The following is a 57,671-nucleotide window of genomic DNA, read 5'->3' as shown; positions in this document are numbered from 1 at the left end:
TCGCTGTGCTCGGTATATTCATATCGATGCGCTTTCCGCAGTATTTCAATACATACGCGGTTGCAGGCGGTCTGGTCATTGCGCAATTTTCCTTACTGATTATAGGGATCGTCTATTCCCGCAGAGCAGAATGAAGTTAGGTGCTGCAGCTTTCAAGTCGAGAAAGGGGTGAGAAAAATATGCATGAAGCTCCAATTATTATGCTTGGCGGATTTCGATTGGATCTATCGGTTGTGTTGATGCTTGTTGTTACAGGTGCCCTCGTTTTTATCTTTGCTGTCCTGGCTACACGGAGATTGTCCGTTGAAAACCCCGGCAAGCTGCAAAATTTTATGGAGTGGGCAGTAGAATTCGTCCGCAATCTGATTTCCAGTACGATGGATATGAAGAAAGGGAAACATTTTATCTCTCTCGCTCTTTCCATGATTATGTTCATCTTTGTCGGTAACATGTTGGGTCTTCCGTTTCAGGCGGTGACCTCAGTGGAAAGCGCAGAACATGCGCAGGTGTTCGGTCAGCCGATCGTTACAGCGGTTGATGCGTTTGAAGAAGCGCATGCCAAGGACCCTGAAGCACATCCACACGTTGAACTGGCCTGGTGGAAATCACCTACCGCTGATTTATCGGTAACGATGGGACTGGCGCTTGTAGCGTTCATGGTATCTCATGGACTTGGATTGTTCCGCAACACGAGAGGGTATCTCAAGCACTACCTTCAGCCTTTCGCCTTGTTCTTGCCCATCAACTTGATTGAGACGGCATCCAAGCTGCTGACACACGGTATGCGTCTATTCGCGAATATCTTCGCGGGTGAGGTACTGATCACAACAATCCTGAAGCTGACCACGTTCAAAGTGTTTGGTGCAATTGCTGCCATTCCGTTGCTGATGGTATGGCAAGGCTTCAGTATCTTTATCGGTGCGATCCAGGCATTTGTTTTTGTAATCTTGATGATGGTGTACATTTCACAGAGCATCGAGACGCACGACGAACATTAAGTTCCAAGCCCTACGAAGATTTCTTCACCAGGCTGAACAATAAAAAATTCGATTTATCATTTTAAGGAGGATATACAAATGGGAGCAATGGCATTAATCGCAGCAGCAATTGTTGCAGGACTGGGCGCGTTTGGCGCAGGTATCGGTAACGGTATGGTAATCAGCAAGACAGTAGAAGGAATTGCCCGTCAACCGGAAGCAAAATCCACTCTTCAAACAACAATGTTTATCGGGGTAGGTCTGATCGAGGTATTGCCGATCATCGGTGTGGTACTCGCGTTCATGTTCTACGGTATGGCTTAATTAAATTGATAAGGTTTGGCGGGGAAGGCCATAGCCATCCGCGCCTTCTTTTTAGGTAATGTCCGTACTTGCGGATGAACGTTTCAAGGATACCTCCAGGAAGGAGTGAACAGATTGAGTTTCGTATGGGAAAATACGCTTCTTGCGATTATCGCATTTGCAATTTTATATTGGCTGCTTAGCCGTTATGCTTTCGGTCCTTTGTTCTCCATCATGGAAAAACGTCGTGAACTCGTGCTGACGCAGATGAATGAGGCTGCTCAGACTCGGGAACAGGCCATTGCCTATGTGGAGGAGCAAAAACAAGCTCTGGAGCAAGCGCGCAAAGAAGCTCACGACATCATTGAACAGTCCAAACAAACGGGCGGCAAACAGGCTGAATCAATTCTGGCTGATGCAAAAGCTGAAGCTAATCGTCTGAAAGACGATGCGGTACGTGAAATTGAAAGCGAGAAGAACAAAGCGGTTGCAGCCCTTCGCAGCGAACTGGGTACAGCTTCCGTTCAGATTGCTTCCAAATTGATCAAAAAAGAAGTTGAGAACGGTCCTGCACAAGAGGAGCTTGTGAACCAATACCTCAATGAGGTAGGGGGCCGACAATGAGCCGCGATACGATTGTTGCCAAGCGTTATGCGAAAGCATTGTTCGAAGTCGCTCTCCAGCAGCAGCAGGTGCTTGAAGTTGAACAGGAACTGCGTGCGGTTGTCAGCGGTTTGACCGGGGATGCCGAGATCATCAAGTTTATCGTATCTCCGAACATCTCTGACGAAGCCAAGCGGAACGTGCTTCATGCAAGCCTTGACGGCAAAGTGTCCGAACCTGTCCTGCGCACTGTTCTGCTCCTGATCGAGCGTGGTCGCGTTGAACTGCTGGAAGCTCTGCTGAGTGATTATCTGAAGATCGAGGGCGATTCGCTCGGCATTGCTGATGCGCGCGTTTACTCGACTTATGCATTGAAAGATGAAGAAAAAGAAGCGGTAGCCCGTGAATTCGGTGGCCGTGTGAATAAAAAGATTCGTATCGAGAACATTGTCGATCCGACTCTGCTGGGCGGATTGAAAGTCGCCATTGGCGATACGATCTATGACGGCAGCTTGGCTGGCAAGCTCGAACGTCTTGAGCAGTCTTTTAACAGACGAGTACAGTAGATTGGGGTGAGGACACTTGAGTATCAAACCAGAAGAAATCAGTACATTAATTAAGAGCCAGATCGAACAATACAAGAACGATATCGATGTAGTCGAAGTCGGGACGGTTATTGAGGTCGGTGACGGTATCGCCCGTGTATACGGACTTGAGAATGTCATGTCCAACGAGTTGGTTGAATTCCCAAGCGGTGTTATGGGCCTCGCCATGAACGTGGAAGAGAGCAATGTCGGTGTCGTTATCCTGGGACCTTACTCTGACATCCGTGAAGGCGATCAAGTAAAACGTACAGGTCAAATCATGCAAGTGCCGGTTGGCGAAGCATTGATTGGACGCGTTGTGAACCCGCTCGGTATTCCAGTGGATGGCAAAGGGCCAATCGCTACAACGGAATTCCGTCCGGTTGAAGGTAAAGCACCTGGCGTAATGGATCGTAAATCGGTTCATGAGCCGATGCAAACAGGAATCAAAGCGATTGATGCGATGGTTCCAATCGGTCGCGGACAACGTGAGTTGATCATCGGTGACCGTCAAACAGGTAAAACATCGATTGCAATCGATGCGATCCTGAACCAAAAAGGCAGCGGCATGAAATGTATCTATGTTGCTATCGGTCAAAAACAATCTACAGTTGCTCAAGTTGTGGAAACCCTTCGTCGTAAAGGCGCAATGGAGTACACAATCGTTGTAACTGCAGCAGCATCCGATCCATCACCACTCTTGTACATCGCACCGTATTCCGGTTGTTCGATGGGTGAGTACTTCATGTACAAAGGTGAGCACGTGCTGGTTATCTATGATGACTTGACCAAACAAGCGGCTGCATACCGTGAGCTTTCCTTGCTGCTTCGTCGTCCTCCGGGCCGTGAAGCTTATCCGGGTGACGTCTTCTACCTGCACTCCCGTTTGCTGGAGCGTGCAGCGAAGCTGAATGATGAACTTGGTGGTGGTTCTTTAACCGCTCTGCCATTCATTGAAACACAGGCTTCTGACGTATCTGCCTACATTCCAACGAACGTAATCTCCATCACGGACGGACAAATCTTCCTGGAAGCCGACTTGTTCAATGCTGGACAACGCCCGGCGATCAACGTAGGTATTTCCGTATCCCGTGTCGGTGGTTCTGCTCAGATCAAAGCGATGAAAAAGGTTGCAGGTTCCCTGCGTCTCGACCTCGCTCAATATCGTGAGCTTCAAGCGTTCTCCCAGTTCGGTTCCGATCTGGACAAAGCCACTCAGGCCCGCCTGAATCGTGGTGCTCGCATGATGGAAATCCTGAAACAGGGTGTAAACCAGCCTCTGCCTGTTGAACAGCAGGTTGTGAGCTTGTATACAGCGGTTAAAGGTTTCCTGGATGAAATTCCAACTGGTGATGTTACTCGTTTCGAGCGTGAGTTCCTCGCGTTCATGGAGAGCAGCCATCAGGAAATTCTCGGGTCCATCCGTGATACAAAAGAATTGACTGCAGACAACGAAAATGCGCTGAAAGGCGCAATCGAGAAGTTCAGAAAGAGCTTTGCTGTCTCTGTCTAAATAGATGATTGCAGCTGCGGAGTTGTTAAACCGATTCCGCATGTCTGCATGTAAAACTTTGACCCCGTCAAAGTAAGATGATGCTTACGAAGTAGTTTTGGCTACGTCAAAACTAGTGTTGATGCTTACGAAGTAACTTTGGCTGCGCCAAAGTAAAGTTTAGGCTTACGAAGTAGTTTTGACTACGTCAAAACTTGAAGGTGGTGAAATCATGGCAAAAGGCATGCGCGAAATTAAGCGGCAAATTAAAAGCGTACAAAGCACCAAGCAGATCACCAAAGCAATGGAGATGGTTGCAGCTGCAAAACTGCGCAAAGCGCAGGAAAAAGCTGAGGCAGCCCGTCCTTATTCGGAGAAACTTAAAGAAGTTGTGGCTAGTATTGCATCAAGCACGCAAGGAATCCAGCATCCGATGCTCGAGAGTCGTCCGGTCAAAAAGACAGCTTATCTGATCATTACATCGGACCGTGGACTTGCGGGTGGATACAATGCAAATATTTTGCGTCAGGTTAATCTGACGCTGAAAGAGCGCCATAACTCTCAGAATGACTACGAGTTGTTCGTTATCGGACGTAAGGGACGCGATTATTTCAAACGGCGTGAAATTGCGATGGCTTCCACGACAACGGATCTGTCGGATTCGCCTTCATTTGCAGATATCAAATCCATCGCACACGAAGCTGTTCGTGGGTTTGAACTGGCTGAATTTGATGAATTGTACATTTGTTATAACCGCTTTGTAAATGCGTTGACCCAGATTCCTACGGTAGAACGTCTTCTTCCAATGGAAACACCTGAGGTATCTGCTGCGGAAGGACCAACTGCAAGCTACGAGTACGAACCGTCAGCTGAAGCTGTACTGGAAGTTCTGCTTCCGCGTTATGCGGAAACGCTGATCTATGGTGCACTTCTGAACGGTAAGGCGAGCGAGCTGGGTGCGAAAATGACGGCGATGGGCAATGCAACCAAAAATGCATCCAAACTCATCAACGATTTGTCATTGACTTATAACCGTGCCCGTCAAGCAGCGATCACGCAGGAGATTACGGAAATTGTGGCAGGTGCCAACGCAGCACAAGGCTAACCGTTTTTTATTTAATGAAGGCTTGCACTGCAAAGATAAGCGAACGGAACATTATTTTTGTCAAAGTAGCAGGCTTGTAGGAGGGGAACGTTAAGATGAACAAAGGACGCGTTGTGAGCATCATGGGTCCGGTTGTTGACGTCGAGTTTGATCGCGGCGGTCTGCCGGAAATCCTCAATGCCATTACGATCACTACAGTAACCGAAAGCGGCGTAAGTGTAAGTCTTACACTCGAAGCTTCGAAACATCTGGGTGACAACCGGGTACGTTGTATCGCGATGTCCTCCACGGACGGTCTCGTACGTGGTATGGAAGCCGTAGATACAGGAGCTCCAATCTCTGTACCTGTTGGGGAAGCGACACTGGGTCGTGTATTTAACGTACTCGGCGAAGCGATTGATACTGGCGGTACTGTAGCTGCTGAACATAAAAACCCGATTCACCGCTCTGCTCCTGCATTCGATGAACTGACTACCCAAGCAGAAATGCTTGAGACGGGTATCAAAGTTATCGACTTGCTGGCTCCTTACGCCAAAGGTGGTAAAATCGGTTTGTTCGGTGGTGCCGGTGTAGGTAAAACCGTTACGATTCAAGAATTGATCAACAACATTGCGCAAGAGCACGGTGGTATCTCCGTATTTGCGGGTGTTGGTGAGCGTACACGTGAAGGTAATGACTTGTATCACGAGATGAGTGATTCCGGCGTTATCAACAAAACAGCAATGGTCTTCGGACAAATGAACGAGCCTCCAGGCGCACGTCTTCGTGTAGCCCTCACAGGTCTGACGATGGCGGAATACTTCCGTGATGAAGAAGGCCGTGACGTGTTGCTCTTTATCGATAACATCTTCCGTTTCACCCAAGCGGGTTCAGAAGTATCTGCCTTGCTCGGACGTATGCCTTCTGCGGTAGGTTATCAGCCTACGCTGGCAACAGAAATGGGTCAATTGCAAGAGCGTATCACTTCCACGAAAAAAGGATCGGTTACATCCATCCAGGCGATCTACGTACCTGCGGATGACTATACGGATCCGGCTCCTGCAACAACGTTTGCTCACTTGGATGCAACAACGAACCTGGAGCGTAAAATTTCCGAGATGGGTATCTACCCTGCGGTAGATCCACTGGCATCCAGCTCCCGGATCTTGTCACCAGAAGTTGTAGGTGAAGAACACTATAGCGTTGCACAAGGCGTTAAACGCATCTTGGCGCGTTATAATGAGCTGCAGGATATCATTGCTATCCTGGGTATGGACGAGCTGAGTGAAGAAGACAGAGCGCTCGTTTACCGTGCTCGTAAAATTCAACGTTTCTTGTCCCAGCCTTTCCACGTTGCTGAAGCATTTAACGGTATCCCGGGTAAATACGTTCCGGTTAAAGAAACGGTGCGCAGCTTTAAAGAAATTCTCGAAGGCAAGCATGACGATCTGCCGGAAGCAGCATTCCTCTTCGTGGGTACAATTGAAGAGGCAGTGGAGAAAGCCAAAACACTGGTATAATCTGAATCCAGGATTGTCCTTATGAAGCGAGCTATCCTTCGGATAGTTTCAGGAGGGATGGAATTGAGCACCTTTTTGTTGGAAATCGTAACACCTGAGCGTTTGGTCTATTCGGAGCAAGCGGATAGCATCATCGCTCGTGGTATTGAAGGGGAACTGGGGATCTTGCCAGGTCATATCCCTATGGTTACACCATTGCAGATTGCACCGATCGTTATCAAAAACGGAAAAGAGAACAAGCAGGTCGCTATAGGCGGCGGCTTTATCGAAGTCCGCAAAGATAAGGTTGTTGTGCTCGCAGAAAGTGCCGAATTCCCGGAAAACATCGATGTGGATCGTGCGCGTGCAGCGAAAGAGCGGGCAGAACGCCGTCTCAGCAGCCAAAGCAACCAGGACCACTTTGATCACCGCCGGGCAGAGATCGCTCTGCAAAAAGCGGTTAACCGGATCAACGTATACGGCAAATAAACGATCTAAGAAAGCCCGGCGGCTTGATCTGCCGGGCTTTTTTTGCTTTGATTTCAAAAAGGTGAATCTTCCATTTTTTACTTTCGTGTTAAAAAAATCAATGGATATTTCATGTAATTACCTCGTTATTTTTTGTGAATGACAATCACCGTTCCTGTGAAATGGAATATATTATAGGACTATAGTAGTGGTGATAGTTACCACTAATAGACCCATTTTTGGCCAGGAGATTCCAAATTATTTCCGAGGAAATGACAAGATCGATATCGAAATAGCGCTCTTTTATGTCGTTTTAGTCACAAAATCCCGTTGATTTAAAATTAAAATATTTTCAAAGTGGAAATCAATGTAATTGACAATGTATGATGAAAGAGCCTATATTCCATAGAGTCAGCAGAGAATGCAGCTGCGTAGATGAATTCCATGATCATTCACAGCCAGATGGTGCTGCTCGATGATTGGGCAACACGAAGACTCCCTATGTAGGGCTTCAGCAGTAACTCAGTCGTGTTGTGCTGGAACAAATCATCCTAAGGACTCCGAAATGGGGATGACAAGCAAAATTACGCTGATGGCTGCAACAAATGTGGAGGTAATGAATATATGGATATTGATCTGACAAATCAGTTGAACCAGTCATTAAGCACGAATGGGCTAGTTTCGATTATCGTCTCACTGTTGTGTATAGCACTCGCATGGTGGGCTCTGCAAAACCTGAAGCTTGATCTGATCATCAGACAGCCGAAGGGTGCCCAGGGAAGATTGTTACATTTACTGCTCGCGATTATTCTGGGTCATGCGGTAGCCGGGTTCGTTATTGATTATTTATCATGGACCCAAATGCTGCGTCATTTGTTTTAATGTTGAGATGGTTGGTTAATCATCTGTTAGGTTCTTCATGCAGGCGTATTGTCGAATAACATCGATTGATTGTGTCAACAATTAGAGTATGACTTGCCTGCTAACAATTAAGAAAAATGTGTGACGTGTAATTGGTTGGATTTGAGATGTTTTATGTAAAAATGCTTGTATCGTACAATTCAACAATGTTATGATGGAAGTTAGGGAATTCACAATTGTTCACTTTAATATGAGGTTATAAACGGGATCTCCGGTTGAAACCGGCTAAAAATTATCCCAATCCGTCTGTCCTGATGTTTTGCTGACCTGTAAGGCTTAATTTACAAGTTTGCAGGCAACAGCACGGCAAGTGTTATCATCAATTTTGGATTATAAACCAATTCTTTTCTGAATAGACATCTAGGGCGTTTTTTGCCGGACTATGTCGAAATTCCACACACAGCAACAGTCCTTGCTACACAGAGGGCTCACGTATTCCGGAATGAAGAAAAGGGAATAAAAGCGCGGAGGGAACCATGATGAGCAAATTTATCGTCCGCGGTGGCAAAAGGTTGACCGGAAGTGTCAAAGTTAGCGGCGCTAAAAATTCTGTTCTTCCGATCATCGCTGCCTCTCTCTTAGGGGAAGAAGGACAAAGCGTTATTATTGACGCGCCTCCTCTAGACGATGTGATGACGATTAACAAGGTGTTGGAATCGCTGGGAGCGGGTGTTACATACCGGGACGAAGTGATTACCGTAAATGCGGAAAAACTTACTTCCTGCGAAGCCCCGTATGAATGGGTAAGTAAAATGCGGGCGTCTTTTCTGGTCATGGGGCCTTTATTGACGCGTATGGGTCATACAAGAATTTCGCTTCCTGGTGGATGTGCCATCGGTACACGGCCAATTGATCAGCATTTGAAAGGTTTCGAAGCCATGGGTGCCGAGATCAGCTTGGGTCAAGGCTATATCGAAGCTCGCAGCCAAGGACGGTTGCGCGGTGCAAAAATTTATCTGGATGTAGCTTCTGTTGGAGCTACTCAAAATATTATGATGGCTGCAACTTTGGCTGACGGTGTAACCGTGCTGGAGAATGCGGCAAAAGAACCTGAAATCGTGGATCTGGCCAACTTCCTTAACGGAATGGGTGCCAAAGTCCGTGGCGCTGGTACAGGAGTTATTCGCATCGAGGGTGTGGAGAAACTTACTGGCGTGAAGCACACGGTAATCCCGGATCGGGTGGAAGCAGGTACTTATATGGCTGCTGCTGCAATTTCGGGTGGTGACGTGTACATCGAAGGTGCGATCTCCGATCATTTGGGTTCGGTTATTGCGAAGATGGAAGAGATGGGTGTTACCATCCTGCCGGATGAGAATGGTGTTCGTGTTATTGCGGATCGCCCGCTCAAGGCTGTGGATGTGAAAACATTACCATACCCTGGTTTCCCTACTGATATGCAGTCCCAGATGATGGCGCTCTTGCTTGCATCTGAAGGAACCAGTGTTGTAACCGAGACGGTGTTTGAGAATCGCTTCATGCATGTGGATGAGTTCCAGTTGATGAATGCGGAGATCAAAGTGGAAGGCCGTTCGTCCATCATTACAGGCAATGCCAAACTGAAGGGTGCCAAAGTGACAGCTACTGATTTGCGTGCAGGTGCTGCACTCATCATTGCGGGTCTGGTTGCTGAAGGTACAACTGAAGTCGGCGGTGTTCATCACATCGACCGTGGCTATGTTCATCTGGCTGAGAAGCTGAATGGACTGGGAGCTGACATTTACCGTATTTCGGTTGAAGAACCGAAACTGGATGCAGCTAAGCCTGCCAACGAAAAAGCTGAGGAAGAAGTGCCAATGTTCAAGGTGCAACCGACTTGGGCCTAAATCATGAATTGCAAAAAGCTAAGCCATCTGGCTTGGCTTTTTTTGTGCTCTTTTTTTACATATAGTGCTATAAGCAATGTAAGCGGATATTCAGTACCTGATTCTATTAATAGCTGGTCCTAATGGAAGAGCATCGAATCCAATACTGTATATATACATAAAAAAAGAAAGAACACATTTGAGAATGCAGTGCATTGTCTTATCATGCAAAAAAGGCTGTAGAACAACACTTTATCCACTATAGCAGAGCAATGTTAATCTAAGATTAAAAAGAGTTGCCTATGCTTCGTTTCTCTCAAATCAGGTTCTATCAGATCGGCACGGCTCATACCCTAAACTATGGATTTGAACAAAAGGACCGGTATTTGACGGCCTATGTACAACGGAGGGTATGTCGAAATGAAAGAAGCTCGTGTGCAGGTTAAGGTCCCCCTTGTCCCCCGTCCAATGATGGAGGAGTCGAATGAGACTTCAAATGCTGAAACGGAAAAAGACAAGCTAACCTCAATGGATATCAGAACCCCTTATGCAGAGAACAGGAGATCCATCGGTCCAACTCAATCAGTAGACCGGGGAGCTGAACGTGAGCCAGCAGGGCGTATTCATGTGCCCGTCATTGAGCTCGATCAGTTCCGGCAAGTAAAGCGGCGCCGAATGCGTGCATTTGGCAGAAGCCGTAGATGGTCAATCGGCTCCAAGCGCTGGCAGTCCGCTGCTGCAGTATCAGGCTTGCTGGCGCTGGCACTCCTGATCCCGGCCATTCTGGTCTGGCCCCGGACGAATGATCCGGCAGAGCCGACTCCAGTCACACCAACAACAGGCAGCGTATCAACTCCAGCGCCTGCTCCGGCCGTACCCGTCACGTACCCTGAACCGAACGTAAGAGTTTATCTCTCTGCAACGGGAACTACCATGAATCTCCCGCTTGAGGAATATGTGACGGGTGTCGTTGCGGCGGAGATGCCTGCTGAGTTCAGGTTAGAGGCGTTGAAAGCCCAAGCAATTGCAGCGCGTACCTTTATCGTCAGAAGGTTGGCGGCACATGATACCAGCGGTGTACCATCAGGGGATGCAGATGTCACGGATACGGTCAACCACCAGGTGTTTCTGCCACCGGATCAGGTGAAGGATGAATGGACACGGCTTGGAAAAGCGAAAGAGTGGGAGAAGTTACAGCAGGCCGTCCGTGAAAGCCGGGATGCGGTTATGACATATCAGGGCAAGGCCATTACCGCCTCCTTTTTCTCCACGAGCAACGGCTATACCGAAAACGCCGAAGATGTATGGGGTAATGTCGTGCCGTATTTGAAAAGTGTAGCGAGTCCGTGGGATAAGACATTGGCCCCGAAGTTTGAGGAAACGGTTAAGATGAAGCGCAGTGAGATTCTTCAAAAGTTAAATCTGGATGCCAGTGCTATCCCGGTTACAGCCCAGGAGGGCGGCTCTTGGATGGAAGTGCTGTCAACAACAGAGGGCCACCGAATTAAGGAAATGCAGATCGCAGGCAAAACGTTCAGCGGACCAGAGGTGCGAAAGCTGCTTGGATTAAGATCCAGTCAATTCAGCTGGAAGGCAGAGGGCGATGAGATCCAAATCACAACCTACGGATATGGACATGGTGTGGGTATGAGCCAGTGGGGAGCAAACGGCATGGCGCAGGAGGGACACACCGCAACACAGATCCTGAAACACTACTATACAGGCATCTCGTTTGGACAGGCATCGAAGATGCTGGCCTCGAAATAAGGGACATCAATACGGATGAATAAATGCGAATCAGTCTGAATTAATCCGGATAAATCCGAGTGAATTCGAATGAATACGAATGTACACAGATGAGCAGTTTAGGTTTGCCTTTTATACACCATTGACTCTAACTAATCTGAAATACCTTATGAGGCATATCAAGACGAATGGAAAGTTTAACGAATCTCAGAGGTGTTATATCAAGACGTATCACGTAATTAAACCGATAATAGCACCCAAAAGAGTAATTAGAGTGTCAACGATTCGTTAGCATTCCCAAGCTGTGAATTTCTCGCCAATAAGGCCACTTGGGTTCGTTAGAAATATTCCATTAATCTAATCTCGAGGTTAGATGGAACAGACATTTGTGCCGCGGCCTCGCCAATCACTCATCTCACTTTAACGAGCCTAGAGCGCAATTAATTGGTTTATTCAATCATATCCCATATTAAGTCGCGTCGCTTTCAGCCGATAAACTCACTTCATAAAAGGATTGGCAATACAGCAAATCCAGGCTTCTCTACCAACCACCCATTCCGGAGCTTTTAAGACTTGGCTATATCAGTCTGAACTATAGTTACACCGGAACGGAGAGTGCAGAAAAAACCTGTAGAAGCGAATCTAAAAGCGCTCTGAAAAAAAGCTGCTTCGGAAGCATAAGTTTGCCTCTATCACCGGATTTCTCCCTTGGGAGAATATAATCAGGAAATCCGGGGATAACAGCCGGTCGAAAGGTTTTCTGGCCCCGAAGCGGCGCACGTATTAACTGCTCATTCTCACATATATAGCACTCTCTGAAACCTTTGTGAAAATAATTAGAGTCGCGCGTGTATAAAAGAGTTGCACCCGGTAACACTTGTTACTGAGGTGATCAAGATGAATGAACAAAACAAAAAAACAGTCCAAGAAGAAACTCCTAAAACAACTCAAGGAGTACCGGCCAGCCAGCCCTCTTCATGGAAAAGAGCAATGTCCAAACGTTGGGTCTTCCCGGCAGCCTACATCGCAGCAGCAGGCATTATACTAACATTAGTGTGGGTCTATCAGGGTACAGGCGAGAAAACGCTGAACTCCGATCCTGCTAGTGGAGTAGTAGAAACGGGAGCATCGGGTACAGAGGAAACAGCAGTTGGTGGAGAAGAAAGCATGGAAGTTGTCGCCAAGTCGGAGAATTTTGCATGGCCAGTAGCAAGTCCGTCGGAAATTTCTGTTGTAAAACCGTTCTATGAGAACGAAGGTTCAACGGAAGAGCATGAAGCAGCGATGGTGCAGTACAACGATACGTTTATTCCAAACACAGGTGTGGACCTGGCACGTGGGGATAACAAATCGTTTGAAGTAAAAGCAGCACTCGGAGGTAAAGTGACACGGGTGGAACAAAATCCACTGACAGGTCAAGTTGTGGAAATCACGCATAGTGATAACCTCAAGACCGTATACCAAAGCCTGTCTGACGTCAAAGTGAAACAGGACGATGAAGTAAAACAGGGAGATGCGATTGCATCCGCAGGCGTAAATGAATTGGAAAAAACGCTTGGCAACCACCTGCACTTCGAAGTATACGAAGACGGTCAGCCGGTTAACCCACAAGGATATCTTCCGGAAAAATAAATGATTTTTAACGCAGAATGAAAAGGGCAGAGGGAAATCCCCTCTGCTCTTTTTTGTGCTTTTCTGAAATTATTGGGACCTTCGAAGCTTGTCACACCTCTAAACCGCGAATATATAGGCATGCTCCTCATATAATGTACCAAACTATCCACACAGTAGGGAGGCGGGAGCGTGCACGATTACATCAAGGAACGGACCATAAAAATAGGTCGCTGCATTGTCGAGACGAGGAATACGGTCCGTACCATTGCCAAAGAATTCGGCGTTTCAAAGAGTACTGTGCATAAGGATCTGACGGAGCGTCTGCCGGAAATCAACCCTGATCTTGCTGACCAGGTGAAACATATCCTGGAGTACCACAAATCCATCCGCCATTTGCGGGGCGGTGAAGCGACCAAAATCAAATACAAAAAAACAAGCGGTAAAAAACGTGAGGTGTTGGCTTCCGCTAAATCGTAACAACCGCGGAAAGACGTAGGTCAAAAAGCTCACACATGGATTGAATCCCTCCCCTGAAGTATGATATGTTAAAAGCTGGTACAGGATCGAATTATGACATCTTATCAGCCCGATTTTTACATATATATGTTGCACTTTGTCGAACGAGCGGTGACGTGATAAGGGACTCTTTTTCACAGGATACGCTGACCAAATAATATCACTTTGGGGGCTCTTTTATGTTTAGCAAGGATATCGGTATTGATCTTGGCACGGCGAACGTGCTTATTCACGTGAAAGGAAGTGGGGTAGTCCTCGATGAACCTTCCGTCGTGACCATTGAAAGCGATACGAAGCGGGTCCTTGCTGTTGGGGAAGAAGCGCGTCGTATGGTGGGGCGTACTCCAGGTAACATTGTTGCCATTAGGCCGCTGCGTGACGGCGTTATTGCGGACTTCGAAATTACGGAAGCGATGCTCAGACATTTCATTAATCGAGTGGGGGCGAGAAGCTGGTACAGCCACCCGCGTATCTTGATCTGTGCACCAACGAATATTACTTCCGTGGAGCAGAAGGCCATCCGTGAGGCTGCGGAGCGCAGCGGTGCCAAAGAAGTGTTTCTGGAAGAAGAGCCGAAAGCGGCAGCGATCGGTGCGGGAATGGATATTTTTCAGCCGAGCGGCAATATGGTCGTGGATATCGGCGGCGGAACGACTGACGTTGCAGTCCTGTCTATGGGCGACGTAGTCACCGCCTCTTCTATTAAAGTCGCAGGGGACAAGTTCGACGAAGCGATTATCAAGTTTATCAAAGCTAAGTACAAACTCATGATCGGTGAACGCACTGCTGAGGATCTTAAGATTGCGATTGGTTCCGTAAACCCGGCTGGACGTCAAACCGAGATGGATATTCGCGGGCGGGATATGGTATCCGGTCTGCCTGTTACCGTAACGGTGTCGGGAAGTGAAGTGCAGGAAGCGCTATGGGATTCCGTGCAATCCATTATCGTTGCGGCGAAGTCGGTATTGGAGCGGACGCCACCAGAGCTGTCGGCGGATATTATTGACCGGGGTGTTGTTTTGACAGGCGGGGGTGCTCTGCTGAATGGACTGGACGAACTGTTGTCCAATGAATTGCATGTACCGGTATGGGTTGCAGAGGATCCGATGCATTGTGTCGTGAAGGGGACAGGCATTATGCTCAACAATTTGGATCAGGTGGTTAAGAAAAAGTTCTAATCTGCCGATATAAATATCTAAAGGTTCGCCTATACTCGGGAACAGAACGGACAAGCTATGGTCCTGTGACGCAGGACAAGCGCTTGAGGAGAGGGGTTAATTCATGCTAAGAGGTTTGTACACCGCTACCGCGGGAATGATTACGCAACAACGCCGCCATGACACTGCGACTCAAAATATTGTAAATATGAACACCACGGGATATAAACAGGTGAACAGCGTAAGCCGTTCCTTCCCGGAAATGCTCATTACGTTGGTCGGTGGAGATGCCAATGTTCCAACGAAGCGGCTGGGCAAGCTGAACACAGGGGTGTTCGCGGAAGAGAGCTTGTCCATGAATTTGCAGGGAGCGATTATGGAGAGTGGGCAGAAGAGTGACTTCGCCATCTCGTCCAATCTGTCCGTGAATGATCCGCAGACAGGACAACCTGTCGCTTTTGACGGTTCAGGCAAATTTGTACGAGCTGACGGTACGGTGATCTATCAGCCTCAGGCGTATTTTACGGTGCAGGATGCGGAAGGTAATACAAGATATACACGCGATGGTCACTTCCAGGTTACAGGAACGGGAGAACTGTTAAGCTCAACAGGAGCTCAGGTTCTGGATAATAATGGAGAGCCTGTTGTGTTGACAGGCTCGGTGGACCAATTTAAAGTGGATGAGCAAGGCCGTCTTGTTGATGCGGTCACAGGAGCGCCCACTGGCGTTACACTTGGAATCAGCGTCATCGATCAGCCGAACCAACTGGTTCGCGAGGGTGACGGTAATTTTAGCCTGTACGATCAGGAAGGCGCTACAGCGCGAATGATGGCGGCGGGAGATAATGTACAGATCCGTCAGGGTTATCTGGAAGGGTCGAACGTGGATGCTTCACAGGCTACGGTGGATATGAATGCGGCCTACCGTGCATATGAAGCGAATCAGAAGGTTGTACAATTCTACGATCGCAGTTTGGACAAAGCCGTCAATGACGTGGGTCGTGTATAACACGCGGCAATAGGGAGGATGAACCAATAGATGAATAATTCCATGATTAGTGCGAAGGTCTCCATGACCGCAATACAGCAGCGTCTGGATGTCATTTCCGATAATATTGCCAACGTGAATACGGCAGGCTATAAAAGCAAGCAGGCAGCGTTCGAAGATGTACTGACCCGGGTGCAGCAGCAGCCAGACAAGTATAAGCTTGATGGACGATCCACCCCAATGGGGTACAACCTGGGATTCGGTGCCCGTCTGACGGAAGTGACGAAGGATATGTCTCAGGGTACACTGAACGAGACGGGGAATCCAACGGATCTGGCGATCGAAGGCAACGCCATGTTTGCCGTTGAAGCGAATGGTCAGAAAATGTGGACACGTCAAGGCGCATTCCATTTTGTCCCTGATCCAACACCTAATCCGGACCCCAACGCACCTCAGATGATGGTGCTGGTTAACGGCGAAGGCTATTTTGCGCTTGATCGCCAAGGTAACCGGATTACTGCTCCGAATAACAGCAAAGTGGCCTTCGATGAGAAGGGCAATCTGCTGATCCGTCGCGGCAATGAAGCTAATGCAACGATTGGAGCACAACTGCAGCTTGTAGATATCGAACGTCCGGAAGGACTTGTACAGTATGCAGATAACCTGTTCGGTCTGGATGCCGGATTAACCGAGGACGATGTGTTTGGAGCTAATGCGGCAACACGTGAAGCGACGGCCATGATCCGTGCAGGGTACCTGGAACAATCCAACGTTGATCTGACACAGGAGATGGCATTATTGATGCAAGGGCAGCGGACATACCAGCTGGCAGCACGCGCACTGACATCAAGTGATTCGATGGCGGGTCTTGCCAACACTATAAGAGCATAAAAGGTGAATGCGATGACAGATACACAGAAGCAGAACAGCAAGCCGGAGAAGAAGGAAGTCAAGAAAAAGAAGAGTGGATGGCGCATCGCCAGAGGGTTTCTGATCCCGGTCTTGCTTGTTCTGGCCCTCGCTGGCGGCATGGTCGCTGGTTATGTGGTACTGGGCAAACAGGATATCGGCTCCGTATTCCAGTGGAGTACCTGGAAACATGTATATGATCTGGTGTTCGCTTCATGATCGTGAAATAGCGAAAACTCCTGCGCAGGCAGGAGTTTTCTTTTTGGCGTTGAAAACAGTATAATGATGGATGACGTTTGACGTCAAAAGAGGCCTCCCCTGCGAAAGACGATTGTCATCGCGAAGAGAGACCCCTTATCTCAACCTTCACTACTGCAGTCATGAAGGATAATAGTAGTGTTAACCGAAAATGTGCTTTTCATACCAAATACAATAAAACATTTATATGAATTGATATTTTAAACTTTACACGTCAACGGAGAGGGCAGAAAAAACCTGAAGAAGCGTAGCGTTCGCCTTTATCACCGGATTTCCCCCTTGAATAAGGGGATCAAAGAAATCCGGGGATAACAGCGATCGGAAGGTTGTTCTGCCAGCGTAGTGAATGGTGTAAATTTTAACGGTTTAATTCATATAAATAACCCTGAAAGGAGATTACACTGTGCTCGATAGCAAACAGATTCAAGCGATTATCCCGCACCGTCCCCCGTTTCTGCTGGTGGACAAGATTGTAGAGATGGAGGATGGCAAGCGTGCCGTTGGTTTGAAAAATGTAACGATCAACGAACCGTTCTTCATTGGTCATTTTCCGGAGTACCCGGTAATGCCGGGTGTATTGATTACTGAGGCACTGGCTCAGGTTGGGGCAGCAGCCATTCTTAACGTGGAGAGCAACAAAGGCAAAATCGGCTTTTTGGCGGGACTGGACAATTTCCGATTCCGTGGACAAGTTGTGCCCGGAGATACGTTGATGCTGGAAGTAGAGATCACGCGCCTGAAGGGTTCCATTGGTAAAGGCAAAGCGACAGCCCGCGTGGGAGACAAAGTGGTTGCTGAAGGCGAGATCATGTTTGCACTGTCTGACCCAAGCTGATTACATACGTGAGCACTTGCATCATTTAGGATTATTCTTGAATGATGCAAGATGCTGAAGTAGCTCAGCAAACCATTGAATTTATATAGACGGAAGGGGTTTATAGGAATGGAACAGTTAAGCGGAACAGCAGCACAGACGTTACAGCAGTGGTTGGAGGATGCTTCGATTGATGAAGCGACGAAACAGGAGCTTCGTGATTTGCAGGATCAGCCGAAAGAGCTGGAAGATCGTTTCTATCGAAATCTGGAGTTTGGTACAGGTGGATTGCGTGGGGTCATTGGCGCCGGAAGCAACCGGATGAACAAATACACCGTTGGTCGCGCGACTCAAGGGTTTGCACGTTATCTGCTGGAGCAGCATGGGGAAAAAGAAGGCAGACCTTCTGTTGTTATCGCCCATGACTCCCGTCACTACTCGCCTGAATTCACGCTGGATGCTGCTTTGGTTCTTGCCGGAAACGGCATTGTAGCCAAGCTGTTCACATCCCTGCGCCCTACGCCGCAGTTGTCCTTCAGCGTGCGCCATTTGCAAGCAACGGGCGGCATTGTGGTAACGGCAAGTCATAATCCTCCGGAATATAACGGATACAAAGTGTACAACCACGAAGGCGGTCAACTGGTGCCACATGAAGCAGAGAAAGTCATCCAATACATTCAGGAGGTTCCTTCCCTCGCGGATGTGAAAAAGCTGACCCAGGAAGAAGCTGAAGCTCAAGGTTTGCTGGTATGGCTGGGTGAAGAGGAAGATCAGGCGTTTGTTGACACGGTTGCCAGCGTGAGTCTGAGCCGTGACCTGATTCAATCCGGTGTAGGCCGTGATTTCAAAATCGTCTTTACTCCGCTCCACGGAACAGGGAACGTCCCTGTTCGTCGTGTGTTGGAGAAAATCGGTTTTGAACAGGTACACATTGTGGCAGAACAAGAACAGCCGGATGCTGAATTCTCCACAGTCAAGTCGCCTAACCCGGAGGAACGGGAAGCATTCACGCTTGCGATGAAACTCGGTGAATCCGTAGGTGCTGACATTCTGATCGGTACAGATCCGGATGCAGACCGCATGGGTGCAGTCGTGAAAGACAATGATGGCAAGTATTTCGTACTGTCCGGTAACCAATCCGGTGCGATCATGGTGCACTATGTGCTCAGCCGTCTGCAAGAGACAGGCAAGCTGCCAAGCAACAGCGCAGTAGTCAAAACGATTGTAACAAGCGAGATGGGAGCCGTCATTGCCGAGCACTACGGTGCTGAAGTGATGAACACCCTGACAGGCTTCAAATATATCGGTGAAAAAATGAACCAGTTCGAAGCAACCGGCAGTCATACCTTCCTGTTCGGATATGAAGAAAGCTATGGCTACCTGGCAGGCAGCTACGCGCGTGACAAAGATGCCATCCTGGCTTCAATGCTCATTGCAGAGGCTGCTGCATATTACAAAAACCAGGGCAAGACGCTCTACGATGTGCTGCAGGAGCTCTACAACCAATTCGGATATTTCCTGGAGAAGCTGGAGTCCCGTACGCTGAAAGGCAAGGACGGCGTAGCACAAATTCAGGCGAAAATGACTGATTGGCGTTCTAATCCACCACAAGAAGTCGCGGGTATTGCCGTACAAGATGTGTTGGATTACTCCCTTGGTCTGGATGGCTTGCCGAAGGAAAACGTCCTGAAGTTCATTTTGGCAGATGGATCATGGTTCTGCCTGCGTCCTTCTGGTACAGAGCCGAAGATCAAAGTATACTTTGCGGTACGTGGTGAGAGCCTGGAAGATGCGGAAGGTCGCATTGAGCGTCTGGCTGCCACGGTAATGTCGCGAGTAGATGCACAATAAGTACGAACGTTGTACGAAGCATGAATGGTTGAAAGCCTCTCCGCACCGTAAGGTTGGTTGGCGGAGGGGCTTTTCTTTTAGATGGAATATTTGCAGAGGTTGAAGCAGGGTAGTCGGATATTAGAAGGCTTGTTGACACAAGCTGTGTATATACCCGTTAATTATTTTAAGGAATGAATTACTTGAGCTGAACGTGGATTTGGTTCCAACACTTGAGGAGGTACATGTAGTGCGTCAAAAATGGCTTTATTGGAATACCGCTTCCCGGAAGTGGCTGTGGCTTGTTGTCATCATAGGTCTGATTGCTTCCATCCCCGTTATCAGTGATCGGGTTCAAACGGAATCGACCGCCAAGAAGGTGGAGCTTGTATTCAATTATAGAGGTCTGTTGGATATATCGGCTTATCAAGCCCATCCGCAGGATTTCATGAATGAGCAATTAACTCGTCTGAAAGATGCCGGTGTAACAACGATGGCCGTATTCGAAAGTACGCTGGATGAGCTTAGAAAGTCACGTAAACTGACAGTATACAACGGGCAGGATGTTGCCAACCTGACTCAAAATGTGGTTTCTCCTAACGAGAACTTCACGTATGTACTGTTCACATCGGAAGAAAATGCCCAAACCTATACACCCATCATTGAACAAACGTTCGCGGATCGTCAGATTCCGGTGGTGCCATGGGAATATGAAGGTCACAGCGGCTTAATTTTGCAAACTCCTCCGGAGAATGCCAACATGCAGCCTATGCAGCCGGATCCGGTTGCCGTGAAGATGCTGCGTGATAAAGGGTTTTACATTTTGCCAAGGATCGCGGATAGCGTTCCTTACAGCCAGGAATCGATGGAGCGCCTGCTTACATTCTTCGAAGAGAATGGTGTGAAGCGTATCCTGTTTGATGGCGATGCAGTGAAAGGGTACAATGATAATGCGGAGATGAAGAGTCTCGATCAGTTCGCACAATTGCTGAACAAACATGATATTGGACTGGCAGCGATTGAGAACTTGAAGAAACCTCAATCCGGTTTTGACACCCTTGCTTACAAAACGGACTACAACGTCGCTCGTTTGTACTCGTTAAGCGAGGGAGATGCCAATCTGGAAGTGGACAAGATTGCTGACCGTTTTGTTCTGGCTACCAAGGACCGCAACATTCGTATGCTCTATTTGAATGCTGGACCAAGCCGAAACACGGCCAAAGCCATGATTACAGATCCAATTGAGAATCTGATCAACAGTCTGGGTGAACCGGGACATGCCGTTGAACGTATGGAAAAACGCGGATTCGAGCTTGGACAAGCCGAGGCGTTTACGGTAAAAGAATCTTCGATTCAGCGTTATGCCAAGCTGGTTGCGCTGATTGGTGCGATTGCGATGATTACCCTGATGGTTTCGTACTTTGTACCATTGCTGACACTGCTTGTATTTGTACTAGGTTTGGTTGGAAGTGCAGGCTTGTTCCTTCTCAAACCAACTTTGCTGGAGCAAGGGATTGCCTTGCTTGTAGCGATTGCCGCGCCGACCATAGCGATGGTGCTTGCGGTTAGAACCGTGAATTACCAGCAGCAGCGTCAGCCGGACGCATCTGCGGGTCGGCGATTGACACAAACGTTGATTTTGTATGTAAGAACGTCCATTTTGTCGTTCCTTGCGGTTCCTTTTATGATCGCATTGCTCAACAGCATTACGTATAGTCTGGTCATTAACCAGTTCAGGGGCGTCAGCCTGCTGCACTTTGCACCAATGGGGCTGGTTGCCATTTATATCTTGTTTTATCGTGGATCGGGTACGATCTCCATTAAGCAAATCAAAGAGATTCTACGCATACCGGTTAATGTACTGATGGTTGTTCTGGCGGTTGTTGCAGCCGCAGCTGGATATTATTATTTGACACGTACAGGCAACTCGGGTTCTGTGACCCCATTTGAGATGTTCCTGCGTACAACGCTGGAAGATACATTTGGCGTACGACCAAGGTTCAAAGAATTTGTGCTGGGGCACCCGCTGTTTATCGTTGGCGTGTTCGCCGCTTTAAAATATCGTCAAGTCATCTTTGTACTCATTATTGCAGCGATTGGACAGTTGTCCATGGTGGATACGTTCGCGCATATCCATACACCGGCTGTATTGTCTCTCATTCGTGGAGCGATGGGACTGGGAATTGGCTTAATCTTCGGTATCATTGCTGTGGGTGTGTGGCAAGTAGCGGAAGGATGTTGGAAAAAATGGTCACCACTTCTAAAAAGTTAGTCATCTCGGGATATTATGGATTTCGCAACAGTGGAGACGAAGCGGTACTGAAGTCGATTCTGACTGCACTGGAAGAGGAGAGTCATAGATCCGGCGTCACCATTGAGCCGATCGTGCTCTCCATTGATCCGGAGTCGACGACCTCCATGTATGGTGTTCGTTCCGTCCACCGTATGAAATTGAAGGAAGTTCGCGAAGCGATCAAGGAAAGCGACGGGTTGATCAGTGGCGGCGGAAGTTTGCTGCAGGATGCAACCGGACTGAAATCCATTCCCTACTATCTGGGTGTAATCAAGCTGGCCCAGTGGCTGAAAAAACCTACGTTTATCTATGCCCAGGGGATTGGACCGGTTAACCGCAAAATCTTTAATCCGATGATCCGATCCGTTTTCAAGGGTTGTAAATATGTTTCGGTGCGGGATGAACAGTCTGCTGATTATCTGCGCGGGCTTGGACTGCAGTGGAATCAGATTCATGTTGTGCCTGACCCGGTTATGGGGCTGCCTTTGCCTGAGGGTAAAGGGGTGGATGGTACTCCGGCTGGGGTTGCTCCCGCGAATTCTGATGGTGCATCTGCGGGGCAAACCAAGCTTCCGGTGATCGGTGTATCCGTGCGTTTCTGGGAGTCCGATCGGAAGGAATTGACAGCCATTGCCTCAGGACTGAAAAAGCTATGTGCCAAAAAGGCAGTGCATCTGTGTTTTATGCCATTTCATTTGCCTATTGACGAGCAGGCATCACGTTTTATTATGGAGATGCTTGGTGACGTCACCAGCAAAGGAAGCGAAGTTAGCATAATCCAGGATCTGACCGATCCACAGCTCATGCTGGAGGAAGTTAGCAAGTGTGATGTTGTCATTGGCATGCGTCTGCACAGTTTGATCTATGCCGCATCGCAATATGTGCCACCTGTGGGCATATCATACGATCCCAAAATCGATCAGTTCATGCTCCGTTTGGATAGTGAACCTATAGGAAGCACAACTGCACTCGATGGGGACAAACTGGCGAAGAGCGTAGCTGCACTTCTTGATCAGCGTTCGCAGTGGCTCAAGGAAAATGAAGATCGCATTACTGAACTGAAGCAGGAGGCCAGAGTGCCTGCACAGCAAATAATTAACTATTTAGGCCGCAAAGGGTGAGATAAAGATGAATCAGACCGGACCAATACCTACCGTTTCGATCTATGGCATTCCTTTTTCCAAACTGACGATGAAAGAAACGGTGGAGACTCTCCGGGAAGCCGTGTTGTCGAAGAAGCCGCATCAGGTGATTACAGCGAATCCGATCATGGTAATGGCAGCACTGGAGAATCCGTCCATGATGCAAGTGATGCAATCTGCAGAGTTGATTGTACCGGATGGTACAGGCGTCGTATGGGCTGCCAATTATTGTGGGGATCCTGTGGCAGAGCGAGTACCCGGATTTGAGCTTTTACATGAATTGCTGCGTGTTGGAGAAAACTATCGCTGGGGCGTTTATTTGCTCGGTTCCACCCCTGAGGTGATTCAAGAAACGGCAGTTCGGTTACAACAGCAATATCCGGCGATTCGCATTGTAGGTTATCGCGACGGTTATTTTGGTCCGGCTGAGGACGAACAGGTGGTTGCTTCCATTCGTGAAGCTGCACCAGACTTGCTGTTTGTCGCACGCGGCGCGGATACGCAGGAGCCTTGGATTCACAAGTACAAGGACGCGCTTCAGGTTCCCGTAACCATGGGCGTTGGAGGCAGTTTTGATGTCATTTCAGGCAAAACCAAACGTGCACCTAAACTATTCCAGAAGCTGAGACTGGAGTGGTTTTACCGTCTGCTACGTGAACCGAGCCGTGCGGGCCGCATGCTTGCGCTTCCAAAATTCGCGATTAAAGTGATCCAGGACAAAGAAAACGTGACTAAAGTCCGTTAAATACAGGCTATTACGAGAAAAATGCTCGTTTTTGCTAAAAATTGAGGTTGGCGTTTCGCCTGTGATCAGCGTATAATTCATTCCGGATTACATGTGTGCCAAGAATGAACCAAACCGTTACACTTGACACTACGATTGCAAGGCAACCTTCGATCGCTGTTATCCCCATATTTCTTTTATTAACCCTTTTTAAGGGTGAAACATGGTGATAAATGCGACCGCTTCGCTTCTACAGGTTTTCCTTGCCCTCTTCGTTATCGTGTAACAAATAATCTTCATTAAATATGGCTAACAATATTTCTTTATATATAAAAAAGAGATCAGGGGATTTATAATTTCGTATGGGTATTATAATTGGGGGTCGAATGTTCAAATGGTAGCGATCTTTATCATTGGATTTATCGTGTCGATGGGACTGGCTCTTGCCCTGACACCGCTTGTCAAAAAGTTCGCGGTTAAAATAGGTGCAATGGATACGCCGAATGCACGTAAGGTGCATACTCGGATCATGCCACGTCTGGGTGGCTTAGGTATATTTCTGGCTTTTATTATTACGGTAGCTGCACTTCTTCCTTTTGTATCTGCATGGTTTACCACAAGAGATATGAGCTTTGTCAGTGCCTTTCTGATCGGCGGATCGATTATCGTCCTGATTGGTGCACTGGATGACCGTTTCGAACTGTCAGCCAAAGTAAAGCTGCTTGGACAGCTCGTTGCAGCTGCAGTAGTCGTTTTCGGATTTAATATCCGGGTGGATTTTGTGAACATTCCTTTTCAGGATTCTTATTCCTCACTGGAAGCTTGGGTATCCATTCCGCTGACGATTCTGTGGATTGTTGGTGTGACGAATGCGATTAACCTGATTGACGGTCTGGATGGTCTCGCTGCCGGTGTATCCGGTATTGCGATTGGTACTATTGCCGTGATGTCCTTCCTGATGGGGAATATGATGATTGCCTTGATGTGTCTTGTATTGCTGGGCAGTATTGTCGGCTTCCTGTTCTTCAACTTCCATCCGGCCAAGATCTTCATGGGAGATACGGGATCACTATTCCTTGGTTTCTCTCTGGCGATGCTCTCTATGCTTGGGTTCAAACAAATTGCTGTCGTGTCCTTCATCACGCCGCTGATCATTATCGGTGTACCACTTTCGGATACCTTCTTCGCGATCATTCGTCGTGCGGTACAACGGAAACCGATTTTCTCACCGGACAAAGGTCACCTCCATCACTGCTTGCGTGAGCTTGGATTCAGCCACCGTCAGACGGTGCTGATCATCTACGGTATTGCCGCATTCTTCGGTGTACTGGCGATCATTCAATCGTCGGCCGCCATGTTCGAAGCCAACTGGGTAACGTTTGTCGTGATCTGTATCATGATGTTCTTCCTTCAGGTTGGTGCGGAAGTTATCGGACTTGTAAGTAAAACCAGACGACCGGTTATTAATTTCCTGATGCGCATGCGCGTCAAAATTAATCCGGAGACTCGTTCGAAATCTTAAGTTAAGTGGTTGTTTACTGCTATTCTTGAATATTATCTGAGACCCAAACCTTATCCGTCGTGGATAAGGTTTTTTTGTTTAATTTGCTGTTTTTACTAAATAATTGGAACCTAGGCGCCGATAAAAGAGTTAACTGACTTAAAAAGAGGAGAGATGATACTTAATGCAACAAAAGAAACGACCGTTGGTATGGATCATGTTGGTCACCATGGTGCTCTCATTGTTCCCACAGGGTCTGTTCAGTAGCAACGTTGCGTCTGCAGCGGAACCTGAATCTATAGCTACCTATTTTATTCCCGATATAGCTAGCTTGAGTAAAACCTCTGGACTATCTCTAACAACGAGTGGCACAACGCTAAGCCGTGATAATGTCTACAAAACAACAAATCCAACTCTTAGTATCACAGGTACGTTTTCTTATGTATCCAAAGATACAATGAGTGTCAAAATTGAACAGCTTAACTCGGTGTCCAAAGGTGCTACAGTTTGGGAAACGGATAGTACACACTTTACAACGGGTACTGTAACTGCAAGTACGACATCTTCGAATAAATTTGAAGCGAATAACTTGAACCTATTCTCAGGCTTCAATAAAATTACCTTTTACGGTAACCAAGGCAGTGTGGAAAGATCAGAAACGTTCTACGTTCTATATGATAAAGTACCGTATGTAGAGAGTTTAGAAGTTTTTTCTGGCACCAATTCATATAATATGAATGAGGGCGCACAGACCGTTGTTACAACGCAGTCTGTTTCCGTTCAGGGTGCAGTTCAGAATGCAACTAAAGTTACGGTTTCAGTTAACGGGGAAACGCCGCTTCTGACTTCATTGCTTGATGATGGAAAGTTCTTCACTCCTCAGATGAATCTGAAGTCCGGTTTGAACTCGTTCAAATTCGTAATCAGTAATGCTTCTGATTCCATTACAATTGAACGAAATGCGTATTACTACAATGCAGAACAGCCTTTCAGTAAATTGGAAGTAGTGCATGGCGGCAGCAATTATTCTATCGTTGATAATAAGCCGACGCTGACATCTGAATCTGGCGGGAAACAAGGAAGTTTTGCAGTTCAAATGCTGCTTCCTTACACTGCAAGCACAAGTACTTTTGATTCAGTTGGTACAGTTAGTGTGAACAACGTGGATAAGTCCACGACATTAAATAAGACAACGGAGCCCGAAGTAATTATTCCAGGAGCAGACGGCGTTACTCCAATGTACCGCTTGGTTACATTTACTACGTCTGCGTATGACTTCCGTACGGAGAATGTTGACGGTACCGGTGATATTATTCAAGAAGAACAGAGGGCTTCTCTTACAGTAACATATGGTACGTTTACAGCAACCTTTACAGGAAACTTCAAGTATCTTCCTGGAGATAAATTGATAACAAACATGTATTACCTCCCGGATTATGATGGCAAAGTTGTCTCCAAGGTTGCGTTGAATGGTGCTCAAGTAGAGGAATCTGAATTCTACATTATGGTTGAATCAGATACCGATCTTGAAGGGGCCAAGCTGGAGGGGGCATATCTCCCGCTGGCAACCAAGAAATTAAGCATGGAAGTTCAGAGCACGGATGGAAAGACACAAGTTTGGAAAATTAGTGGTTTTGCAACAGGTCAGCAACAGGTTAAATTTAATTTCGTTAGTGCAAGTTCTTCATATAATGCGAGCATATCTTATTCATCCAAAAACTATATCTATGTATCAAACTTGTATGATGGACAGACCTACACGTTTAACTCCAACACAGATTCCAATAAGTTAAATGTTAATGGACAGTATATCGGATTTGAGGGAATTAATGATCCCCAATTTAATGCTCAGGTTTTTGTAAATGGTGTCGACCAGCATGCTAGCGGAGATCTGAGCTGGCTACCTCTTGATGAGGATAGCAATGGAAAGAAGATACGTACTTTTAAACTCGAATTCTCAATTGATCGTGCAGGTCAAATTGTTTATGGTGAAAACACGATCGTTCTGACGGGGACTTCTGCTGATGCAGGAGGAAATCTCATCGAGATTCGTAAAGAGCTGCGTATTTACATTATTGATTCCAACGTATCTAATATTGATGCCTTTATGCCGGTGTTGATACCGAATGATGCACGTCAGCAATTTACTCACGATGAGGTATCAGACTATACGAAAACAGAATTGTCTAATATTTTCTCGGTAACACCGGAATTTGCATATCGAACAGATAAATATGTAACGGGTGAAGAGACTTATGATCTGGTTCTTCGTGGTGGTGGAGCACAGATTATTAATTTGAAGTTTGGATCTGACCAGATGTTTACCAGTACAAATTTTCCAGATATGAATAAAAAAGATACGGCCTCAAGATACTCGAATACGTTCACTTTTAATGGTAAAAGCTATAATTTCGATTATGCAGGGGATCAGGATGAATTCATTCTTCGTATTAAAGATCTAGAATTCGAAGCACCGGGCAGCCATGTCTACACTCTTGAATTGATTAACAGTACAGGTGCGAGATCGACTCAACGCCTTGAAATTTTGCGTGAAGCATCTTCCTACCGTATTTTGGCTCCGCAGCCAACTGTAGGAGATAAAATTGTGGTAAACAAAAACTTTGTGCGTTTTGATATTGAAGCAGAGGGTGCAACACAGGTACTTATTGATAAAGAACCAGCAACCCCTCGTTTGGATATTGAAGATCGCTTCGTATACGATTATGTAGGTCTTAAAGCGGATAAAACGACAGATATCAAGATTCAAGTTATTCGTGACGGTGGCACTATTGATGATGTAATTAGTGTCTACTACACAAGTACAGCAACGATTGACAGTCAATACATGGCACCGAAAGTAGCTACCAAATACAGTGTGTTCAATAAAAATCTAGAATTGTCTTTCCCTAAAGGAACCTTGCTGCAGTCTGCAAGTCAAGTTGGAGGGGGAGTAACCAAATTTTATCCGGACAATAAATTGTTGTTTGGTATTGCCGATCCAAAAGATGGCGTAGTTGAACGCAGAAATGACTATGGTAATATCATTAATGTTAACGCTGATGGAAGAAGTGAGAATGGAGAAAGTACAATTATCATCCCAGATAATTTGGTTCTGTACTTTAACTCCACCTTGAATACAAGTAATTTCACACTAGTATCGGATATTTACTGGATTAATGGTGGAATAGGTGAGCAAGGAAATAAAGGGGATACCGGATACAAAGCTGGTACAAATGGTTTGCCTCCTTATTACTTGGATCAGTTGTACTTCACTCAGATTCCAGCTGAACGTAAACTGGTACCATCCAATCGCGGAACGCTGAAATTGAACTATGATTCAACAATTGTTGATGAAGTGGGTTCAACCATATCTGTGTTCAAATATACAGATAAGGGAGTTTGGGAGAATATTGGTGGGGAAGTAGATACCAATAAACACACCATTACTGTGCCTTTTGACGAGTTCGGATACTACAAGGTTATGAAATTAAGCAAGAGCTACACAGATATCACGAACCATCCTTGGGGACGTAATCTGCTGAATGCACTTTACTCCAAAGGGATCATGAACAATCTGCGTTATAACGAGTTCGGTTCAGATGATCAGACAACACGTGGAGAGTTTGCTACTCTGCTGGTTAAAGGTCTGAGTCTGCCATTGAACTATGATAACAATCAAACGTTCTATGATATTGTTCCTACATCAACATCAACGACATGGGATTACGCTTCCATTGAGACGGCTGCCCGTGCAGGTATTGTACAAGGACTAAGTGACGGCTTCTTTGGAGCTGATCAAAGAGTTACTCGTGAACAGGCAGCGGTGATGATTGCACGTGCAATGAGCTTAAAGCTGTCTGCCAATGACAGTAAGTTGTCTGCCAAATTAGCCAAATCATTTACAGATTCCACAGCAATTGATTATTATGCTCGTCCTGCTATTGAGGCAGTGAACAAGCAAAAAATCATGGAAGGGAATCCTGTGACAGTTGCTGGCTCCACAAAGACATTGTATCAATTTAACCCGAAAGGGAACCTGACTCGCGCAGAGGCATCTAAGATTGCTGTAGAACTCTTGAAGAAGAGTACGAAGCTCTTCCCTAAAAACTTGAGTTAATTGATGTGACAACATCCATGCATTATAGAAAGGACCTGTCCCTTATGCTATAGGGGACAGGTTCTTTTCATGTGTAAAACCAACTCCCATAGAACGCCTTTTTAAATAGAAAGAAAAAACTTTTTACCAATAACTAATTTTGTAATTTGATAGAGTTTAAGATACAATAACGATAAATACACAATGATCTAGAGGGTGAAGTTAGCAAATGAAACCGATTTATTCGAAAGCCCAGCTGGGCTACATGAAGGCAAAGACACAGTTCGAAAAGCAGGCAGTCATTCTGGAAAAGAAGATAGAAGATACACGTAAAACGCAGGAAATTTCTCAGGAGGTAATGGAAGGGCTTGTACAAGCGACTGGCTTCCATGATGCGTATAATAATTTGACTCTGGCTGAGAATGAATTGATTGAATGGTCCCATATCACCATGAAGCATGAAAAGACCTACCGGGAGAACAGACAACCGATTGACGATATGTATCTGAGATTGAACAGTGATCCTAAGATGCGTGCTCAAATCATTGATCTTGCGATGAAAATTCGTTAATTGACATAGCGAACCTTATAAAAGGAGGCTTTCTATATAGAAAGCCTCCTTTTATTTATCTTTAAAATTTAGAAAAATTTGTCGCTTCATAGCGTTGGTTATGGGGTAAGAAATAAACGTTCATGTTAATCGCGACACAGGAAAAAATTGTTCTAGAGCTAACATAGTAAGGAGCAAGTAAGGTTTGAAATCATCAATGACCCGCGTTGTAGCAATGCATAAATAACTTTAAAACTTTTTTTGAGGAATCCGCAACTTTTTGAATTCTGCTGCGTTTAAGATGTAGAGTCAAAAACATTGGGGCTGTTACCAAGAATGACCTCGTGAAGAATCTTGTCTATTTATTAGAAAAAATTACTTTACGGCAAGAGAGACCCATTGTATAATACGTTAGGTAGGATTAGGAAACTACTCTATTTTCGTATGATTCTATTATTATGTTGTTTACAAGTTTCTGTGATTTGCTCACAGACATCATTTATATTAACTTGCTCATGACTCTGGAAAGGGGGTGCGACAATAGAATGAGAAACACGAGCAACCCTATTAAAGAAAATTCCCATGTTATGAACGCCCAAGGAGGAGAAAAAAAGGTTATGAAGAAAATTTTATCCGTCGCTTTGTCTACAGCAATGGCATTCTCGATGTTTGCATCTGTAGCATTTGGTGATACAGCTACTTCACCACAACAACAATTTGATGCTTTGAAAGCTAAAGGTATCTTCAACGGTTACCCAGATGGCACTGCTGGTCTGGACAAAGAAATGACTCGTGCTGAGTTCGCTAAAGTTATCACTAAACTGCTCGGCCTGAAAGAAATCACTGGTGTATATTCCTACACTGACAAAAACTACAATGCTAAAAACTGGGCTGCTCCTTTCATCGAAGCAGTAACAGCTGCAGGCATCATGGAAGGTAAAAACACTGAGAAAAAAATCTTCGATTTCAACGGTAAAGTAACAATCGAAGAGATGGCTACCATCTTGACTCGTGCACTTGACCTGGAAGTTCCAACAGAAACTAACAACACTGCTTCCACATGGGCTAAAGGTTACGTTCAAGCGGCAATCAATGCAGGATTGCTTGATTCCGGTCTGAACTTCCAAAGCAATGCTTCCCGTGAATTGCTCGTTGGTGCTGCTTATGCAGTTGATCAAGAGCAAAGCTTGAAAGTTTCTTCTTATGAAGTAACTGAAGCTGGTAAAGTTGTTACTTTCAAAATGAGCGACGGTGAATCCGTTAAAGTGACTTTGGATAAAGCTCTTGAAGCTAACAAAGAAACTGAAGTGAAATTCACTTACAAAGAAAAAGAATTCACTGAAAAAGTTACTTACAAAACTACTGTAGCTCAAAAAGTAGCATCTGTAGTTTCCAGTAATTTGGTGCAAGTTGAAGTTAAATTCGACGGTACAGTTGATGCTGCTACTGCTGAAGAAGAAAGCAACTACGAAATCGACAACGGAGACGTTCAAGTCGATAAAGCTACTTTGTCTGCAGACAAAACAACTGTAACATTGTTGCTCGAAGAAAACGATTCTTTGGATAACAAAGTAGAAAGCAAATTGGTTGTTAGCAACGTAACTAATGCAGACGGCACTGTAACTTTCAACAGCACAGTTAACTTTACACCTTCTGACGTTACTGCACCAACGGTTGCAGAAGTTGTTGGATTGGGTACTAAAGCTGTGAAAATCAAATTCAGCGAGCCAATTCAACGCGGAGAGGCTGTAACAGCTAGCAACTACGAGATCGATGGAGCTCCAATTGCTGCTTCTATCCAGTACTCATACCCTGATACTGTTATCCTGACTACTAACCTGACTGTTGGTAAACACGCGATCTCCGTATCTGATGTAAAAGATTTCTCTGGTCAAGTAATTGCACCAATTGATAACAGCTTTGAAGTTACAGAAGATACAGCTGCCCCTGAAATTGTTTCCGTTAAATCTAACGATCTGACAGAAGTTGAGATCACGTTTAACGAAACAATCAAATCAGTAGGCGATGTATATGCTAACTCTACTGCTACATCTGCTCAAGATGTAGAAATCAACGATAATGTTGTTACAGTAACATTTGATCAAAATAGCCCGCTGAACTACACAAACAACACAATTTACATCAAAGGTGCAACTGATTACAGTGGCAACTCAGCTGATCGTTCTGTGAGCTTGACACCAACTTTGGATACTGTTCGTCCTACTATTCTTAAAGTAGAAGATTTCGACACGAACAACGCTGGGGAATTTGAAGCTGTTCTGAAATTCAGCGAAAAATTGGACCAAACTTCAGCTGAAAATGCTGAAAACTATGTTTTGAAGGACTCTGATGGTGATGTAGTTGATGGTGCATACACTGACAGCAAAGGACATCCTGAGCTGGATATCAATTACAACCCTACTGACAAAACAGTAACAATTAATTTCGGAACAGATCTAGATGAAAATGAGAAGTACACTCTGACTGTTTCCGGTGTTAAAGATACTGCTGTAGTTGCCAACACTATGTTGCCACAAACAGTAACTCTTGATACTTCTATTGCTACAACTAGCAAAATTGAAGATTCTTGGACTGAAGATGGATACTTGTATGTAGACTTCAACACAACTCTGGCTACTTCTGGTTCAGGTAGTGCATTGGAAGCAGAAAAATACGCTGTAAAAGTTGGTAACACAACATATTCATTGAAAGATGACTCTAAAGTGCGTATGATCAGCTCTGATGTGGTTCGTTTGACTGTAAAAGACTTCGAAAACCTTACTACAACTGACTTGGTTGGTGCAGAGGTTCAAGTGAGCTACGTGAAGGATAGTGCCGGTAATTACCTTACTCAAGGTTCCAGCTATACCCTTACTGATGTAATTGGTCAAAACACACTTGAAGCAACTGGCGGCGAAGTGAAATCTACAACTGAAGTTACTGTAGACTTCAACAAAGCAGTTAGCAGTGTTACAAGAAGTGACTTCAGTGTAAATGGTAACACACCTACTAGCTACAGCTTGAGCTCTGACAAGAAAACATTGACTCTGAAATTTACTGGAAACAATGAACTGAACAAAGTAGGACCATATGCTTTGGATATTGTTGCTAATCCAACAACTACTGATGCATACGGCAAAAAACTTACATCAGGAACAGTAACTCTTAAAGATAAGATTGCTCCAACTGTAAATTCGAACTTCAAAGTGGTGGAATCCGTAACAGGATCGACTTATGAGATCACATTTACTGCTTCTGAAAATATCAACATTCCGGCTAATACTTTCACTCCTGCTTACATTAACGACTTGTTCACTGTTAAAGTGAACGGTGTAGAAGTTGCTGTAAATAGTGTTGATGCAACTGGCACAGAACTCACACTTAAATTCAACCGTCCTGAAGGATTTATTAATTCCGATCTGATCAGCGTTTCATTCGACAGCAAAGCGAACGTAATTGTTGATGGATCTGCCGGTAACAAATTGGCAAGCTTCAGTGCTTCCAGAAGATACGAGCAAGCTAAATAAGTATTACTTCCTTAGAGAAACGAGCCCTTTATGGGGCTCGTTTTTTTTGTGAAGTATAATAGTGAAATCATTTTCACTAAAATAGTAATGTCTTTGAAACTTCCTCTTCCTGTAATTCGTCTATAATAGAGTTGGATATTATGGAATGAATTTCTTGATTGGAGGTTTATTGTGAATAGAAGAGTGAAACAGATTTTGATTATTAGTACCATGTTGGGCTTGACGCAAACTGTATGTATGTACGAGGGGGATTATGTCCAAGCTGCCTCATCCTCTGAAGCAACAAAGCTTATTAAGCTGACTACAGTCAAAAGTTTGAATAATGTTCCGAGTGTAAAGTTATCTAATAAAAGTAGCGTGAAATTAACGGATTTGAATGTACTTACTCAGGATGAAAGCAAGCTAATTACGTATACGTTGACCTATACAAATAATGAGAAGAGAAGCTTACAATTAGTTGATTATTGGACTAAGGTTCGAAGTAAGGGAGGGACAGTGTATTCCTCCAAGTTGTTGACACAGGATGCTGAGAAAAAAAGTGTCGCAGCTGGTTCAACACTTTCGGTTACTTACGTTACAACAGTCGGTAAAAATGTGCAGTTGAGTAATCTGAATTTCCAAATCATCAAATGGGACTTTAACAAAGCTAATTATGAAAGTATATTGGGTAAATTTAACGTTCCTGCATCGTATACATTGGCTACTCCAGCAAACACAGTGAAGAAAGTTCGTGTTAACGACATTCCTATTAAAATAAAAGTGCAAAATGTTCAGCTCTTCCCGTCATCCGAGACAAAGAATTATGCGAGTATAAACATTAACATGCACAATGTGGGTTATAAGGAGCTAAATAATCCTGGTGTGAAGTGGATACTGCGAACTGCTGGCGGAAGCAGCTATCCTCTCAACTTGAATGCTAACGATTCTGCGTATAGCCTTGATCCTCAGGAAACTAAAACATTTAGTTATATAACAACTATTCCTCAAAAGGTTAAACTGGAAGGTGCAGAAGTAATCATGGTACAGGAGAATGAGGCGGAGAAATCGGTTATTCCATTGGCTACGTTTCAAATCCCGCGTTCAACCTCAATTAAAGGTACCGAAACAGCCCCTGGAAAGGAGCTTACTATACCACTAGAGAAGAATAGTGGTAGTGTTATTGCACGTGTTGAAGATGTAACTGTGAGCCAAACCCATGGCAGCAATTATTATACTGTCAGTTTCAAGCTCAGAAATAAAGGGTCCAAGGAAGTATCGGTTCCTCAATATAATTTTTCGGTACAAAATGAAAAGGGAAATGATTATCCTCTTGTCACGAAGGCATTAGATAATTTGAAACTGAAACCGGATGAAGAACGATTGATACGTCTTACATTTAATCTGCCTTACGATGAGGCTGAGGGTAAGATTAAATTAATCATGAATACTCCTAAATTAGAAGAGGAAAATCCGGAAAATAAAGAAATTAAATTTGTTTATCCAGTAGGTATTTTCGTTTTACCTGAAGCGAAATCGATGCAACAATCTGTAGGTACAGAAAATATCCTTGAATTAGAAAATGGTAAATTGGGTGTGACTTGGAGTTCCCTTCAACGACTGCCTTGGGATAATGCAGATGTTCTGTCTGCGAAGGTAACCTTGCGTAATATCTCAACGAATACAATCAAACTTCCTGAATTGAAGGGGATGTTATCTATTGATTCGGCTGATATACCTGATACCCAATTGATGATTAGTCAGAATTCCGCTTTGCTTGGGCCGGGTATGTCTATTGATATACACTTACTGACATCTGTTCCATCAAATCTTGACGTGGTTCAACTGCAAGTTGCATTATCTGAGATGATAGGGGAAAATTCTTCAGAATTAATACGGTTAACTCACATTGGTGAGCTTCCAGAAGTTCCACATATCGAGTTGGATTCCAGTTATGCGTTGAATACTCCAGGGAAAAAAATCGAGATGAAAGTGGATAGAACTTTGATTTACCCAGGTGCTTCTTCCGATCTTGTATACACAGAAATCCTAGTGAAGAATGTTGAGGACCGGCAGGCTGTTTTAGCTAATCTCACAGGTTATTACGAATCCAGAAACGGAGATTATTATAAGACCACAGTGAAACAGATTGATTATCCGGCTGGCCCGGGTGATGTTGCATTGGTTACCATGTGGGCTAAAATTCCGAAGAAAACCGTTGTATCTGATATGAGTCTCTTAATCGGGGAAACTGTGACAGGAGAATCAGCAGGGCAAGAAGCAACAGCGGGATCAGGATATTTGAACGCAGCCTCGTTTGAATTGAAACCTAATCAGGAACCTGCTCTCACATCTATGAAGAATATCACCATAAACCCTTATGCGATCCAGACTCGAGAATTCAAAGCTTCTCTTAGCGGAGGATCGTCAGTCAACATATCTTGGAACTATGACGTTTCTCGTAATAGTGAGATACATCTCCCAGAAAATGAACATAAACTCATCATGCAGCTAATAGAACCTACTGGAAAAGTATTCGATAAAGAGATTGTATTAGACAAAGACCTCAAAGAAGGCAACAATCAGACAATGAATTGGACTCTTGATGACGTTGTTTTTGATGAGATGATCAGTGGATCATACACCATTGCTATATATGATGAGTTTCAGGGACAACGTATCAAGTTGGCAACAGAAACGATGGGCTTTGTACCTGCTATCGGGAGAGGTTCTTTAAATGAATGAGATCCTTGAGGAAATGTGATAGAATCTTTTTGATAGACAAAAGAGTATAATGGAATATATATCATATTGAATTGGAAGGATGGAATGGATGAAACCCTATATGAAAGTATCTTTAGCCGCGCTGGCAATCGGTGTTGGCGTGTGGGTTGGGTCCGTATACAGCAACACCGCGATAGGTGCGGGAACAAGCCAGCCGGGTACAGCGGATGATCCAGTCGTGACGAAAAGTTATGTAGATCAGCAAATTCAAAAGGCTCTTAACGGAAGCTCCAATGCGAATTCAGGAAATTCCGCAGGCACCAATAGTGGTTCTACCGGAACGGACAGTAGCACAGGAGGAGACAACACGCTCCCTCCGGTGGTATCCGGCGCATCTGATGCGGTAGAGATTGTAACCGTGAAGCCGGGTCAACAGCTGATTGGTGCATCTGGTGCGGAGTTCATCGTACGCAGCGGTAAGGCTGTGATCGTCAGTGAAGGTACGAACGGTGTAGCTGATCTGACGGACGGGGTTGACCTGACGAATGGACAGGCAGCGCCGACCAATCACCTGCTCTCTTTTCCAAGGGATGGACGGGGTATAATGGTATTGGATGGTAACAAGTACAGTCTGACGGTCATGGTTCGCGGCGGATATTCTTTAAAATAGGTTGAGCATTTATTCGCATTTTTATTCATTTTATATGTGTAGATTAACCAGTTCTAACAAACATTTATACGGCTAACCATCGGGGTTCCTGCTCACTCTATAATTGTACAAAACCAATTAAACGGAGGTGCAGGAATCATGGCTAGAAGTAACCGCAGAGTGGTACCGGAAAGTCGTCAGATGCTGGATCAGATGAAATATGAGATTGCTGCCGAATTTGGTCTGAACGTTGGGTATGGACAGAATGCTCTTGCTGGTGCAGATACTGAGTTTGGCTCTGAGTTAGGAGCTGTGAGTGATCATTCCTATGGTCAGTACAAAGGCTGGGGTCATCTGACTTCCCGTGAGAATGGATCGGTCGGTGGCGAGATTACGAAAAGGCTAATTCGTCAGGCAGAAAAGCAGTTATTATAAGGTTTTTCCTTATCCCACACGGTTTGACATGGGTTGACAAATACGATAAGATGGCAGTTGAGGTATGCAACCTTTTCCAGGGGGAAAAGGTTGATTTTTTGTTAAGGCAATTACCTGAGAAATCCTTATCTTCGTAACTGCGGACCCTGCGTCCTTATTCCGCCCGGAAAGCTTTCGAGGGTACAGTGAACGAATCACCGTAAATGTTTTGTTCGGGCAATCGCCATACTACTAGTTATGGGAGGTTGAAACTTCATGTCTGTTAAAGGCCGACATCTATTCACATCGGAGTCTGTAACCGAAGGACATCCGGATAAGATTTGCGACCAGATCTCGGACGCCGTATTGGACGCGTTTCTGGCGAATGATCCAAACGCTCGCGTAGCGTGCGAAGTTTCCGTGGCTACAGGCCTTGTGCTTGTCATCGGTGAAATCAGTTCAGCTTCTGAATACGTAGACATTCCGGCCATTGTACGTAATACGGTTAAGGAAATCGGGTACACACGTGCCAAGTACGGTTTTGATTATAACACTTGTGCAGTTCTGACATCTCTGAACGAGCAGTCCGCTGATATCGCACAAGGCGTTAACGCAGCTCTTGAGAACCGTGATCCGGCTCAAGTCGCTCGCGAAACAGAAAATATTGGTGCGGGAGACCAAGGTCTGATGTTCGGGTTTGCAACAAATGAAACACCAGAACTCATGCCATTGCCAATCGCATTGTCCCACCGTATTGCACGTCGCCTCGCTGAGGTGCGTAAAAACGGTACACTTGATTACCTCCGTCCGGACGGTAAAACTCAAGTAACCATCGAATACGATGGCGACAAAGTAGTTCGTGTCGATACCATTGTGGTATCCACTCAGCACGCTGAAGAGACTACACTTGAGCAGATTCAAAAAGACATTAAAGAACAAGTAATCCTGCCTGTCGTTCCGGCTGAATTGCTGGATGAGCAGACTAAATATTTCATCAACCCAACAGGACGTTTCGTTATTGGCGGACCTCAAGGAGATGCAGGCCTGACAGGACGTAAAATCATCGTAGATACCTACGGCGGTTATGCACGTCATGGCGGTGGTGCTTTCTCGGGTAAGGATCCGACAAAAGTAGACCGTTCCGCAGCTTATGCGGCTCGTTACGTAGCGAAAAACCTCGTTGCTGCAGGTCTTGCAGACAAAGTGGAAATCCAGCTCGCTTATGCGATTGGTGTAGCCAACCCGGTATCGATCAACGTGGATACATACGGAACTGGCAAAGTCAGCGAAGAGAAGCTGGTTGAGTTGGTACGTAACAACTTCGATCTGCGCCCAGCTGGCATCATCCGTATGCTGGATCTGCGTCGCCCAATTTACAAACAAACCGCTGCTTACGGTCACTTCGGCCGTACAGATCTGGATGTACCTTGGGAGCAAGTGGATAAAGCAGATGCTTTGAAAGCTCAAGCGGGTCTGTAATTGAATTAAAATAGACCCTCGATTCTTTGCGAATCGGGGGTTTTTGTTTATAAGTTTTTAACTTAACTCACTTACAATTCATTTATAGGAGTTCTGAATAATCGGATATGTATACCAGGAAGTTGATGAAGAGGTTTAATTTACTTATTAATCCTACTAAAGTTATTATGAATATACGGTTAATTCTAAAAAAAACAGCCTGTTTAGCCGACATACATAAAGAGGTCTACCTGTCAGACTATTAGGAATTAGAGGTGGAAGGGGACATAGTTTTGAAGAAGATACACAAACGATTGAAGAATAGTATAGTATGGATCATGGTTTTGGTGCTTGTTTTTGTAGCTTGGCCGTTAGGATCTTCATCCCGCGTAGAAGCTGCATCAGGCCTATCTGACTTAGGAATTAGTAATACGGTGCCAGCGTCTGGTTCAGTAGATGTGGATGGTGTGCAGCCGCTGACTCTTGAATTTAGTCAGGCTGTCAAAAAAGGAACAGGCAATATTACTATCAAACGAATCTCTGACAATAAGGAAGCCATGACTCCGATTCCGGTATCGGGAAATACTGTCCAACTCGATACGAGTGCTGATCCAGATGGAGTACTGGGAACCAAAGTTACGGTGAGTAACTTGAATCTGGCAACTGGTGGGTATTACGTTCTTATTGAAAAAGGTGCGTTCCTGTACGGGGATAATACCGAATTTTCTGGGATAAATGATGCAAGTTATTGGACATTTTGGACAACGGGTATAGGCGCTCCTGCGCTAAATCTGCTTTCCCCGCTTCACGGAGCAACTGGAGTTCAGCCATCAGCGAACCTTAAAATAACATTCAGCAAGGATGTTTACCCAGCCAGTGGATCAATCAGTATCTACAATAATAGTGATGATGTATTGGTTGAAACCATCCCGGTTACTTCGTCTCAGATAACAGGTGGGGGAACACCAACCATAACTATCGATCCTGCAAACAACTTTGTTAACAATAACAGTTATTATGTAGTTGTGACCGCTGGTGCCTTTCGTGATGCACAGCAAAATGAATCTTCCACTATTGCTAAAGGCAGTTGGAGATTTTCGGTTTCTACAGATACTACAGCGCTAAAAGTGTCATCTCTTTATCCAACAGATGGAGCAACCAGTGCTCCTACAGATAGTGATTTGAAAATAACATTTAACAAAGAATTAGATCCGGCTTATATAGGGAAGATTACGTTGCACAAATCAAACGGAGCTGTTGTTGAGGTAACAACCGCAATCAATGGTTCGAATCTTCGTCAGGTCTTGATTACGCCAAGCAGTCAACTTGATGCTAACACAACATATTATGTAGATGTGGCTGCTGGTGGATTTCGGGATAAAGCAGGAAACGTATTTGCTGGATTGACAGGAACATCCTCATGGAGTTTTAAAACGTTGACCAAAGATACTACCGCTCCTGTTTTTCAAAAAGCCAAAATGCACAACAATACTACGGTTAGACTTATATATAATGAAACACTCAGTAGTTCAGTTCGCCCTTTGACTTCCAGCTTTGTAGTTACAGTTAATGGTGAAGCACGTGATGTTAGTTCGGCATATGTTTCCGGTGACAGCGTTTATGTGGTTCTCGATACAGGTGTTGCTGTAGGACAGATTGTGCGTGTTTCTTATACCCCAGGAATACGTTCAATCCAAGATAAGGCTGGGAATATTGCTGCATCGATATCTGGACGTGAAGTTGAAAATGGTCTCGATTCAGTAATGTCCAAACCTGAAGATGGAGATGTGTATGGAAACAGTCTTACGCTTTATTTTTCTGAAACTGTCTATGTAAAAAGCTCGAGTGCAGTCAATCAATTTACAGTAACGGCAGACGGAAATAATGTAGGTATCAAATCGATTTCCATTTCTAGTAGTTCTGTCGTGTCTCTAACCTTGAGCCGTAATATTAAGAATGGAGAGGTTATTAAAATCTCATATACTCCAGATGCATATCCTTTGGAGGATTCACGGAGTCAAGCTCTGGCTGGATTTAGTGACTTTTACATTCGTAATAACTTAGATGGCATCGCTCCTGTTTTCCAAAAAGCAGAAGTGAATGGTTCGAAGTTGACGATTAAATATAATGAAGCGCTAAGTACAACAAATGTTCCACTTAAAAGCCAATTCTCTGTCCTGGTAAATAATGCACCACTTTATGTGACTGCAGTGGAGATCCAGGATGATACAGTGACTCTGACATTGGCATCTGCGATTACATCGAATCAAAATGCTACGCTGTCATACGTTCCAGGTGCTCTGCGTTTGACTGACCTAAATGGAAACCCGGCAGGTTATATTAATCTGGTTCCGATTACGCAAACTTCAGGAACGGGGAATGTGAAGTCCGCAGTAATTCAAGGAGACACAGTTACAGTGACATTCACTTCGAATTTGCTGACACAAACGGGTTTGACGAATTCACAATTTGTTGTAAAAGCCAATGGAACAGCCGTTAATGTGCTTACAGCATCTTCATCAGGTATCTCGGCGGTACTAAAGCTGTCTACGTCTGTTGCTGCTGGCCAAACGGTGACGTTATCTTATGCCCCCGAGTACGTACCGCTAAGAGATAGCCAAAGTCAAGTTGTAGGCGCATTTGGGCCCATTACATTAACAAACAATGGAAGTGGCTCTACAACAGGTTCTACAACCTTACCTGCTTGGCTTAGTGTCCGAGATGCTGTATTGTTCGGTCAATCCATGTATGTACTGAGCACAGATGCAGCTACCAGTAGTTCAGTGCAGTCAAGATACGGTCGTTCAGTTCACCAGTATACTGTGGATGCGGACAAACTAACACAAGGATTCCAGTATGCTGCTAGTCTTGGTGGAGAATTAAATATGCTGACGTTTGATGTTCCAACAACAGATACGGCAGCTTATGTCGCGCTTCCATTAAAAGGACTCGAAGATAGTTATGCACGTGACCGAAATACGGTGATTGGTATTCGTCTCGCAGATCAGCTGTGGACAATTCCATTATCCAAACTTAATTTCACTTCAATAGCCAATAGTGTAAGCAGTACAACATCTGAAGCCAAATTAGTTGTACAGATCGAGCCTGTGCCTTCTACGGTTTCGGGTGCAATGGATGGATTGCTGATTGGAGCGAATGCTCAAAAATTGTCTGCTCTGACAGATGTATATATTGCCGCTTCCAGTCCTATTAAGTCGTCTGTGGAACAACAAGTAGACAGTGAACTTTGGATGCGTCTTTCGGGTACAGCTACAAGTGGGACAACAGGATTTGTCCAATTCGATAAGACGATCGCCCGGTTATCCAATGTTCCCCACACGCCAGTTCAGTTAAACGGAGCATTGGTATTAAGAGGCAAGCTTACAGGTAATCAGACGGTTGTCGCTGCGCAGCATATTGTGCGTTTCTCGGATACGACTTCTCACTGGGCAGGCACTGTTCTTGAAGAACTTGCAGCAAAATGGATCATTGATGGCCAGACTGGCACAAATTATCAGCCGGATATGAATATCACTCGTGCAGAGTTTGCAGTCATGGTGGCCAAAGGGTTAGGGCTTACAGGAAGCCAGGAAACAGCCCAGCGCTTCGGTGATGTCGCATATGGAACAACAACCAGTGCCTACATCGGTGCGGCTGCCAAAGCGGGAATTATTACGGGGAATACAGATGGTACATTTAAACCCAATAATCTGATTACCCGCGAACAGATGGCTATTATGATGGTACGTGCATTGGACTATGGCGGAAAACCTGTAACACTCAAATCGTCCGCCGCCGCGACATTAACCAAATTCAAGGATAACAAAAAGGTTCAATCCAAAGAAGAGGTTGCCAAAGCTGTCCAGGAAGGTATTATTCAAGGCATGACATCGACAACCTTCCAGCCAACAGGTAATGCAACTCGTGCCCAGGCTGCAGTCATGTTGAAGCGTGTGTTGATTAAAATTGGTTATTTATAAAAGAAAAATATAATGGAATTTGATCTTCTCTCTAAAACAGTTACAGGATAACAGCTATTTAAACTCTAGCAATAGTGAATCTGGAAGATCATTTGTTAAATGAACTTCGGGTGTACAGATAATATGTACATTCGAAGTTTTTTTGCTTTTAACAAGACTTGTAAGCCTGAAATAACCTCAATGTTGGCTGTGGGCGTAACTTTTTCCACGAAAAGCAGTCTATTAATAGTAGAGTATACTAGGGATCTGGCTGTTCCCTGCCTTCTGGCAGGACACATGATGTCTAAGATTGATATACAAGATGGGAGAGACGTTTCAAACATGCTGGGGAAACATGGGAAACAGCTGGAAGACGTTAAGGGCAGCAAGGCGAAGAAATGGGCAATTGTGACGCTGGCAGGTGTGATCTGGATTGCACCGGTCTTGGGAGCAGGGCAGCAGGTCTGGTCGGGAACGACGTGGCAGTCGGTAGCCGCTGCAGCATCTACAAGTACAAGCAAGTTAAGTGAGGAAATTCTGACTTCCGGCGCGAAGCTCATGAAATACAAATATACAACCACAAGATCTGGCTCAAAGGTGAATGTACTGGCAGACGTGATCCAAGTGGATTTGCAAAACCCTTATGTGAAACTCGATGTAATGACAGGTAAGGGCGGTAATCTGAACAGCAAACAAAGCACAGGCGGCATGGCCAAAGAGAATGAGGCTGTCGCTGCCGTGAATGGCGATTATTTTAACGTATCCGGGGAACTTGCCCCAATCGGTGGACAGGTCTCTGACGGGGTTCTGATATCCACACCTTCGGAACTGAAGGGTATGTATGCTCTGACAGTGACCAAGGATGGAAAACCGATGATCGACGAATACTCTTTTGACGGTACGGTGAAGGCCGATGATGGCTCAACGTTTGCTTTGCGTGGAATTAATAAGGAAGACTATACGGTAGAATCGGGCTCGGTCAAATACAGTCACGCCAATTCGATGTATATTTATACACCAGCCTGGACATCGACCAAGCGTCCGAATGATCCTTCTACAACACCAACAGAGGTGCTGGTACAGAACGGCGTAATTACGCAAATTTCCGACAAAAAAGCGTTAAACATGACGGTACCGGAAGATGGGTACATTTTACGGGCTCATGGAACAGCGGCTGCTTGGATTATGACTCACCTCTCCGTAGGACAGACGCTTAGCGCGGATTACAAGCTCGTAGCCAAAACAACGGGACAATCGATTGATCCAAGCAATCTGGATATGATGATTGGTGGTCATACGATCCTTGTTAATGGAGGCAAAGCAGCTACCTTTTCCCGTGATATCGCATCTTCCGGTATAGGCGGCATTCGTGCGAGAACTGCAGTAGGCTATTCTCAGGATGGTCGGTATGTCTACATTATTGCGGCAGAGAAAAACAGTAACAGCAGCGGCATGTCGCTCACGGAGTTACAATCCTTCATGACCAGCATCGGGGTATGGAAAGGCATGAACCTGGATGGCGGCGGCTCTACGACCATGGTGACACGTCCGTTGGGCGAGGAAACCGCAGGTCTTACCTTCAATACAGAGTATGGTACGGAGCAGCGTCAGGTCGTAAACACGCTGGGCGTATTCTCTACGGCTCCAGAAGGCAAGCTGAAGGGCTTTGCAGTAAGTGGCAGCCAAACGCTGCTGGTAGGACAGGAAGGCAAGTATACAGCCAAAGGCTATGACACCTATTACAACCCAATTGCAACAGGTGATATCAAAATGACATGGAAATCAAGCAACAATGGTATCGTGAGTGTGAGCAATGGTGTAATTAAAGGGGTTAAACCGGGAACGGCTACATTGACAGCAACAAGCAATGGTGCTTCTTCTTCTATTAAAGTATCGGTACTAGGAGGAAGTGAACTATCCTCTCTGACTGCTGGGTCTGGCCTCGGTTCACTCAAAGCGGGAACCGCCATGTCCATCCCTGTGACCGCAAAAACGAAAGACGGACAAAGTGTAACGGTTCCGGCAGATTCGCTGACGTGGGAGTTTATCGGCTTCAAAGGTAAAGTTGCAGGCGATCAATTGACTGTGTCTTCTGTAACTCCAGGTGCACAAGTTGGATATGCGATCGGCCGTTATGACGGCTACAGCACCGTTGTCGTTCTCACAGCTTCGGACAGCGAAACCACATGGGAAAACTTCGAGAATGTGAGTTATCCGATCAACTTCACGACGAACGCGACTGGCGTGACTGGTTCAGCTTCCGTAACAGCGGGTACAGGTGAAAAGGCTGGCTCCAAAGTGCTGCAGCTGAGCTATGACATGACGGCTGGCACAGGCAAAATGTATGCTTATGCCCAATTGAATGGTACAACGGGTAGAGATGTATCTTCTGCTGCGACATCGATGTCAATGGACGTCATGGGTGATAAGAGCTTGAACTGGCTTCGCGCAGAGTTTACCGATGCCAATGGCAAAACCGTTTATGCCGATCTTGCCAAAGCCATTGACTGGAGCGGTTGGAAAAAAGTAAATGTGGACCTAAGCGGTCTGAACATTGCTTATCCGGCCAAGCTGAAACGGGTCTATGTGGTCAATGTGGAAGAAGGACAGGATGAACGGGCGATGACAGGTACCGTTGCATTTGATAATATTGCCTTCACGATGCCATCGAAATCCAGTGAAGTCGGACTGCCTACAGGAACAGCTTCCCTGGTACTTGGGCAAAAATCGATGACCGTGAACGGAACAAAAACGGCGATTGATGCAGCACCAGTGCTGAAAAATGGTACGACGTACGTCCCAATCAAACATGTGCTGGATGCCTTTGGCGGCCAGGCAAGCTGGGATAGCAAAAATCAGCGCATTACCGTCATTCGCGGCGGAAAACTGATCGACCTGGTCGTAGGCCAGAAAGAATTCATATTGAATGGAAAAAGACAAAGCGCAACAGTAGCACCATATGTATCCGGAGGTAGGACTTTAGTCCCTCTTCGACTCGTTTCCGAGCAACTTGGATTGACTGTAAAATGGGAACAGAAAACGAAGACCGTTACCATCTCATCGTGATATGGTATGATATATACCGGAAACGATAGAAATGGAGTCGAACTAACGTGGATTTACAAGCCGATGCCATAGACCGCGTCATTAAAAACGCCATACAAGTCATGGAAAACAGCAAATATCAAATGTTCGAAATCATGGACTCGACCCGTGAGGAGCTAAAAACTCTGAACGAGGAGTTGAAGTCGGTTCTGAAGGAGACGGCGGAAACGATCGAGAAAGTAGATCAATTGGAGCTGAACTACCGCCGTTCCCGGATCCGTCTGACTGAGGTTAGCCGTGACTTCGTCCGTTATTCCGAGCATGATATCAAGCAGGCGTATGAGAAAGCGACGCAGTTGCAGCTGGACCTGATGATTTATCGTGAGAAGGAAATGTATCTGAAGGCCCGTCGGGATGATCTGCAGAAGCGTGCCAAAAATGTGGAAGCTTCTGTGGAACGTGCCGAAACGATTGGTTCGCAGATGGGGGTCGTACTCGAGTACTTGTCAGGTGAACTGGGTCAGGTGACCCGAATCATCGAGTCTGCCAAGAATCGACAAATGATTGGTTTGAAAATAATTTTGGCCCAGGAAGAAGAGCGGAAGCGCATTGCACGTGAGATTCATGACGGGCCTGCGCAGATGCTCGCCAATCTAGTACTTAGGACGGAAATTGTAGAAAGAATGCTCATTAAGCAGGATTTTAAGATGGTCCAGGCCGAAATAGTAGATTTGAAAGGCCAGGTTCGTTCCAGTCTTGAAGAAATGAGAAAAGTAATATTCAATTTGCGTCCTATGGCACTGGATGACTTGGGATTGATTCCAACGCTTCGGAAGTACGTGCAGGATTTTGAGGTAAAAACAAAAATCCGCTCGATTTTTGAAACAAGAGGCAAGGAACACCGCTTGTCTTCTGCAATGGAGGCTGCGATCTACCGCCTCGTGCAGGAAGGTCTGTCCAATGCTGCAAAGCATGCTTATCCCACTCATGTTGTAGTGGAAATTACATACCAGGCTCAGCTCGTCAAAATTGTCGTTCAGGACAATGGGCTTGGCTTCAAACCGGAGCTTCTTGCGAAGAAAAGCAAGGATCATTCTCACTTCGGTCTGATTGGGATGAGAGAACGGGTTGAACTGTTAGAAGGTAGAATAGAGATCGAATCCGGAGAAAATCAAGGAACGAAAATCGTGATTCATATCCCGACAAACGTGGATAAGGGAAAGGAGTAGCAGGATGGAAAACCGTGATACTGGTAATACATCAATTAAAGTTCTTTTGGCTGATGATCATCAGCTGTTCCGTGAAGGGCTGAAACGCATTTTGAATATGGAGGACGACATTGAGGTCATCGGCGAATGCGGCGATGGGATTCAGGTGCTTGAATTCTGTAATCAGGATAAACCGGATATCGTTTTGATGGATATCAACATGCCTGTAGAGAACGGGGTTGAAGCGACGGAGAAACTGCGTGAGCTGTTCCCGGACGTCAAAGTCATTATTTTGTCCATTCATGATGATGAAAGTTATGTATTTGAAACATTGCGTAAAGGTGCCAACGGATACCTGCTGAAGGATATGGAAGCCGAGTCCCTGATCAATGCGATTCGTTCCGTTCATGAGGGGCATGCGTTCATTCACCCTAAAGTAACAGGCAAACTGATCATGCAGCTGCGCCGGATGACATATCTTAATGAAACAGGTGCGATGAGTGAGGGTGCTTCGAAAGAAGCTGGGGTTAAATTTGTCGCTGGAGACAACAACCCGCTGACTCGCCGTGAAGCAGAAGTACTTCGTCTGATGGCTGAAGGCAAGAGCAACAAAATGATTGGTGAATTCCTGTTCATCAGTGAGAAAACGGTGAAAAACCATGTCAGCAGCATTCTGCAGAAGATGGAAGTGGATGACCGTACACAAGCCGTTATTAATTCCATCAAGTATGGCTGGGTTACGCTCTAATTCGATATAAGAGATTTTAATTTTATAGAATTCGCATGACATTATAGATCTCTGTTCACTCGCGCCCGTTCCGATTGCCCGGATTGGTCTGCGGGTTAATGGACTTTATCACTGCATAGGAACAGAGTGTGAAGCTGCGAGGAACAAATGTTCAAGCTAGGTATGAATGAGTGATGAATGACCTGGCCTGTCGTTTTCTTGCCGGATGTCATCAGAAAGAAATATGGCGCTTGGAATGTGCAGGTGTAACCCTTTCAGGAGTACGGCATATACTGTCGTATACAGGGATGTTCGCCATGGGTGAGCATGACCTTCCGAGGAGGTGCAGTTGCCATGGTTGCTCATTTGACTATGATTCTGCTCATATACTTCCTGGCGGCAGTGGCCGTTCATGCCATGCACCAGCGTCATCTTTCTCGTCCGGAACCCGAGGGTTACGAGCAGATTGTGCTCATTCCTTCCAATCAGGAACAGCAGATCGAAGGCGTTGTAAGAGCACTTTGCCGGGAGCTGTTTTACCGTGGAAAGAGCTTCACATTGACAGTCGTTGCTGATCGTATGGAATCGGAAACAGTTCGTATTATTGAAAAGCTGATGCGCAAGCAGGGGATGGAGCCCTCATACCTGTCAACCGTACCACCTGATATGGAACGTTCCACGCAGGATGGATACCGTGCATTTCGCCTTATTGATCTACGTGAGGCAGAGCATTGATGGATTAAGACTGAACTGAATTGGTTTTCCATAGATCCAGATGAAGATTACAGCTCAGGCTGTAATCTTTTTTGTTCATTGTAGCCAAGTCTGCTGTTAAATTAAAAATGGGTTTTTATGCAATCTATGGTTATTGTTTGGATTCTGGGTTGTTGAGATATAGAATGAAGCGGTTTGAAACCGTAAATCTTAACTTAAAAGTATAGACGGATGGGATTGGAAAAAGTTTCGCCATTCATAAGAGAGTTTTGGGGGATTCGCCAAATTGGTAAAATGGGACTATAACGTGAATTTGGCATCACAAAAACTTGTCCTGCACAAGAGCAATTGATATAGTGAAAAGACAAAAGGATAAGACATTGGACGAGACCAGGACATGAAGCACATGCTCCGGCGAACAGCCGGGTAAGCATGTGCTTTTTTTTGCGTTTCTGGGGAGTCCATTACGAGGGAGGAGATCGAATGAAGGTTGCGATATACGTGTGCCGAGTCAGGGAGGGGTGGAGGATACTGTTGTCCTTGGATATTCGGGTAGATGTCACATGGTGGATTGGAGGAGCAAGTGGGAAGCAGGTGCTGAACTGGTTGTTGTTAGATGAGGCGCTACCTTTAAGTCAGGCGTCTTGGCTTGTTGAACATTTTGAGATGGAGCGAGTGATGGATCATTGGAATACGGGGCACTGGCAAGCATATACACGGCGTAAAGTGGATGAATATGAAAAGCTGTCCGGGGAACAGGAAGCAAGAGGAGGAAATGCAGGCATGGCAGGAGGGGCGAGGATGGCTGCTGCTGAAACTAGAGCTGTGGTGGGCGGGATGCCTGCTGCATATCCCGCCGAAGGGTGGGCTCAGCTGGAGCGGGGCGCTGCCCTGCTGGCTGAGCGGCTTCGCGGCCGCCAATTGCTGGCGGCCGAGGCAGAGGCGCTGCTGGCGGACACCGTCCCGCAGCTGGCCTCCTGGCGCGCGGCTGCGCAGCTCGCGCGACTGCACGGGCGGCTGAGTATCACAGCCGCCCTGGAACTGGCCACGCGCCGCCGGCCCGCGTGGCTGAGCGCGCATGGCGCGCCCCGCTGCCGCCGGTGCGGCAGCGTTGCCAGGCAGCGCGTGCCCTGCGCTGCCTGCGGCCTGGCGGCGTGCGCCTACTGCGAGGCTTGCCTCGCGCTGGGGCGCAGCCGTGCCTGTGCGCTGCTGCTGCGCAGTGCAGTGCCTGCGGCCGTGCAGGGCACGGCCGCTATTGCCACCGGCGGCGGACTTGCCCGGTGGGGGCTAAGCGCATCGCAGAGCGCGGCAGCTTCTGCGGCGCTGGCGTATTTGGCCCGGCCTACCTCCGCAGAGGATGGGCCGGGGCGGTTCTTGCTGTGGGCCGTGACCGGGGCCGGCAAGACAGAAATGATTTTCCCGCTGCTCCAGCATACGCTGGAGCGCGGCGGGCGAGCACTTGTAGCAACGCCGCGGAGAGACGTGGTACTGGAGCTGGTGCCACGTCTCTCCAAAGCCTTCCCTGACGTTACGCTGGCCACCCTGTACGGAGGCAGCACCGAACGTTGGAAAGACGCACAGCTTACCCTCGCGACCACGCATCAGCTGATGCGTTTTTACCAAGGATTTGATCTGGTCATTATCGATGAGCTCGATGCGTTTCCTTATCATAATGATCCCATGCTTGCTCACGCTGCTGCAGCTTCCTGCAAACCTGATGGGAATTTCATATATCTATCTGCTACTCCGCCAGCCCGGTTACAGAAAGAAGTCGTACAGGGAAAGCTCGCCCATGCCCGAGTGCCAGTACGCTTTCACCGCCACCCTTTGCCCGTGCCTCAATTAATCAAGATGCCTACTGTTGCTGAATGTATCAAAAAATGGAATCTTCCCGCTACCTTGAGGAACAGTATCCAAACTTCCTTGCAGCGTGATGCGCAGGTTTTTGTATTCGTAACGCGCATTGCCCAAATTGAGGCATTTGTTGACCTGATGCGCCGTATATTCCCTCAAATCCCTATCCAAGGTACATCATCCCAAGATACGGACCGGGCAAGTAAAGTCATGGCATTCCGCGAACGAGACATTCGTCTGTTGGTGACGACCACCATTCTGGAGCGGGGAGTGACCATTCCACGCAGCGACGTATTTATTTTGGATGCGGATAATGGGCTCTTCGATGAGGCTTCACTGGTACAGATGGCGGGCAGAGCAGGGCGATCCATGGATGATCCGGCAGGCAGAGTCGTTTTCGCATCCTCCCGACGCACACGATCTCAGGTTAAGGCAGTGGCACAGATTAAGAAAATGAACACCATTGCACATCGCAAGGGCTACCTGCACCGACAGTCCCAACCATAAATATATTCCATCCAAGGAGGTTACGGCGCAATGCTCAATCGGCTTAACGATATAACCGACTTTGTTCACCAACTGCCCCATCGTATACATAACCTGTTTGCCCCGCCGGGGGCAACCTGTCTAACCTGCGGCACTCGAGCGGTATTATCTCCGAGCTACCAGGGTATTTGTACACGCTGTGTGAAACAGATTCCCTGGATTCGCTCCATTCGCTGTCATTGCTGTGGCCGGGCCATCGGCTGTCCGGACTGTATCCGTCCACATATGCAGAACCGTTCGTTCATCTGCAACCGGAGTGCCGTCCAGTACAATGCCCTTATGAAAGAATGGATCGGCATGTACAAATTCAGAGGCCATGAACGCTACGCGCCGCTGTTAACGTCGCTTCTCATCCAAGCCTTCCAAGCCATGAGCGAAGAACTGAGTTCGGCTGTGGCAAAAGAAACCCAAGCTTCCGTGGCTCATCCCGCCACCTCTGCTTTACCTCCGGTGGATGCCGGATTCCATCCACCGAGTCCGCGCGCGTCAACTTACGCGCGCGTTCAGCCATCTAGCCCGCACACATCAACAGTTGTGCGGGACCAACCCCAAGCAGCGACACGCCAAACGCCATCGCTGCTCCAAAGCCCTAAGCCGCGATGGCGGCCTGACGCGGTGACTTACGTCCCCGTCAGCAGCGAACGCCTTGCCGAGCGCGGCTTCAACCAGGCCGAGCGGCTCGCTGCCGGACTCGCCGCAGCCTTCCGTCTACCCGTGGTTAACCTGCTGCAGCGCCAGATCAACACCACCAAGCAGAGCTTCAAGAAACGTGGCGAAAGGATCGAGAGTATGAAGGAAGCTTTTTCAATGAGCCTCGGCGCAATAGATATTTTGAGGGAGCTTCATATGAGGGGAGAAGTTTCTAATACTATGAAAGAGCAGTCTTCTCCATTTCGGTTGCTGCTGGTCGATGATATTTACACAACAGGCAGCACCTTGGACGCGTGCGGGAGGGTCATTTTAAATGCTGCTGTGTCTAGTGATACTCCCATAGAGATCTATTCACTAACTTTAGCGAGATCATAGAAGACATTTTGATAATACAGTGAATTTGAATTTATATGATGTGATAGATTATCATGAAATAAAAGCAATAAAGCTTTTTCATAAAGAGGAAAGGATATAAATTCTTTGTTCATAACAATAAAAAATCATCAGAAATTTTGCATATGTACGCATTATCTGTCCTCTTGGTGCGCAAATAGACTATGGACTTGATGTGAGACAATAAGGTAATGTATAGATATTATCCATCGGAATAAGGAAGTTTGAGAGGGGCGTTTAAGCGATGAATCTGGGTAATTGTCCTCGCTGTGGCAGATTGTATGCATTGAACTTTCGGGATGTATGCTCGAACTGTATCAAGGAAATTGAACAGGAATACCAGACTTGTGTAGACTATTTGAGGGAAAATAAAGGTACTAATATACAGGAACTATCTGATGCAACGGAGGTCTCCATTAAACAGATTACCAAGTTCATCCGTGAGGGACGGATTTCCATCGAAAACGCCCCGAATATGATGTATCCTTGTGAAGTATGTGGGACGCTAATTCGTGAAGGGCATATGTGTGATTCGTGCCGAAATCGCTTAACGAAGGACTTGGCTGGAGCAGCACGTGAGGTAGGCCAGAAGGATAACGGTAATATAGGCGGACGAGCCTACAATGCTGTCGACAAACTCCGGGATTCATAGGAACGAGGGCTTAAATGCAGCTCTTGCTATAACAAATGTTTTGGAATGTACCGATAAACTTATTAAAGATTATCGGTTTTTTTTATTATCCGAATTGTTCGCTATGATAAAGATAATGTAAAAATCCCAAGGTGAAGGAAGTGTATTTCGTATGAAAATCAATGAACCGAATAGAATTGGTGCTATTAATTCCTATCAAAGGAACATTGAATCCAATCAGCAGGCTGATGCCAAGAAAAGCCGCCGTAAGGACGAAGTATCCATTTCTCCGGAGGCGATGAAGATGCTTGAAGATCAAAGTCGTACACAGGATGCAGCACGTACACAGCGCATTCAGGAATTAAAGGAACAGGTAAATTCGGGAACGTATCAAGTAGACAGCCAGAAGCTCGCAGAGAAGCTCGCTCCATACTTTAAGAACTTCCCTAATCAATAGGAGGACACATGGCCATTGAATCGATAATCGATGTACTTGAACAGCTGCAAGCTGCACATGAGGATATGCTGGAACTGGGAGAACAGAAGAAGGAAGCGGTTGTTGCCAACAAAGTCGAGACACTGATCGCTCTGATCAATCAAGAAACCAAATTAGCTAAAAAAATTGAGATGATCGAGCAGCAGAGACTTCAAGCGGTTCATCAGTTCCTGGAGGAACGTGGCATCAAGTCAAAACTGAATCTGACGATCAGTGAGTTAATGAGACTTGTTTTTGATGCTTCCGAGAAGAAGAGACTCCTTCAGGCTCAAACCTCATTAACAGATGTGCTGCAAAAGGTGAAATTTCTGAATGAAGCCAATCAACAGCTGATCAAACAGTCACTCTCGTACATCGACTTCTTTATTGAGACAATGTCATTTCATTCTGAATCAGAGGCCACTTATCAGAATCCTTCAGAGAAGCCTTACGGTATGGCTCGCTCCGGACTCTTTGATACACGGGCTTAATAATGGGGGAAAAACAACATGGCTTCAACATTCCATTCAATTGAAACGGCCAAACGCAGTTTAATTACGCAAACCGCCGCTTTGAATACAACAGGACATAACGTTGCCAATGCAAATACACCGGGTTATTCACGTCAAGTTGTCAATATGACTGCGGCAGACCCGATTGATGCTGTGGCCTTTTATCGCACGACATCTCCAGGTCAGCTTGGAACAGGGGTTGAATTTAACTCCATTCTGCGTGTCCGTGAATCTTTTCTGGATGGCCAGTTCCGTAATGAAAATACATCACTTGGGGGCTGGACTGTTCGAAACAGTACACTGGAAAAGCTCGAGACGATTATGAATGAGCCCTCGGATACAGGGATTCGTACAGTTCTGAATAATTTTTGGAACTCCTGGTCCGATCTGAGCCAAGATCCGCAGGATGTTACTAACCGAAAGATCGTAAAAGAAACAACGTTGGCATTAACGGATGGTTTAAATCAGATTAGTCTCCAATTGGATGCGCTGACTAACGATCTCACCAACAACGTTTCATTAAAAACGACCGAAATCAATTCATATCTGCAGTCCATCGCGGATCTGAACAATAATATCGTAAAAGTGGAGCAGCTTGGAGATAATGCCAACGATTTGCGTGACCAGCGTGATTATGCAGTAGATCAGCTTTCCAAGATTGCCGGCGTTCAGATAACAGAACTGGATAGCGGCTACCAGGTAACGATTGCAGGCCAAGTAGCAGTTACTGGAGCTGCGGTTGTTCCTGTCACGGCTGATATTTTGGAGAACGCTTATCAAGCGGGGACTTTGACTGGCGGCGAAGTCTACGGAATGATCCATTCACGTGATCAATATGTAGCAGACTATCGCAACCAGGTAAATCAACTGGCGAATACGCTCGCAACCGGGGATATTGAGATTACCATTCCTGCTGGATCCGTATTGCCTAGCGGCACGGTTTTCAACAACGTGACCTATTCCGATGCCAATAACAATAGAACGTTAACATCAGATTTGAAAGTGACGGTACAAGGGATTAATGGACTGCACAAATTGGGTTATACGCTTAGTGGAAATACGCCAACAGCGGGTGGAGACTTCTTTACAACCAAAGACGGTTCAGGAACAATCACGGCTGGGAATATTACATTAAGTACGGATATCCAAAATGATCCGAATAACATTGCAACTTCGATGCGTACTACCGGAACGGGTACAGGTGAAAGTGTTGTTCTGGGTAATAACAGCTTGGCGCTGGCTTTGGCTGGCTTAAAGGACGCGAAGTTTGATTTTGGTACCGGACTGTCCAAACCGACGACGGTGGACGACTTTTTTGGCGCAATTGTAGGTCAACTTGGTGTCCAGACTCAAGAAGCCAATCGTCAAGCGCAAAATGCTCAACTCCTTACCGAACAGGTCGACTTGAATCGTCAATCGGTAAGCGGCGTATCTCTCGATGAAGAGATGAGTAACTTGATCAAATTCCAGCACGCGTATAGTGCAGCTGCCCGTTTCATGACTGCCTACGACGAACTGCTAAATAAACTCATTAACAGCACCGGTGTAGTCGGTCGCTAAGACATAGAAAGGGGTAACCAATAATGGCTATTCGCGTAACCTCAGGTATGATGAGCACTCAGATGCTTAGCAACCTGAACCGCAACCTGAACCGTATGGATAACATGTCCAATCAGATTTCCACAGGGCGCAAAATCAATAAACCATCCGATGATCCTGTTGGTGTGACTTACGCGCTCCGTTACCGTGCAGAGCTGGCGGCCAATGAGCAGTATCAATCTAATACGGATGCTGCGGTAAGCTGGCTGGATGCAACAGATTCAAATATGCAGCAAGCCCTGGATGTAGCAAAAAGATTGAAAGAGCTCGCAGTTCAAGGATCCAACGGAACCTTGTCGGACACTGATCTTGAAGCAGTTAATCTGGAAGTAGAGGAATTGAAGAAACATCTTGTGGATATTGGTAATACTCAAATCCGCGGAAAGTATATTTTCAACGGGCAAACCTACGATAAACAACCCTATGAATTATCAGGAACAGTAACCGATTATGCGGACGTGGAGACAGATAAACAAGGAGTTCTTTACTCCATAAGTGAACAGGTCACCTTCCAAATTAATACCTCTGGATCAGATTTTTTTGGTAACAAAGGTGATGCGGACAATATCTTTGCAATTATCGATAATTTATCTGCAGCATTAAATAGTGGTGATCAGGCCGGAGTACAACAGCAATTACAAAATATCGAATCCCGTTCAACCCAAATGCAGGCAGCTCTATCTGAGGTGGGTGCTAGAACCAACCGCGTCGAATTGGTACAAAATCGCCTGAACGATCAAAATTTGAACTTTACGACACTGCAATCGAAAACAGAAGATGCAGATGTGGCGAGCCTCATGATACAAGCTACTTCTGCACAGACGATCTATGAAGCATCACTCAAGTCGTCTGCTCAGATTATGCAGCCATCTCTTATGGACTTTATGAGGTAATAATTGTTTTAATCCAGGATACACAGTAAGCTATGGACAGAGAACAGTCCGTAGCTTTTTTTTACTAATTGGGAGGATGGAAAAAATGGATAAACACAATGATATCAATACTACTGAAGACCAGATGGTAAAGGAAACATATACTTTTCATAAAGGAATACCGGGTTTTGAAGAACTGAAATCCTTTGAATTGCAGCAACATGATGAAGTGTTCAGTCTCTTTAGTTCAGTGGAAGAACCGGCTGTGGCATTTGTAATCGTAAATCCATTTGATTTTCAACCGGATTATGAGTTTGAGCTTTCTCCTGAGAACGTAGAAGATCTTTGCGTAACAGATCCAGATGATGTGGAGGTCCGTTGTATTATCACTTTACACGATAAAATTCAAAATGCTACAGCAAACTTGCTGGCTCCGATAGTATTTAATAAGAAAAAAAGATTCGGGAAACAAATTGTGCTCCAAAATACAGAATATAAAACCAAACATGCATTATGGAGAGATGGAGATTCTTTTGGCAAGGAAGGTGATATTTAATGCTGGTACTCACACGAAAAAAGGGCGAATCCATTGTCATTTCAGATGATATCGTACTGACCGTGCTATCCGTAGATGGAGAACATGTGAAACTTGGAATAGAAGCCCCGAGAGATATTGACATCTATCGCAAGGAAGTTCTTGACGCGATTGAGCAAAACAATCAAAATGCGGCAATGAGTCTGGAGACTTTGCGAAAAACGATGAAAGGGCTTGGTAAAATAACTGAATAGTAGTTTAGAAGATAACACACTCCTAAAACGATGAAAAAAATAGAAAAAAAGTTGAAATGGCTATAAACAAATTATGGCATGGCGTCGATATATATATTAAGGCGGTAATTCTTCAGGGCGGCCGACCTGTGAAGACGCTAATACCACATGGATGTGGGCATATAACCATTTCAGGGAGGAAATAACAATGATTATCAATCACAATATTCAAGCAGTAAACACTCATCGTAACATGGGTCTGAACAACACTGCTGCTAGTAAAAACATGGAAAAGCTGTCTTCCGGTCTGAAAATCAACCGTGCGGCTGATGATGCAGCGGGTCTGGCAATTTCCGAAAAAATGCGTGGTCAAATCCGTGGTTTGGAGCAAGCGCAACGTAACGTACAAGACGGTATCTCATATGCACAAACTGCAGAGGGTGCAATGAACGAAGTGTCCTCCATGTTGACTCGTATGAAAGAATTGTTGGTTCAATCTTCCAACGAAACTTATCAAACAAGCGATGTTTCCAACATTAAAATGGAATTGGGCCAACTTGGTGCTCAAATTGATGCTATCGTATCAAATACTAAATTCAACGGCGTAAACATTACTGCTGGAGTAGATATCACTGCTGATGATAGCGGCTTCCAAATCAGCATCGGTGCTATTACTACAGATGATTTCAAATCAATGACTTCTGGTGTAACGTTGGCATCTGCAACTACAGCAATTGAGAGTGTTGCTAAAGAGCGTGCTAAACTGGGTGCTGTTCAAAACCGTTTGGAATACACTTCCAATAACTTGGGTACAACTGTTGAGAACCTGACTGCTTCCGAGTCCCGTATTCGTGATACAGACATGGCTAAAGAAATGGTTGCTTTGTCCAAAAACAACATTTTGCTGCAAGCATCCCAATCCATGCTCGCACAAGCAAACCAAGCGCCACAAGGCGTTCTGTCGTTGCTTCGTTAATTTTAATGTCAGACCAAGGTCTGATATCATTAAAAAAGTCTCGCATATGCGAGACTTTTTTTTGTGGGATACATAAAGTAATACAACCAATTAGCCGATATAAAGGATAACTAGTAAAA

47 protein-coding genes (1 of these 47 running past the window's edge) are annotated in these 57,671 nt (G+C 45.8%); 46 read left to right on the top strand and 1 reads right to left on the bottom strand.

The genetic code is table 11. The annotated features are described in order from the left end of the window. The 37 genes from AB3N00_RS20130 to AB3N00_RS19950 all read left to right on the top strand — a co-directional run. Positions 1-134: the end of an ATP synthase subunit I gene (locus AB3N00_RS20130; protein ID WP_095291219.1), read on the top strand. Its footprint begins 244 nt before the window's first position; 134 of the gene's 378 nt are visible here — the last part of the coding sequence; its start codon lies off the left edge, out of view; it ends in the stop codon at positions 132-134. A 45-nt stretch (positions 135-179) separates the two neighbouring features. Next, the gene (gene atpB / locus AB3N00_RS20125) at positions 180-998 is read left to right on the top strand and encodes a F0F1 ATP synthase subunit A (protein WP_413036178.1); all 819 of its coding nucleotides are present in this window, start codon (positions 180-182) and stop codon (positions 996-998) included. A gap of 78 nt (positions 999-1,076) precedes the next feature. Next, positions 1,077-1,301, top strand: a complete 225-nt coding sequence (gene atpE, locus AB3N00_RS20120) for a F0F1 ATP synthase subunit C (protein WP_017691934.1) — start codon at positions 1,077-1,079, stop codon at positions 1,299-1,301. A 114-nt stretch (positions 1,302-1,415) separates the two neighbouring features. Then, entirely contained in the window at positions 1,416-1,904 is a 489-nt protein-coding gene (gene atpF / locus AB3N00_RS20115) for a F0F1 ATP synthase subunit B (RefSeq protein ID WP_095291225.1), read from the top strand. Continuing rightward, complete coding sequence (locus tag AB3N00_RS20110; protein ID WP_413036177.1) at positions 1,901-2,449, top strand: F0F1 ATP synthase subunit delta; 549 nt, start codon at positions 1,901-1,903, stop codon at positions 2,447-2,449. Before atpF ends, AB3N00_RS20110 begins: the two co-directional genes overlap by 4 nt. A 16-nt stretch (positions 2,450-2,465) precedes the next feature. Beyond that, positions 2,466-3,980, top strand: a complete 1,515-nt coding sequence (gene atpA, locus AB3N00_RS20105) for a F0F1 ATP synthase subunit alpha (RefSeq protein WP_413036176.1) — start codon at positions 2,466-2,468, stop codon at positions 3,978-3,980. A 211-nt stretch (positions 3,981-4,191) separates the two neighbouring features. After that, a complete protein-coding gene (gene atpG / locus AB3N00_RS20100; protein ID WP_175396665.1) occupies positions 4,192-5,064 on the top strand; it encodes an ATP synthase F1 subunit gamma in 873 nt (290 codons plus the stop codon). Positions 5,065-5,159: 95 nt separating this feature from the next. Next, positions 5,160-6,563 (top strand): F0F1 ATP synthase subunit beta, encoded by a 1,404-nt coding sequence (gene atpD, locus AB3N00_RS20095; protein WP_175396664.1) that lies wholly within the window; start codon positions 5,160-5,162, stop codon positions 6,561-6,563. Between the two features lie 63 nt (positions 6,564-6,626). Further along, positions 6,627-7,031 (top strand): F0F1 ATP synthase subunit epsilon, encoded by a 405-nt coding sequence (locus tag AB3N00_RS20090; protein WP_413036175.1) that lies wholly within the window; start codon positions 6,627-6,629, stop codon positions 7,029-7,031. Between the two features lie 603 nt (positions 7,032-7,634). Next, complete coding sequence (locus AB3N00_RS20085) at positions 7,635-7,892, top strand: DUF1146 family protein (protein WP_413036174.1); 258 nt, start codon at positions 7,635-7,637, stop codon at positions 7,890-7,892. Positions 7,893-8,410: 518 nt separating this feature from the next. Further along, positions 8,411-9,757, top strand: a complete 1,347-nt coding sequence (gene murA / locus AB3N00_RS20080; RefSeq protein WP_413036173.1) for a UDP-N-acetylglucosamine 1-carboxyvinyltransferase — start codon at positions 8,411-8,413, stop codon at positions 9,755-9,757. 399 nt (positions 9,758-10,156) lie between these two features. Continuing rightward, positions 10,157-11,503, top strand: coding sequence for a stage II sporulation protein D (gene spoIID / locus AB3N00_RS20075; RefSeq protein WP_413036172.1), 1,347 nt, complete (start codon positions 10,157-10,159; stop codon positions 11,501-11,503). An 876-nt stretch (positions 11,504-12,379) separates the two neighbouring features. Beyond that, positions 12,380-13,114, top strand: a complete 735-nt coding sequence (locus AB3N00_RS20070) for a M23 family metallopeptidase (RefSeq protein ID WP_175396660.1) — start codon at positions 12,380-12,382, stop codon at positions 13,112-13,114. Positions 13,115-13,285: 171 nt separating this feature from the next. Then, the gene (spoIIID, locus tag AB3N00_RS20065) at positions 13,286-13,573 is read left to right on the top strand and encodes a sporulation transcriptional regulator SpoIIID (RefSeq protein WP_024632710.1); all 288 of its coding nucleotides are present in this window, start codon (positions 13,286-13,288) and stop codon (positions 13,571-13,573) included. Positions 13,574-13,791: 218 nt separating this feature from the next. Continuing rightward, entirely contained in the window at positions 13,792-14,790 is a 999-nt protein-coding gene (locus tag AB3N00_RS20060) for a rod shape-determining protein (RefSeq protein WP_413036171.1), read from the top strand. Between the two features lie 103 nt (positions 14,791-14,893). Then, positions 14,894-15,778, top strand: coding sequence for a flagellar hook-basal body protein (locus AB3N00_RS20055; protein WP_413036170.1), 885 nt, complete (start codon positions 14,894-14,896; stop codon positions 15,776-15,778). Between the two features lie 30 nt (positions 15,779-15,808). After that, the gene (locus AB3N00_RS20050) at positions 15,809-16,648 is read left to right on the top strand and encodes a flagellar hook-basal body protein (protein WP_413036169.1); all 840 of its coding nucleotides are present in this window, start codon (positions 15,809-15,811) and stop codon (positions 16,646-16,648) included. Positions 16,649-16,660: 12 nt separating this feature from the next. Continuing rightward, a complete protein-coding gene (locus AB3N00_RS20045) occupies positions 16,661-16,885 on the top strand; it encodes a DNA-directed RNA polymerase subunit beta (RefSeq protein ID WP_413036168.1) in 225 nt (74 codons plus the stop codon). Between the two features lie 442 nt (positions 16,886-17,327). Then, positions 17,328-17,759, top strand: coding sequence for a 3-hydroxyacyl-ACP dehydratase FabZ (fabZ, locus tag AB3N00_RS20040; RefSeq protein WP_175397056.1), 432 nt, complete (start codon positions 17,328-17,330; stop codon positions 17,757-17,759). 108 nt (positions 17,760-17,867) lie between these two features. Further along, positions 17,868-19,589, top strand: a complete 1,722-nt coding sequence (locus AB3N00_RS20035; RefSeq protein WP_413036167.1) for a phospho-sugar mutase — start codon at positions 17,868-17,870, stop codon at positions 19,587-19,589. A gap of 229 nt (positions 19,590-19,818) precedes the next feature. Next, positions 19,819-21,840, top strand: a complete 2,022-nt coding sequence (locus AB3N00_RS20030) for a DUF5693 family protein (RefSeq protein ID WP_413036166.1) — start codon at positions 19,819-19,821, stop codon at positions 21,838-21,840. Next, positions 21,816-22,982 carry a polysaccharide pyruvyl transferase CsaB gene (gene csaB, locus AB3N00_RS20025; RefSeq protein WP_413036165.1) on the top strand — a complete coding sequence of 389 codons (1,167 nt, stop codon included), beginning with the start codon at positions 21,816-21,818 and terminating at the stop codon, positions 22,980-22,982. Before AB3N00_RS20030 ends, csaB begins: the two co-directional genes overlap by 25 nt. A gap of 7 nt (positions 22,983-22,989) precedes the next feature. Then, positions 22,990-23,748: a WecB/TagA/CpsF family glycosyltransferase gene (locus AB3N00_RS20020; RefSeq protein ID WP_175396652.1), complete on the top strand. Its 759-nt coding sequence runs from the start codon at positions 22,990-22,992 to the stop codon at positions 23,746-23,748. A 373-nt stretch (positions 23,749-24,121) separates the two neighbouring features. Then, on the top strand, positions 24,122-25,249 hold the full coding sequence (locus tag AB3N00_RS20015) for a glycosyltransferase family 4 protein (protein WP_175396651.1): 1,128 nt from the start codon (positions 24,122-24,124) through the stop codon (positions 25,247-25,249). A gap of 163 nt (positions 25,250-25,412) precedes the next feature. Continuing rightward, a complete protein-coding gene (locus AB3N00_RS20010; RefSeq protein ID WP_413036164.1) occupies positions 25,413-29,345 on the top strand; it encodes an S-layer homology domain-containing protein in 3,933 nt (1,310 codons plus the stop codon). 208 nt (positions 29,346-29,553) lie between these two features. After that, positions 29,554-29,895: a hypothetical protein gene (locus tag AB3N00_RS20005; RefSeq protein ID WP_413036163.1), complete on the top strand. Its 342-nt coding sequence runs from the start codon at positions 29,554-29,556 to the stop codon at positions 29,893-29,895. A 524-nt stretch (positions 29,896-30,419) separates the two neighbouring features. Then, positions 30,420-33,401, top strand: a complete 2,982-nt coding sequence (locus AB3N00_RS20000) for an Ig-like domain-containing protein (RefSeq protein ID WP_413036162.1) — start codon at positions 30,420-30,422, stop codon at positions 33,399-33,401. Positions 33,402-33,572: 171 nt separating this feature from the next. Then, positions 33,573-36,122: a DUF4352 domain-containing protein gene (locus AB3N00_RS19995; protein ID WP_413036161.1), complete on the top strand. Its 2,550-nt coding sequence runs from the start codon at positions 33,573-33,575 to the stop codon at positions 36,120-36,122. Positions 36,123-36,210: 88 nt separating this feature from the next. After that, entirely contained in the window at positions 36,211-36,771 is a 561-nt protein-coding gene (locus AB3N00_RS19990; protein WP_413036160.1) for a hypothetical protein, read from the top strand. A gap of 138 nt (positions 36,772-36,909) precedes the next feature. Continuing rightward, a complete protein-coding gene (locus AB3N00_RS19985; RefSeq protein WP_095291345.1) occupies positions 36,910-37,185 on the top strand; it encodes an alpha/beta-type small acid-soluble spore protein in 276 nt (91 codons plus the stop codon). A gap of 255 nt (positions 37,186-37,440) precedes the next feature. Continuing rightward, positions 37,441-38,643 (top strand): methionine adenosyltransferase, encoded by a 1,203-nt coding sequence (gene metK, locus AB3N00_RS19980; RefSeq protein ID WP_175396646.1) that lies wholly within the window; start codon positions 37,441-37,443, stop codon positions 38,641-38,643. 293 nt (positions 38,644-38,936) lie between these two features. Beyond that, positions 38,937-42,602: an Ig-like domain-containing protein gene (locus AB3N00_RS19975; RefSeq protein ID WP_413036159.1), complete on the top strand. Its 3,666-nt coding sequence runs from the start codon at positions 38,937-38,939 to the stop codon at positions 42,600-42,602. 321 nt (positions 42,603-42,923) lie between these two features. Then, the gene (locus AB3N00_RS19970; protein ID WP_413036158.1) at positions 42,924-45,647 is read left to right on the top strand and encodes a stalk domain-containing protein; all 2,724 of its coding nucleotides are present in this window, start codon (positions 42,924-42,926) and stop codon (positions 45,645-45,647) included. A 47-nt stretch (positions 45,648-45,694) separates the two neighbouring features. Further along, complete coding sequence (locus AB3N00_RS19965) at positions 45,695-46,855, top strand: sensor histidine kinase (protein WP_175396643.1); 1,161 nt, start codon at positions 45,695-45,697, stop codon at positions 46,853-46,855. Between the two features lie 4 nt (positions 46,856-46,859). Further along, the gene (locus tag AB3N00_RS19960; protein WP_175396642.1) at positions 46,860-47,582 is read left to right on the top strand and encodes a response regulator transcription factor; all 723 of its coding nucleotides are present in this window, start codon (positions 46,860-46,862) and stop codon (positions 47,580-47,582) included. A gap of 333 nt (positions 47,583-47,915) precedes the next feature. After that, the gene (locus tag AB3N00_RS19955) at positions 47,916-48,296 is read left to right on the top strand and encodes a hypothetical protein (RefSeq protein ID WP_413036157.1); all 381 of its coding nucleotides are present in this window, start codon (positions 47,916-47,918) and stop codon (positions 48,294-48,296) included. Between the two features lie 462 nt (positions 48,297-48,758). Further along, the gene (locus AB3N00_RS19950) at positions 48,759-50,636 is read left to right on the top strand and encodes a helicase-related protein (RefSeq protein ID WP_413036156.1); all 1,878 of its coding nucleotides are present in this window, start codon (positions 48,759-48,761) and stop codon (positions 50,634-50,636) included. 144 nt (positions 50,637-50,780) lie between these two features. On the opposite strand, the gene AB3N00_RS19945 is transcribed toward AB3N00_RS19950, so the two are convergent. Further along, positions 50,781-50,993, bottom strand: a complete 213-nt coding sequence (locus AB3N00_RS19945; protein WP_413036155.1) for a hypothetical protein — start codon at positions 50,991-50,993, stop codon at positions 50,781-50,783. Here AB3N00_RS19945 and AB3N00_RS19940 point away from each other — a divergent pair. The 9 genes from AB3N00_RS19940 (at position 50,973) to AB3N00_RS19900 (ending at position 57,552) form a co-directional block, all read left to right on the top strand. Continuing rightward, positions 50,973-51,701 (top strand): ComF family protein, encoded by a 729-nt coding sequence (locus AB3N00_RS19940; RefSeq protein WP_413036154.1) that lies wholly within the window; start codon positions 50,973-50,975, stop codon positions 51,699-51,701. The two genes, AB3N00_RS19945 and AB3N00_RS19940, sit on opposite strands and share 21 nt — an antisense overlap. A 262-nt stretch (positions 51,702-51,963) precedes the next feature. Further along, positions 51,964-52,371, top strand: a complete 408-nt coding sequence (locus tag AB3N00_RS19935) for a TIGR03826 family flagellar region protein (RefSeq protein ID WP_413036153.1) — start codon at positions 51,964-51,966, stop codon at positions 52,369-52,371. Between the two features lie 151 nt (positions 52,372-52,522). Then, on the top strand, positions 52,523-52,807 hold the full coding sequence (flgM, locus tag AB3N00_RS19930; RefSeq protein ID WP_076287615.1) for a flagellar biosynthesis anti-sigma factor FlgM: 285 nt from the start codon (positions 52,523-52,525) through the stop codon (positions 52,805-52,807). An 8-nt stretch (positions 52,808-52,815) separates the two neighbouring features. After that, complete coding sequence (locus tag AB3N00_RS19925; RefSeq protein WP_076287616.1) at positions 52,816-53,316, top strand: flagellar protein FlgN; 501 nt, start codon at positions 52,816-52,818, stop codon at positions 53,314-53,316. Between the two features lie 18 nt (positions 53,317-53,334). Continuing rightward, positions 53,335-54,897 carry a flagellar hook-associated protein FlgK gene (gene flgK, locus AB3N00_RS19920; protein ID WP_413036152.1) on the top strand — a complete coding sequence of 521 codons (1,563 nt, stop codon included), beginning with the start codon at positions 53,335-53,337 and terminating at the stop codon, positions 54,895-54,897. 23 nt (positions 54,898-54,920) lie between these two features. Continuing rightward, the gene (gene flgL, locus AB3N00_RS19915) at positions 54,921-55,829 is read left to right on the top strand and encodes a flagellar hook-associated protein FlgL (protein ID WP_413036151.1); all 909 of its coding nucleotides are present in this window, start codon (positions 54,921-54,923) and stop codon (positions 55,827-55,829) included. Between the two features lie 85 nt (positions 55,830-55,914). Then, positions 55,915-56,364: a flagellar assembly protein FliW gene (gene fliW / locus AB3N00_RS19910; RefSeq protein WP_413036150.1), complete on the top strand. Its 450-nt coding sequence runs from the start codon at positions 55,915-55,917 to the stop codon at positions 56,362-56,364. Beyond that, positions 56,364-56,597, top strand: a complete 234-nt coding sequence (gene csrA / locus AB3N00_RS19905; RefSeq protein WP_413036149.1) for a carbon storage regulator CsrA — start codon at positions 56,364-56,366, stop codon at positions 56,595-56,597. The genes fliW and csrA overlap by 1 nt, the downstream gene beginning before the upstream one ends. Positions 56,598-56,784: 187 nt before the next feature. Continuing rightward, entirely contained in the window at positions 56,785-57,552 is a 768-nt protein-coding gene (locus AB3N00_RS19900) for a flagellin (protein ID WP_413036148.1), read from the top strand. The last annotated feature ends 119 nt before the right edge of the window (positions 57,553-57,671 follow it).

Source organism: Paenibacillus xylanilyticus, from assembly GCF_047246825.1.
GTDB classification, from domain to species: domain Bacteria; phylum Bacillota; class Bacilli; order Paenibacillales; family Paenibacillaceae; genus Paenibacillus; species Paenibacillus xylanilyticus_B.
Note: the sequence above shows the minus strand (reverse complement) of the source record. Positions and strands in the feature narration are given on the sequence as shown.

Coding starts and splice junctions, on each gene's coding strand:
- AB3N00_RS19900 (WP_413036148.1), top strand. CDS start 56,785: ATGATTATCAATCACAATATTCAAGCAGTAAACACTCATCGTAACATG.
- AB3N00_RS20110 (WP_413036177.1), top strand. CDS start 1,901: ATGAGCCGCGATACGATTGTTGCCAAGCGTTATGCGAAAGCATTGTTC.
- csaB (WP_413036165.1), top strand. CDS start 21,816: ATGGTCACCACTTCTAAAAAGTTAGTCATCTCGGGATATTATGGATTT.
- AB3N00_RS19970 (WP_413036158.1), top strand. CDS start 42,924: ATGCTGGGGAAACATGGGAAACAGCTGGAAGACGTTAAGGGCAGCAAG.
- AB3N00_RS20085 (WP_413036174.1), top strand. CDS start 7,635: ATGGATATTGATCTGACAAATCAGTTGAACCAGTCATTAAGCACGAAT.
- fliW (WP_413036150.1), top strand. CDS start 55,915: ATGGATAAACACAATGATATCAATACTACTGAAGACCAGATGGTAAAG.
- AB3N00_RS19945 (WP_413036155.1), bottom strand. CDS start 50,993: ATGGCCTCTGAATTTGTACATGCCGATCCATTCTTTCATAAGGGCATT.
- atpG (WP_175396665.1), top strand. CDS start 4,192: ATGGCAAAAGGCATGCGCGAAATTAAGCGGCAAATTAAAAGCGTACAA.
- metK (WP_175396646.1), top strand. CDS start 37,441: ATGTCTGTTAAAGGCCGACATCTATTCACATCGGAGTCTGTAACCGAA.
- AB3N00_RS20055 (WP_413036170.1), top strand. CDS start 14,894: ATGCTAAGAGGTTTGTACACCGCTACCGCGGGAATGATTACGCAACAA.
- AB3N00_RS20045 (WP_413036168.1), top strand. CDS start 16,661: ATGACAGATACACAGAAGCAGAACAGCAAGCCGGAGAAGAAGGAAGTC.
- AB3N00_RS19985 (WP_095291345.1), top strand. CDS start 36,910: ATGGCTAGAAGTAACCGCAGAGTGGTACCGGAAAGTCGTCAGATGCTG.
- AB3N00_RS20035 (WP_413036167.1), top strand. CDS start 17,868: ATGGAACAGTTAAGCGGAACAGCAGCACAGACGTTACAGCAGTGGTTG.
- AB3N00_RS20005 (WP_413036163.1), top strand. CDS start 29,554: ATGAAACCGATTTATTCGAAAGCCCAGCTGGGCTACATGAAGGCAAAG.
- AB3N00_RS19960 (WP_175396642.1), top strand. CDS start 46,860: ATGGAAAACCGTGATACTGGTAATACATCAATTAAAGTTCTTTTGGCT.
- atpD (WP_175396664.1), top strand. CDS start 5,160: ATGAACAAAGGACGCGTTGTGAGCATCATGGGTCCGGTTGTTGACGTC.
- AB3N00_RS20070 (WP_175396660.1), top strand. CDS start 12,380: ATGAATGAACAAAACAAAAAAACAGTCCAAGAAGAAACTCCTAAAACA.
- AB3N00_RS19955 (WP_413036157.1), top strand. CDS start 47,916: ATGGTTGCTCATTTGACTATGATTCTGCTCATATACTTCCTGGCGGCA.
- AB3N00_RS20060 (WP_413036171.1), top strand. CDS start 13,792: ATGTTTAGCAAGGATATCGGTATTGATCTTGGCACGGCGAACGTGCTT.
- flgK (WP_413036152.1), top strand. CDS start 53,335: ATGGCTTCAACATTCCATTCAATTGAAACGGCCAAACGCAGTTTAATT.
- AB3N00_RS20015 (WP_175396651.1), top strand. CDS start 24,122: ATGGTAGCGATCTTTATCATTGGATTTATCGTGTCGATGGGACTGGCT.
- flgM (WP_076287615.1), top strand. CDS start 52,523: ATGAAAATCAATGAACCGAATAGAATTGGTGCTATTAATTCCTATCAA.
- AB3N00_RS20010 (WP_413036164.1), top strand. CDS start 25,413: ATGCAACAAAAGAAACGACCGTTGGTATGGATCATGTTGGTCACCATG.
- AB3N00_RS19935 (WP_413036153.1), top strand. CDS start 51,964: ATGAATCTGGGTAATTGTCCTCGCTGTGGCAGATTGTATGCATTGAAC.
- AB3N00_RS20000 (WP_413036162.1), top strand. CDS start 30,420: ATGAGAAACACGAGCAACCCTATTAAAGAAAATTCCCATGTTATGAAC.
- AB3N00_RS19940 (WP_413036154.1), top strand. CDS start 50,973: ATGTACAAATTCAGAGGCCATGAACGCTACGCGCCGCTGTTAACGTCG.
- AB3N00_RS19925 (WP_076287616.1), top strand. CDS start 52,816: ATGGCCATTGAATCGATAATCGATGTACTTGAACAGCTGCAAGCTGCA.
- AB3N00_RS20020 (WP_175396652.1), top strand. CDS start 22,990: ATGAATCAGACCGGACCAATACCTACCGTTTCGATCTATGGCATTCCT.
- AB3N00_RS19950 (WP_413036156.1), top strand. CDS start 48,759: ATGAAGGTTGCGATATACGTGTGCCGAGTCAGGGAGGGGTGGAGGATA.
- atpE (WP_017691934.1), top strand. CDS start 1,077: ATGGGAGCAATGGCATTAATCGCAGCAGCAATTGTTGCAGGACTGGGC.
- flgL (WP_413036151.1), top strand. CDS start 54,921: ATGGCTATTCGCGTAACCTCAGGTATGATGAGCACTCAGATGCTTAGC.
- AB3N00_RS20050 (WP_413036169.1), top strand. CDS start 15,809: ATGAATAATTCCATGATTAGTGCGAAGGTCTCCATGACCGCAATACAG.
- murA (WP_413036173.1), top strand. CDS start 8,411: ATGAGCAAATTTATCGTCCGCGGTGGCAAAAGGTTGACCGGAAGTGTC.
- AB3N00_RS19990 (WP_413036160.1), top strand. CDS start 36,211: ATGAAACCCTATATGAAAGTATCTTTAGCCGCGCTGGCAATCGGTGTT.
- spoIID (WP_413036172.1), top strand. CDS start 10,157: ATGAAAGAAGCTCGTGTGCAGGTTAAGGTCCCCCTTGTCCCCCGTCCA.
- csrA (WP_413036149.1), top strand. CDS start 56,364: ATGCTGGTACTCACACGAAAAAAGGGCGAATCCATTGTCATTTCAGAT.
- atpB (WP_413036178.1), top strand. CDS start 180: ATGCATGAAGCTCCAATTATTATGCTTGGCGGATTTCGATTGGATCTA.